The 56,161-nt window shown below is 70.1% G+C and carries 49 protein-coding genes and 1 riboswitch (1 of these 50 cut by a window edge); of the genes, 17 read left to right on the top strand and 32 right to left on the bottom strand.

Annotated features, from left to right (window positions below):
* Positions 1-474: 474 nt before the first annotated feature.
* The gene (locus AB0N59_RS08030; protein WP_363481283.1) at positions 475-1,662 is read right to left on the bottom strand and encodes an amidohydrolase family protein; all 1,188 of its coding nucleotides are present in this window, start codon (positions 1,660-1,662) and stop codon (positions 475-477) included.
* The gene (locus AB0N59_RS08035) at positions 1,659-3,176 is read right to left on the bottom strand and encodes a family 20 glycosylhydrolase (protein ID WP_363481286.1); all 1,518 of its coding nucleotides are present in this window, start codon (positions 3,174-3,176) and stop codon (positions 1,659-1,661) included. Before AB0N59_RS08035 ends, AB0N59_RS08030 begins: the two co-directional genes overlap by 4 nt.
* A 73-nt stretch (positions 3,177-3,249) precedes the next feature.
* Positions 3,250-3,332, top strand: a riboswitch (ZMP/ZTP riboswitch).
* Between the two features lie 36 nt (positions 3,333-3,368).
* Here AB0N59_RS08035 and glyA point away from each other — a divergent pair.
* Both glyA and AB0N59_RS08045 read left to right on the top strand, forming a co-directional pair.
* Positions 3,369-4,643: a serine hydroxymethyltransferase gene (gene glyA, locus AB0N59_RS08040; protein WP_363481289.1), complete on the top strand. Its 1,275-nt coding sequence runs from the start codon at positions 3,369-3,371 to the stop codon at positions 4,641-4,643.
* Between the two features lie 117 nt (positions 4,644-4,760).
* Entirely contained in the window at positions 4,761-5,648 is an 888-nt protein-coding gene (locus tag AB0N59_RS08045; protein ID WP_363481292.1) for a bifunctional methylenetetrahydrofolate dehydrogenase/methenyltetrahydrofolate cyclohydrolase, read from the top strand.
* A 49-nt stretch (positions 5,649-5,697) separates the two neighbouring features.
* Here the strand turns inward: AB0N59_RS08045 and AB0N59_RS08050 are convergent, their stop codons facing one another.
* The 7 genes from AB0N59_RS08050 to AB0N59_RS08080 form a co-directional block, all read right to left on the bottom strand.
* A complete protein-coding gene (locus AB0N59_RS08050; RefSeq protein ID WP_363481295.1) occupies positions 5,698-6,927 on the bottom strand; it encodes an MFS transporter in 1,230 nt (409 codons plus the stop codon).
* Between the two features lie 135 nt (positions 6,928-7,062).
* Complete coding sequence (locus AB0N59_RS08055; RefSeq protein ID WP_363481298.1) at positions 7,063-7,866, bottom strand: aldolase/citrate lyase family protein; 804 nt, start codon at positions 7,864-7,866, stop codon at positions 7,063-7,065.
* On the bottom strand, positions 7,851-8,639 hold the full coding sequence (locus AB0N59_RS08060; protein WP_363481301.1) for a fumarylacetoacetate hydrolase family protein: 789 nt from the start codon (positions 8,637-8,639) through the stop codon (positions 7,851-7,853). Before AB0N59_RS08060 ends, AB0N59_RS08055 begins: the two co-directional genes overlap by 16 nt.
* A complete protein-coding gene (hpaD, locus tag AB0N59_RS08065) occupies positions 8,636-9,802 on the bottom strand; it encodes a 3,4-dihydroxyphenylacetate 2,3-dioxygenase (RefSeq protein WP_363481304.1) in 1,167 nt (388 codons plus the stop codon). The genes AB0N59_RS08060 and hpaD overlap by 4 nt, the downstream gene beginning before the upstream one ends.
* A 36-nt stretch (positions 9,803-9,838) precedes the next feature.
* Positions 9,839-11,359 carry a 5-carboxymethyl-2-hydroxymuconate semialdehyde dehydrogenase gene (hpaE, locus tag AB0N59_RS08070; RefSeq protein WP_363481307.1) on the bottom strand — a complete coding sequence of 507 codons (1,521 nt, stop codon included), beginning with the start codon at positions 11,357-11,359 and terminating at the stop codon, positions 9,839-9,841.
* Positions 11,359-12,039, bottom strand: coding sequence for a GntR family transcriptional regulator (locus AB0N59_RS08075; protein ID WP_363481310.1), 681 nt, complete (start codon positions 12,037-12,039; stop codon positions 11,359-11,361). The genes hpaE and AB0N59_RS08075 overlap by 1 nt, the downstream gene beginning before the upstream one ends.
* On the bottom strand, positions 12,036-13,502 hold the full coding sequence (locus tag AB0N59_RS08080; protein ID WP_363481313.1) for a fumarylacetoacetate hydrolase family protein: 1,467 nt from the start codon (positions 13,500-13,502) through the stop codon (positions 12,036-12,038). Before AB0N59_RS08080 ends, AB0N59_RS08075 begins: the two co-directional genes overlap by 4 nt.
* Before the next feature lie 147 nt (positions 13,503-13,649).
* On the opposite strand from AB0N59_RS08080, the gene AB0N59_RS08085 reads away from it, so the two are divergent.
* Positions 13,650-15,026, top strand: a complete 1,377-nt coding sequence (locus tag AB0N59_RS08085; protein ID WP_363481316.1) for an MFS transporter — start codon at positions 13,650-13,652, stop codon at positions 15,024-15,026.
* An 84-nt stretch (positions 15,027-15,110) separates the two neighbouring features.
* On the opposite strand, the gene AB0N59_RS08090 is transcribed toward AB0N59_RS08085, so the two are convergent.
* Positions 15,111-15,797: an IclR family transcriptional regulator gene (locus AB0N59_RS08090; protein ID WP_363481319.1), complete on the bottom strand. Its 687-nt coding sequence runs from the start codon at positions 15,795-15,797 to the stop codon at positions 15,111-15,113.
* A 100-nt stretch (positions 15,798-15,897) separates the two neighbouring features.
* Here AB0N59_RS08090 and AB0N59_RS08095 point away from each other — a divergent pair, with 100 nt between their 5' ends.
* Positions 15,898-17,754, top strand: a complete 1,857-nt coding sequence (locus AB0N59_RS08095) for an FAD-dependent monooxygenase (protein ID WP_363481322.1) — start codon at positions 15,898-15,900, stop codon at positions 17,752-17,754.
* 119 nt (positions 17,755-17,873) lie between these two features.
* On the opposite strand, the gene AB0N59_RS08100 is transcribed toward AB0N59_RS08095, so the two are convergent.
* Positions 17,874-19,529: a thiamine pyrophosphate-binding protein gene (locus tag AB0N59_RS08100; protein ID WP_363481325.1), complete on the bottom strand. Its 1,656-nt coding sequence runs from the start codon at positions 19,527-19,529 to the stop codon at positions 17,874-17,876.
* Positions 19,530-19,787: 258 nt separating this feature from the next.
* Here AB0N59_RS08100 and AB0N59_RS08105 point away from each other — a divergent pair, with 258 nt between their 5' ends.
* Positions 19,788-20,933 (top strand): YihY/virulence factor BrkB family protein, encoded by a 1,146-nt coding sequence (locus tag AB0N59_RS08105; RefSeq protein WP_363481328.1) that lies wholly within the window; start codon positions 19,788-19,790, stop codon positions 20,931-20,933.
* Here AB0N59_RS08105 and AB0N59_RS08110 read toward each other — a convergent pair.
* On the bottom strand, positions 20,930-21,745 hold the full coding sequence (locus tag AB0N59_RS08110; RefSeq protein WP_363481331.1) for a class II glutamine amidotransferase: 816 nt from the start codon (positions 21,743-21,745) through the stop codon (positions 20,930-20,932). The genes AB0N59_RS08105 and AB0N59_RS08110 overlap by 4 nt on opposite strands.
* 132 nt (positions 21,746-21,877) lie before the next feature.
* Between AB0N59_RS08110 and AB0N59_RS08115 the strand changes: the two genes are divergently transcribed.
* Entirely contained in the window at positions 21,878-22,387 is a 510-nt protein-coding gene (locus AB0N59_RS08115) for a phosphoribosyltransferase (protein WP_363481334.1), read from the top strand.
* Positions 22,388-22,393: 6 nt separating this feature from the next.
* On the opposite strand, the gene AB0N59_RS08120 is transcribed toward AB0N59_RS08115, so the two are convergent.
* The 8 genes from AB0N59_RS08120 to AB0N59_RS08155 all read right to left on the bottom strand — a co-directional run bounded on the left by AB0N59_RS08120 (position 22,394) and on the right by AB0N59_RS08155 (position 28,993).
* Positions 22,394-23,917, bottom strand: coding sequence for an ATP-dependent DNA ligase (locus AB0N59_RS08120; protein ID WP_363481337.1), 1,524 nt, complete (start codon positions 23,915-23,917; stop codon positions 22,394-22,396).
* 57 nt (positions 23,918-23,974) lie between these two features.
* Positions 23,975-24,745 (bottom strand): enoyl-CoA hydratase-related protein, encoded by a 771-nt coding sequence (locus AB0N59_RS08125; RefSeq protein ID WP_363481340.1) that lies wholly within the window; start codon positions 24,743-24,745, stop codon positions 23,975-23,977.
* Positions 24,746-24,764: 19 nt separating this feature from the next.
* The gene (gene paaE / locus AB0N59_RS08130; RefSeq protein ID WP_363484134.1) at positions 24,765-25,913 is read right to left on the bottom strand and encodes a 1,2-phenylacetyl-CoA epoxidase subunit PaaE; all 1,149 of its coding nucleotides are present in this window, start codon (positions 25,911-25,913) and stop codon (positions 24,765-24,767) included.
* A 14-nt stretch (positions 25,914-25,927) separates the two neighbouring features.
* Complete coding sequence (gene paaD, locus AB0N59_RS08135; RefSeq protein WP_363481343.1) at positions 25,928-26,428, bottom strand: 1,2-phenylacetyl-CoA epoxidase subunit PaaD; 501 nt, start codon at positions 26,426-26,428, stop codon at positions 25,928-25,930.
* A complete protein-coding gene (gene paaC, locus AB0N59_RS08140; protein WP_363481346.1) occupies positions 26,422-27,237 on the bottom strand; it encodes a 1,2-phenylacetyl-CoA epoxidase subunit PaaC in 816 nt (271 codons plus the stop codon). Before paaC ends, paaD begins: the two co-directional genes overlap by 7 nt.
* The gene (gene paaB, locus AB0N59_RS08145; protein WP_363481349.1) at positions 27,234-27,524 is read right to left on the bottom strand and encodes a 1,2-phenylacetyl-CoA epoxidase subunit PaaB; all 291 of its coding nucleotides are present in this window, start codon (positions 27,522-27,524) and stop codon (positions 27,234-27,236) included. The genes paaC and paaB overlap by 4 nt, the downstream gene beginning before the upstream one ends.
* Positions 27,524-28,504 (bottom strand): 1,2-phenylacetyl-CoA epoxidase subunit PaaA, encoded by a 981-nt coding sequence (gene paaA / locus AB0N59_RS08150; protein ID WP_363481352.1) that lies wholly within the window; start codon positions 28,502-28,504, stop codon positions 27,524-27,526. Before paaA ends, paaB begins: the two co-directional genes overlap by 1 nt.
* 69 nt (positions 28,505-28,573) lie before the next feature.
* Entirely contained in the window at positions 28,574-28,993 is a 420-nt protein-coding gene (locus tag AB0N59_RS08155) for a pilus assembly protein CpaE (RefSeq protein ID WP_363481355.1), read from the bottom strand.
* An 83-nt stretch (positions 28,994-29,076) separates the two neighbouring features.
* On the opposite strand from AB0N59_RS08155, the gene AB0N59_RS08160 reads away from it, so the two are divergent.
* The 3 genes from AB0N59_RS08160 (at position 29,077) to AB0N59_RS08170 (ending at position 32,804) form a co-directional block, all read left to right on the top strand.
* On the top strand, positions 29,077-31,206 hold the full coding sequence (locus tag AB0N59_RS08160) for a DEAD/DEAH box helicase (protein WP_363481358.1): 2,130 nt from the start codon (positions 29,077-29,079) through the stop codon (positions 31,204-31,206).
* Positions 31,207-31,339: 133 nt separating this feature from the next.
* Entirely contained in the window at positions 31,340-31,840 is a 501-nt protein-coding gene (locus tag AB0N59_RS08165) for a hypothetical protein (RefSeq protein ID WP_363481361.1), read from the top strand.
* A complete protein-coding gene (locus AB0N59_RS08170) occupies positions 31,755-32,804 on the top strand; it encodes a DUF222 domain-containing protein (RefSeq protein ID WP_363481364.1) in 1,050 nt (349 codons plus the stop codon). The genes AB0N59_RS08165 and AB0N59_RS08170 overlap by 86 nt, the downstream gene beginning before the upstream one ends.
* Before the next feature lie 116 nt (positions 32,805-32,920).
* Here AB0N59_RS08170 and paaI read toward each other — a convergent pair whose 3' ends face one another.
* From paaI to pdhA, 8 genes are read right to left on the bottom strand one after another with little or no spacing between them, the layout of a single operon-like run.
* The gene (gene paaI, locus AB0N59_RS08175; RefSeq protein ID WP_363481367.1) at positions 32,921-33,307 is read right to left on the bottom strand and encodes a hydroxyphenylacetyl-CoA thioesterase PaaI; all 387 of its coding nucleotides are present in this window, start codon (positions 33,305-33,307) and stop codon (positions 32,921-32,923) included.
* A complete protein-coding gene (gene paaZ, locus AB0N59_RS08180) occupies positions 33,304-35,373 on the bottom strand; it encodes a phenylacetic acid degradation bifunctional protein PaaZ (RefSeq protein ID WP_363481370.1) in 2,070 nt (689 codons plus the stop codon). Before paaZ ends, paaI begins: the two co-directional genes overlap by 4 nt.
* Entirely contained in the window at positions 35,370-36,224 is an 855-nt protein-coding gene (locus AB0N59_RS08185; RefSeq protein WP_363481373.1) for a 3-hydroxyacyl-CoA dehydrogenase family protein, read from the bottom strand. The genes paaZ and AB0N59_RS08185 overlap by 4 nt, the downstream gene beginning before the upstream one ends.
* A complete protein-coding gene (locus AB0N59_RS08190) occupies positions 36,221-37,015 on the bottom strand; it encodes an enoyl-CoA hydratase/isomerase family protein (RefSeq protein WP_363481376.1) in 795 nt (264 codons plus the stop codon). The genes AB0N59_RS08185 and AB0N59_RS08190 overlap by 4 nt, the downstream gene beginning before the upstream one ends.
* Positions 37,012-38,199 (bottom strand): acetyl-CoA C-acyltransferase, encoded by a 1,188-nt coding sequence (locus AB0N59_RS08195; protein WP_363481379.1) that lies wholly within the window; start codon positions 38,197-38,199, stop codon positions 37,012-37,014. Before AB0N59_RS08195 ends, AB0N59_RS08190 begins: the two co-directional genes overlap by 4 nt.
* Entirely contained in the window at positions 38,199-39,650 is a 1,452-nt protein-coding gene (locus AB0N59_RS08200) for a dihydrolipoamide acetyltransferase family protein (protein ID WP_363481382.1), read from the bottom strand. The genes AB0N59_RS08195 and AB0N59_RS08200 overlap by 1 nt, the downstream gene beginning before the upstream one ends.
* The gene (locus tag AB0N59_RS08205; RefSeq protein WP_363481385.1) at positions 39,647-40,684 is read right to left on the bottom strand and encodes an alpha-ketoacid dehydrogenase subunit beta; all 1,038 of its coding nucleotides are present in this window, start codon (positions 40,682-40,684) and stop codon (positions 39,647-39,649) included. The genes AB0N59_RS08200 and AB0N59_RS08205 overlap by 4 nt, the downstream gene beginning before the upstream one ends.
* Positions 40,681-41,784 carry a pyruvate dehydrogenase (acetyl-transferring) E1 component subunit alpha gene (gene pdhA / locus AB0N59_RS08210; protein WP_363481388.1) on the bottom strand — a complete coding sequence of 368 codons (1,104 nt, stop codon included), beginning with the start codon at positions 41,782-41,784 and terminating at the stop codon, positions 40,681-40,683. The genes AB0N59_RS08205 and pdhA overlap by 4 nt, the downstream gene beginning before the upstream one ends.
* Positions 41,785-41,953: 169 nt before the next feature.
* Between pdhA and AB0N59_RS08215 the strand changes: the two genes are divergently transcribed.
* Positions 41,954-42,391, top strand: a complete 438-nt coding sequence (locus AB0N59_RS08215; protein WP_204975915.1) for an Lrp/AsnC family transcriptional regulator — start codon at positions 41,954-41,956, stop codon at positions 42,389-42,391.
* Between the two features lie 3 nt (positions 42,392-42,394).
* Here the strand turns inward: AB0N59_RS08215 and AB0N59_RS08220 are convergent, their stop codons facing one another.
* Positions 42,395-43,045 (bottom strand): HAD-IA family hydrolase, encoded by a 651-nt coding sequence (locus AB0N59_RS08220; RefSeq protein ID WP_363481392.1) that lies wholly within the window; start codon positions 43,043-43,045, stop codon positions 42,395-42,397.
* A gap of 88 nt (positions 43,046-43,133) precedes the next feature.
* On the opposite strand from AB0N59_RS08220, the gene AB0N59_RS08225 reads away from it, so the two are divergent.
* Positions 43,134-44,258, top strand: coding sequence for a DUF998 domain-containing protein (locus tag AB0N59_RS08225; RefSeq protein WP_363481395.1), 1,125 nt, complete (start codon positions 43,134-43,136; stop codon positions 44,256-44,258).
* Between the two features lie 21 nt (positions 44,259-44,279).
* On the opposite strand, the gene AB0N59_RS08230 is transcribed toward AB0N59_RS08225, so the two are convergent.
* Positions 44,280-45,041: a sulfite exporter TauE/SafE family protein gene (locus AB0N59_RS08230; protein WP_363481398.1), complete on the bottom strand. Its 762-nt coding sequence runs from the start codon at positions 45,039-45,041 to the stop codon at positions 44,280-44,282.
* A 182-nt stretch (positions 45,042-45,223) separates the two neighbouring features.
* On the opposite strand from AB0N59_RS08230, the gene AB0N59_RS08235 reads away from it, so the two are divergent.
* The 3 genes from AB0N59_RS08235 to AB0N59_RS08245 all read left to right on the top strand — a co-directional run bounded on the left by AB0N59_RS08235 (position 45,224) and on the right by AB0N59_RS08245 (position 48,713).
* Positions 45,224-46,672 carry a glyceraldehyde-3-phosphate dehydrogenase gene (locus AB0N59_RS08235; protein WP_363481401.1) on the top strand — a complete coding sequence of 483 codons (1,449 nt, stop codon included), beginning with the start codon at positions 45,224-45,226 and terminating at the stop codon, positions 46,670-46,672.
* A gap of 42 nt (positions 46,673-46,714) precedes the next feature.
* A complete protein-coding gene (locus AB0N59_RS08240; protein WP_363481404.1) occupies positions 46,715-47,779 on the top strand; it encodes a winged helix DNA-binding domain-containing protein in 1,065 nt (354 codons plus the stop codon).
* Between the two features lie 151 nt (positions 47,780-47,930).
* Positions 47,931-48,713, top strand: a complete 783-nt coding sequence (locus AB0N59_RS08245; protein ID WP_363481407.1) for a thioesterase family protein — start codon at positions 47,931-47,933, stop codon at positions 48,711-48,713.
* A gap of 17 nt (positions 48,714-48,730) precedes the next feature.
* On the opposite strand, the gene AB0N59_RS08250 is transcribed toward AB0N59_RS08245, so the two are convergent.
* Positions 48,731-50,173, bottom strand: a complete 1,443-nt coding sequence (locus AB0N59_RS08250; protein WP_363481410.1) for a helix-turn-helix domain-containing protein — start codon at positions 50,171-50,173, stop codon at positions 48,731-48,733.
* A 199-nt stretch (positions 50,174-50,372) separates the two neighbouring features.
* On the opposite strand from AB0N59_RS08250, the gene AB0N59_RS08255 reads away from it, so the two are divergent.
* From AB0N59_RS08255 to AB0N59_RS08265, 3 genes are read left to right on the top strand one after another with little or no spacing between them, the layout of a single operon-like run.
* Positions 50,373-52,154, top strand: coding sequence for a phosphoenolpyruvate carboxykinase (GTP) (locus AB0N59_RS08255; protein WP_363484137.1), 1,782 nt, complete (start codon positions 50,373-50,375; stop codon positions 52,152-52,154).
* 49 nt (positions 52,155-52,203) lie between these two features.
* Entirely contained in the window at positions 52,204-53,052 is an 849-nt protein-coding gene (locus AB0N59_RS08260) for an alpha/beta hydrolase (RefSeq protein ID WP_363481412.1), read from the top strand.
* Positions 53,049-54,479, top strand: a complete 1,431-nt coding sequence (locus AB0N59_RS08265) for a diguanylate cyclase (RefSeq protein WP_363481415.1) — start codon at positions 53,049-53,051, stop codon at positions 54,477-54,479. Before AB0N59_RS08260 ends, AB0N59_RS08265 begins: the two co-directional genes overlap by 4 nt.
* A gap of 41 nt (positions 54,480-54,520) precedes the next feature.
* On the opposite strand, the gene AB0N59_RS08270 is transcribed toward AB0N59_RS08265, so the two are convergent.
* Positions 54,521-56,161, bottom strand: partial view of an ABC transporter ATP-binding protein gene (locus AB0N59_RS08270; RefSeq protein WP_363481418.1) — the 3' portion only. 240 nt of this gene lie beyond the right edge of the window; only the last 1,641 of its 1,881 coding nucleotides appear in the window; its start codon lies off the right edge, out of view — the gene reads right to left on this strand; it ends in the stop codon at positions 54,521-54,523.

Raw genomic sequence — 56,161 nt, forward strand, 5'->3', positions numbered from 1 at the left:
TGACGACGCCACAGCTCACCGAACGCCTCAGCATCACCCGACCGCGTGCGCAGCACGAGATCAGCGTCGGCCAGCACCTCGCTGCTCGTATTCTCCGTCGTCACGTTCATCCCCCAAGTGCTCGTCGACAGCGTGCATCCATATCCAGAGACGCGGACGATGTCGCGGGATCACGCGAGTCGACGAAGTTGGCGCGTATCGCGCGGGCGTGACGCGAAATGGCGTGTTTCGGAGTGCCCGAGAGGTTTTTCGCACAGTCGCGTAATGAACGGGCCGGAGTGACGTCTCTTCATGCGGAGCAGGTCCGATGCACCACCGGGGGGCGGATGCGGCGGACTCTCGGCGAACGGGTATCGCGCCGCGACACGCTCGGTCGAAGTCCTCGGGGGAGGAGCCTTCGGCTGCAGTCGGCTCCGGGGGACGCGAGGGCCGCCGCTCTGGGGAGTGCGGCGGCCCTCATCCGTCTCCGGGATCTCAGCGCGTCGGCGCGGAGCCCACCCACACGGCTGCGACCACGTGATCCGGTCCGAGCAGCACGGCATCCCCGATGAAGCCCGGCTGCAGCATCCCGAGAGAGCCGCTGAAGCCGACGGCCGCGGCAGGCGTCGCCGTCAGAGCGCGCACCGCATCGCCCAGAGGCACGCCCGCCTCGACGGCGCGGCGAAGCGCCACGTCCTGGGTGAGGGTCGATCCGGCGATCGACCCGGTGTCGTCCCTGCGCGCCATGCCGTCCTTCACCGTCACCTTGACGGCACCGAGGTCGTAATGCCCGTCGGCGCTGCCGGCGGCGGCCATCGCGTCCGTGATCAGGGCGACGCGCCCCGGGGCGATGTCGAAGAGCAGCTTGATGACGGAGGGCGCGAGGTGGAAGTTGTCGGCGATGCCCTCGAGCACCACTCGATGATCGGCGGCGGCGGTCAGGATCGGTCCGGGAGCGCGGTGGTGGATGCCGTTCATCGCGTTGAAGGCGTGAGTGAGGATCGACGCTCCTGCCTCGAAGGCCTGGCGTGCGATCGCGGCGTCGGCGTCGGTGTGCCCGACTGCCGCGGCCGCACCGTGCTCGACGACGAGGCGGACCGCCTCGAGGCCGCCGGGAAGCTCGGGCGCGATCGTGACCTGCCTGACCGTGCCCCGCCCCGCCTCGAGCAGGCGGGTCACATCAGCCGGGTCGGGATGCCGGAGCAGCGAGGGCTCGTGCGCCCCCTGATGCCCCGGGTCGAGGAAGGGGCCCTCGAGGTGGCTGCCGAGGATGTCGGCATCCGTGCCGGCGAGATCGGCGATCGTCGCGACCTGCTCGGCCAGCTGGTCGACGGTGGCGGTGACCAGCGAGATCACTGCTCGCGTGGTGCCGTGGGAGCGGTGCATGGCACGACCGCGACGGATGGCCTCCGCCCCGTCGTCGTAGGCCCCGCCCGCGCCACCGTGGCCGTGGATGTCGATGAAGCCGGGGGTCAGCACAGCATCCGGTCCTGCGACGGCGGCCGCATCGACCACCTCATCGGCCGGGGTCCAGTCGGCGCCGGTGCCGCGCGCCGCGACCCGGCCGTCCTCGACGCGCACCCAGCCGTTCTCGGTGACGGTGCCGTCGCCGTCGACGATGCGTGCCGAGTGGATGACGCGCGAGCGAGTGGTATCGGTGGTGATCGCGGGCTCGGGGGTCATCGTGCACTCCAGGGGATCTCGTCGACGGGATGGAATCGGATGCGCTCAGACTGCCACAGCGGCGAGAGCCTGCCCAGACGGGTTCGGAACTCCTCCCAGCTGCGCTCCTCGAAGGCCATCCGCGACCAGGCGATCTCGGCGGCAGCCGCGATGCGCGGGTACATCAGCAGTTCGGCGTCGGGCAGGCTGCGCACGGTCTCGGTCCACAGCGGCGCCTCGATGCCGGCGATGGCATCCGCCGGCAGGTCGAGCAGCGCGGTCGGATCCCACCCGTGCGCCCGTTGCACGCTCACGGTGCCGGCCCACGCCAGACCGAGCGGGAAGTCGGCGTCGTACTTCATGTCGAGGTACACGGCGTCGGCCGGCGAGAGCACGACCCTGCCGCCGCGTGCGACGAAGTGGGCCGCGTGGGCCGCGTGGGTCTCCTCGGGCTCGAGCAGGCCCCAGTACTGCCCGACCGAGCCTTCCGCCAGTGCAGGCGCGGCTCCCGCCTCGTGCCACGCGACCGGGATGCGGCCGAGCTCGCGCACGATCGACGTGGCGCACTCGATCGCATAGGCGAAATCGTCGGCGGAGGTGCCCAGCGACTCGTCGCCGCCGACGTGGATCCATGGGCCTGGCGAGACCTCGGCGATCTCGGTGAGCACGTCGCGTACGAAGTCCCAGGTTCGCTGCTCGTGGATGCGCAGGCTCGAGTGGCCGACGCCCCAGCCGGTGTACGGCTCGCCCTTCACAGGGAGCGCGTGGCCGAGTCGTTCGGCGTCGGCGAGCAGAGCCGGGTGCAGATGCGGCTCTTCGACGAGCTCGGGGTAGGCGACTCCGACAGCATGGGTGTGGCCGGGCAGATCGATCTCGGGGATGATGACGACATGGCGCGAGGCCGCGTGCGCGACGATCTCGCGGAAGTCGTCTTTCGTGTAGAAGCCGCCCGGGTCGCCGGGGTCGGCCGCGAATCCCGAGGCGCGCTCGGTGAGCAGGGGCCAGGAATCGATCTGGATGCGCCAGCCCTGGTCGTCGCTGAGATGCAGGTGGAGGCGGTTCAGCTTGAGCGCGGCGGCGCGGTCGATGATCGTCTTCACCTCGTCGACGGGGAAGAAGCGGCGCGCGACGTCGAGCATGACGCCGCGGTGCTCGAAACGCGGGGCATCCGCGATCCGCGCCGTGGGCCACCCCCAGCCGCCATCGGCGTCGGTCAGCAGCTGCAGCAGGGTCTCGACGCCGTAGAAGTCGCCTGCTTCATCGCCGCCGGCGACCTCGATGCGCTCGCCGACCGTGAGCCTGTATCCCTCGGCGGCCGTGACATCGGCGTCTATGCGCAGGACGACGGCGGCCTCGGCAGGGTCGGCTGCGGGCTCGAGGCGGATGCCGGTGCGCCGCGCGACAGCATCCCGAAGCCGGTCGGACGCGGGCGACGGACCCGTCACGGTCATGCCGGGCAGGAGGGGCAGGAAGCCGTCGCCGATGGCGACGGACGAGGGCGCAGGAACGAGCCCCGCCGCAACAGGAAAGACCATGAACAAAATGTATCCCGGTGCGCGCCGATTATGACGTCGCCGGATCGGATCCGGGCGAGCGGATCCGCTAAGCTTCTTGCGTCGCGACTGGCGTCTGGGTGGGTCACCACCGGGGAGCGGCCTCATAGGAATCGACCGCGCGCCTGGGCCGATGAGGAACACCCCTAATTCCCTTGTGAACAGGAGACTGTCATGACCGACCGCTACTTCAACGCCCCGCTCGCCGAGGTCGACCCCGAGATCGCCGAGGTGCTCGACCGGGAGCTGAAGCGCCAGCAGACCTTCCTCGAGATGATCGCATCCGAGAACTTCGTGCCGGTGTCGGTGCTGCAGTCGCAGGGTTCGGTCCTCACCAACAAGTACGCCGAGGGCTACCCCGGGCGCCGCTACTACGGGGGCTGCGAAGAGGTCGACGTCGCCGAGGAGCTGGCCATCGCCCGCGCCAAGCAGCTGTTCGGCTCGGAGTTCGCCAACGTGCAGCCGCACTCGGGCGCGACCGCCAACGCCGCGGTGCTGCACGCCATCGCCCGCCCCGGAGACACGCTGCTCGGCCTCTCGCTCGACCAGGGCGGCCACCTCACGCACGGCATGAAGATCAACTTCTCCGGCCGTCTCTACGACATCGTCGCCTACGGGGTGAACCCCGAGACCTCGACCATCGACATGGACGAGGTGCGGCGCCTGGCCATCGAGCACAAGCCGAAGGTCATCATCGCCGGCTGGTCGGCATACCCCCGCACCCTCGACTTCGCCGCCTTCCGCGCGATCGCCGACGAGGTCGGCGCGCTGCTCTGGGTCGACATGGCTCACTTCGCGGGCCTCGTCGCCGCGGGCCTGCACCCCAACCCCGTTCCGCACGCGCACGTGGTCTCGTCGACCGTGCACAAGACCATCGGCGGTCCGCGCTCGGGCTTCATCCTCACCAACGACGCCGACATCGCGAAGAAGATCAACTCGGCGGTGTTCCCCGGCCAGCAGGGCGGTCCGCTCATGCACGTGATCGCCGCGAAGGCGACCGCGTTCAAAATCGCCGGCAGCCCCGAGTTCAAGGAGCGCCAGGAGCGCGTGCTGCGCGGAGCGGCGATCACCGCCGACCGGCTCTCGCAGCAGGATGTCACGGACGCCGGCATCGCCGTGCGCTCGGGCGGCACCGACGTGCACCTCGTGCTCGTCGACCTCCGCGACGCCGAGATCGACGGCAAGCAGGCCGAAGACCTGCTGCACGAGATCCACATCACCGTGAACCGCAACGCCGTGCCGAACGACCCCCGCCCGCCGATGGTCACCTCGGGCCTGCGGATCGGCACCCCGGCGCTCGCGACCCGCGGGTTCGGCGACGCCGAGTTCACCGAGGTCGCCGACGTGATCGCCCTCGCCCTGCAGCCCGGAGCCGACATCGAGGCGCTGCGCGCCCGCGTCGACGCCCTCGCCGGCGCGTTCCCGCTCTACCCGGACCTGCAGCAGTAAGCATCCGGACCCCGCTCGCGCGAAACCAGATCGTGTGCGAGAAGCCAGTTCCCGCGTGAGAGACCATGCCGCATGGTCGCTCACGCGGAATGCGGCTCCTCGCTGAAGGAGGACCCCATGACCGCGAAGATCCTCGACGGGAAGGCGGCCGCAGCCGCCATCAAGAGCGAGCTGACCGAGCGCGTCGCGGCGCTGCGTGAGAAGGGCATCGTCCCGGGCATCGCGACGGTGCTCGTCGGCGCGGACCCTGCGTCGCAGCTGTACGTCGGCATGAAGCACAAGCAGTCCGAGGCCATCGGCATGAACTCGATCCAGCGCGAGCTGCCGGCCGACGCCACGCAGGCCGAGGTCGGGGCGCTGATCGACGAGCTCAACGCAGACGACGGCTGCCACGGCTACATCGTGCAGCTCCCGCTGCCCAGGCACCTCGACACCGATGCGATCCTCGAGCGCATCGATCCGGCGAAGGATGCCGACGGACTGCATCCGACCAACCTCGGGCGTCTCGTGCTGAACGTCAACGGCCCGATCCACACGCCCCTGCCGTGCACGCCCCGTGGTGTCATCGACCTGCTGCTTCGCAACGACTACGACCTCGCGGGCAAGCACGTGGTCGTCGTCGGCCGCGGCGTGACCATCGGACGCCCGATGGGCCTGCTGCTCACCCGCCGCGCGATCAACGCCACGGTGACCCAGGTGCACACCGGCACCCCCGACATGTCGCCCTTCCTGCGTCAGGCCGATGTGATCGTCGCCGGCGCAGGCGTCAAGCACCTCATCAGGGCCGAGGACGTCAAGCCCGGCGCTGCGGTGCTCGACGTGGGCGTGACCCGCGAGACCGATGCCGAGACGGGCGCGTCGAAGGTCTACGGCGACGTGCACCCCGACGTCGCCGAGGTCGCGGGATTCGTCTCGCCGAACCCCGGCGGGGTGGGTCCGATGACCGTCGCGCTGCTCATGACCAATGTCGTCGAGGCCGCCGAGCGGCTGGTGACCTCCGACTGATCACGGGTCGCCGCCGCACATCGCGGCTTCGAGGCGGCGGTCGTCGGGCTCAGCTCCTGACGGTCGCCGCCTCGACCCGTCCCATCCGCCAGACGGAGGGCACGAAGGTGGTTCCGACCGCGATGACGGCGTACAGGATGCCCGAGGTGATCAGCACCGTCGAGGGCTCGGCGTGCGTGATGAGCCAGCCGTACACGAGCGTCCCGATCGGCATCACGACGAAGCTGCCGAGCATGTCGTAGCTCGAGACCCGGCTGAGCTTGTCGAGCGGGATGTTCTCCATCATCGCGACGTTCCACCCCGTGCTGAACACCTCGGCGCCGGCACCGGCGAGGAACGCCGCGATCGCGACGAGCACGACCGCGGGATGCACACCGAGCATGGTCAGCGGGATCGCGAAGAGGCTCATGCCCAGCATCCCGAACCGAAGCGGACGCGTCAGCGGCAGCCACATCAGCACGAGCGTCATCAGCAGCACGCCGACGCCCTCGGCGCTGACCACCCAGCCCCAGCCGGCGATGCCGAGACGCTCGTCGTTCTTCGCGATGTACGGGCCGACGACGCCCCACGCTCCGACGTGGATGGCGTTCATGATCATGAACGCCAGCACGACGGCCACCAGCCAGGAGCGGCTCCAGAACTCGGTCCACCCGGTGCGCAGATCGGAGAAGAGCGAGAATCCGCCGTCGCCCGCGGGCGGCGGGAGCTTCACCATCGCCAGGATCGGGATCGCGACCAGCCACCCGGCCATCTGCACGAGCATCGCCCAGGCTGGTCCCACCGTCGTCACCAGGATCCCGGCGATGACGGGCCCGCCGATCGTCACGGCGGACCGAACGAACGAGAGCATGGCGTTCGCCTGCTGCAGGTTCTCGGGGCTGGTCAGCTGGGGGATGATGCCCTGCATCGCCGGCATGACGAACGCGGTCGATGCGCCGTTGAGCGCTGCGAGCGCCGCGACCGCGGGCACCGTCGCGGTCTCGGTGAACAGCAGCACCGCGATCGTGCCGATCGAGAGGATGTCGAGCACGTAGCAGACCTGGATCACCAGCGCGCGGGGGAGGCGGTCGGCGACCACTCCGCCGAACAGCACGAAGACGATGTTCGCGAGCGTGAACGCCGTGAGCACAAGCGACAGGCTGAAGGGGTCGTTGTCGATCTCGAGAACGGCAAACGCCAGTGCGATCGACGACATCGACCCCGTGACCATCGTGATCGCCCGAGCGAGGAAGAACCAGCGGAAGTTGCGATCGGTCATCGCCGCGAGGCCGCGGCTCACGGCGTCATCCTCGAATGCAGCATCCGTTCATCCTGACACGCCGTCACAACTCCGGAGAACTGCACGCGAAGGGGGCGGAACAGCCCGATCGGCATGCGTTCCGGCCTGATTCTCCGGAGTTGTGCCTGTAGGCAGTCAGTACGTGTCGGTCTCGGCTGCCGCGGATGCCCGGATGAACCGCGCTGCGAGCGCCTCGGCGCCCCTGGCGAGGATCGTCACGTCGGCGCCCGCCGAGAGGAAATGGGCGCCCGCGTCGAGGAACGCGTCGGCGCCCGCCGGATCGAAGGCGTTCACTCCGATCTTCTTGCCGGCTGCCGTGACCGCCTCGAACACCTGGTGCGCGGCGGCGAGCACGTCGGGGTGAGACTGCTGACCGGGGAAGCCCATCGACGCCGCGAGGTCGGCCGGCCCCACGAGCACGCCGTCGACTCCGTCGACCGCGGCGATCTCGGCCGCTGCGGCCACGGCATCCGCCGATTCGATCTGCACGAACAGCGAGATCGTCTCGGACGCGTTCGGCACGTAGCCGGCGAGCCGGCCCCAGCGTCCGCTGCGGGCGAGGCCCGAGCCGACGCCGCGCACGCCCTCGGGCGGGTAGCGCACGGCGGCGACGGCCGCCTGCGCCTCTGCGGCCGAGGCCACCATCGGCACGAGCAGGTTCTGCGCGCCGGTGTCGAGCACCTGCTTGATGATCACGGCGTCGTTCACCGGCACCCGCACGATCGTGGGCACCCGATACGGCGCGATCACCTGCAGCTGCTGCTGCACCGACACGATCGTGTTCGGGCCGTGCTCCATGTCGATGAGCAGCCAGTCGATACCGGAACCGGCGCAGATCTCGGCGTTCAGGGTGGTGCCCGTGCTCAGCCACATGCCGATCAGCGGGCGATCGGCGGTCGCGAGCGCGTCGCGGAAGGTGGGGTCTAGACGAAGCGGCATGCGATGGTTCCCATCTCGCGGTAGTCGCACAGCACCTCGTCGCCGCGCTCGACCCACATCGGCCGTGTGAACGATCCTGCCAGGATGATCTCGCCTGCCTCCAGACGTGCACCGTGCTGGTGGAACTTGTTCGCCAGCCAGGCCACCCCGGTGGCCGGATGACCGAGGACCCCTGCTGCGACGCCGGTCTCCTCGATCTGTCCGTTCTTCGACAGCACACCGGGCACCCAGCGCAGGTCGATCTCGTCGGGGCGCAGATGCACATCGCCCAGCACCATCGCGCCGTAGGCAGCGTTGTCGCTGATCGTGTCGACGATCGTCCGGCCCTCGAGCTCGATGTGCGAGTTCAGCACCTCCAGCGCGGGCACGGCGTAGTCGATCGCCGCCAGGGCGTCGTCGAGCGTGCAGTCCGGGCCCTCGAGGGGGGCCTTCAGCACGAACGCCAGCTCGACCTCGATGCGCACGTTCGAGAAGTCGTCGAACGGGATCTCATCGCCCGAGCGGTACACGGTGTCGTCGAACATCACGCCGTAGTCGGGCTCGGTGATCCCCGTGGCCTGCTGCATCGCGCGCGAGGTCAGCCCGATCTTGCGCCCCACCAGGCGGCGCCCGGCTGCGACCTGCGAGTCGCGCCAGACGCCCTGGATGGCGTAGGAGTCCTCGATCGTGGCGTCCGGATGCCGGGCGGTGATGCGCGGCATCACACCGCGCGTGCGCTCGGCCTCGGCGAGCTCGGCGGCGAGGGCGGCTATGGTCTCGGCGGGAAGCGTCACAGCTGGTGTCCGAGCTTGTACTCGCCCTGCTTCCACGCGGGCATCGACTCCTCGCCCTCGTCGGGGCGGGTGTACGAGAAGCCGTCGGCGCCGATGGTCACGGCCATCTCGCTCGAATCGGTGCGGGCGCGCACGGGCTGCGGGTTGCCGTCGAGGTCGAGCACGAGCGACGCGTCGGTGTACCAGCTGGGCACGACCGGGTTTCCCCACCAGTCGCGACGCTGGTTGTCGTGCACGTCCCACGTGACGACGGGGTTGTCGGGATCGCCGGTGTAGTAGTCCTGCGTGTAGATCTCGACGCGGTGGCCGTCGGGGTCGCGCAGGTAGAGGTAGAACGCGTTCGAGACGCCGTGGCGGCCGGGGCCGCGCTCGATCGCGTCGGAGCGGCGCAGGGCTCCGAGCTTGTCGCAGATCGCGAGGATGTTGTGCTTCTCGTGCGTCGCGAAGCACACGTGGTGCATGCGAGGGCCGTCGCCGCCGGTCATGGCGGTGTCGTGCACGGTGGGCTTGCGGCGCATCCACGCGGCGTACACGGTGCCCTCGCCGTCCTGGATGTCCTCGGTGACGCGGAAGCCGAGATCCTGCATGAAGCGCACGGCTCGCGGCACGTCGGGGGTGACCTGGTTGAAGTGGTCGAGGCGCACCAGCTCGCCCGGGATGTGCAGGTCGTAGCGCCACGACATCCGCTCGACGTGCTCGCTCTGGTGGAAGAACTCGTACGGGAACCCGAGCGGGTCGACCACGCGCACCGAGTCGCCGATGCCCTTGACGAAGCCCTCCGGGTTGCGACGCACATCGCAGCCGAGCTCGGTGTAGAACTCGACCGCGCGGTCGAGGTCCTCAGGGGTGCGAACACGGTAGGAGAACGCCGCCACCGCCGCCAGCTCGCCCTTGCGCAGCACGAGGTTGTGGTGGATGAACTCCTCGGTCGAACGGAGGTAGATGGTCTCGTCGTCCTCTTCGGTGACATACAGGCCGAGCACGTCGACGTAGAACTGCCGCGAAGCGGCGAGGTCGGTGACGACGAGCTCCATGTACGCGCAGCGCAGGATGTCGGGCGGCGTCGCGACGGGAGTCGCGATCGGGTCGTCGGTGTGGATCGGCGCCTCCTGGCTCACATAGAAGCCGGAGGAGGTGAGGGTCTTGCCAGCGTGGTTGGTCATGTCAGCGTCCTTGCTCTGTGTGTTCCTGCGGCCGGGTCAGCGGGGGTCCGGGTCGTCGAGGTCCTGCTTGCCGAAGGCGGGGTTGTGCGGGGCGCCGAGGGTGATGTGCACGCTCTGCTGATCGGTGTAGAAGTCGATCGAGCGGTAGCCGCCCTCGTGTCCGAGACCGGATGCCTTGACGCCGCCGAACGGGGTGCGCAGGTCGCGCACGTTGTTCGAGTTCAGCCACACCATGCCCGCCTCGACGGCGCCGGCGAAGTTGTGCGCGCGCTTGAGGTCGTTGGTCCAGATGTACGCCGCGAGGCCGTAGCGGGTGTTGTTCGCGAGCGCCAGCGCCTCTTCATCGGTGTCGAAGGGGGTGATGGCCACGACGGGGCCGAAGATCTCCTCCTGGAAGATCCGGGCATCCGGCGCCACGTCCGCGAACGCGGTGGGCGCCACGTAGTTTCCGGTCGGGAAGCCCTCGGGGCGACCGCCGCCGGCGATCAGGCGGCCCTCGGTCTTGCCGATCTCGACGTAGCTCATCACCTTCTCGTAGTGCTCGGGGTGCACCAGCGCGCCGACCTCTGTCTTCGGGTCGTGCGGGTGGCCGACCTTGACGCGCTTCGCGATCGCGGCGAACCGCTCGACGAACTCGTCGTAGACGCCGCGCTGCACCAGGATGCGGCTGCCGGCCGTGCAGCGCTCGCCGTTCAGCGAGAACACGCCGAAGACGCAGGCGTCGACCGCGGTGTCGAGGTCGGCGTCGTCGAAGACGACGGCGGGGCTCTTGCCGCCCAGCTCCATCGACAGTCCCTTCAGGAAGGGGGCGGCGTTGCCGAAGATGATCTGGCCGGTGCGGCTCTCGCCGGTGAACGAGATGAGCGGCACGTCCGGATGCTTGACCAGCGCGTCACCGGCGTCTTCGCCGAGGCCGTTGACGAGGTTGAAGACGCCCTTCGGAAGGCCGGCCTCTTCGAAGATGCCCGCCCAGAGCGACGCGGAGAGCGGCGTGAACTCGGCGGGCTTGAGCACCACGGTGTTTCCGGTCGCGAGCGCGGGACCGAGCTTCCACGACTCGAGCATGAACGGGGTGTTCCACGGGGTGATGAGGCCCGCGACGCCGATCGGCTTGCGGTTGACGTAGTTCATCTGCTTGCCGGGCACCTTGAAGGCGTCGTCTGCCTGCGCGACGATCAGGTCGGCGAAGAAGCGGAAGTTCTCGGCGGCGCGGCGGGCCTGGCCGAGGGCCTGCGTGATCGGAAGACCCGAGTCGAACGACTCGAGCTCGGCGAGACGGGCATCGCGCGACTCGACGATGTCGGCGATGCGGTGCAGCACCCGTGAGCGCTCGCGCGGCAGCATCCGCGGCCAGGGGCCCTCGGTGAACGCGCGGCGGGCCGCGGCGACCGCGCGATCGATGTCGGCCTTCTTGCCGGCCGCGGCGTGCACGTAGGTCTCGTTGGTGACGGGGTTGAGCACCTCGAACGTGTCGCCGTCGATCGAGTCGACGAACTCGCCGTCGATGTAGTGCTGGATCTTCGAGGGCAGGTCTGCGGGGGTGTAGACGTCGGTCATCATCGTCCTTCTTCGCTGGAGTGGGAGTGCCGGGCAGCCAGGAACGCGTCCAGGGTGCGCCAGCGGTGGTGTCGTGCGGACAGCTCGATCTCGAGCGGCGTGGCGCCGTCGCGGATCAGGCGGAGGATCTGGTCGTGCTCTTCGACCGAGTGCCGGGCCCGGCCGGGCACGAAGGCGAAGGTCGAGTCCCGGATGCCCGAGAGCCGTCCCCACCCGCGATGCACTAGGTCGAGGATGTGCGGGTTGGGGCATGGTTCGAACAGCACGGAGTGGAACTGCTGGTTGAGCTGGGTGAAGCGGTGCGCGTCGAAGTGCTCGAGCAGCTCGCGCATCTGCTCGTTGATCGCCGCGGCCCGATCGAGCGCATCGTCGTCGAGCAGGGGAGCCGAGAGCGCGGTGGCCGAACCCTCGACCAGGCCGAGAGTCTGCATGGTGTGGGCGTACTCGTTCTCGTCGATCAACGCCACATGGGCGCCGACGTTGCGCTCGAAGGTCACGAGCCCTTCGGCCTCGAGCCGGCGGATGGCCTCGCGCACCGGAACCACGCTCATGTCGAGCTCGCGCGCGATCGCGCCGAGCACCAGGCGGTAGCCGGGCCCGTAGGCGTGCGATGCGATGCGCGCACGAAGCCAGGAGTACGCCTGCTCGGACTTGCTGCCCTCGCGGACGAGGGTGCTCACTTCGCCTCGCCCGCCTGCTCGCGGGCGTCGTACTTCGCGCGCCACTCGGCGTTCATCGGGAACAGCCCGTCGACGGGGTGGCCCGCGGCGACCTGCTCGGCGATCCAGGCGTCCTCGTGCTCCTGCGCGATGGCCTCGTCGGCGACCTTCTCGGCCAGGTCCGCGGGGATGACGATCACGCCGTCGCCGTCGCCGACGATGATGTCGCCGGGCTGCACGGTGGCGCCGCCGCAGCCGATCGTGACGTCGAACTCCCACGGCACGTGCTTGCGGCCGAGCACCGACGGATGCGCGCCCTTCGAGAAGACCGGCAGGCCGATCTCGGCGACCGCGTCGAAGTCGCGCACGCCGCCGTCGGTGACAACTCCGGCCGCGCCGCGGGTCTTGGCGCGCAGCGCGAGGATGTCGCCGAGCGTGCCGGTGGTCTCGTCTCCACGTGCCTCGATCACGATGATCTCGCCCTCGCCGACGGCGTCGAACGCGCGCTTCTGCGCGTTGTATCCGCCGCCGTGGGTCTTGAAGAGGTCTTCGCGCGCGGGCACGAAGCGCAGCGTCTTGGCGGTGCCGACGATCTTGGCGCCGGGGAGGTTGGCCGAGAGGCCGTCGATGAAGCACGAGTGCAGGCCGCGCTTGCGGAGCTGGCTCGACAGGCCGGCGGTGGGCGCCTCGAGAAGCTTGGCGCGAAGCTCGGGGGAGAGCCGGGGGGTCTGCTCGACGGGCGGGAGGCCGGCGAGCTCGCGCGATCCCCATGCCTCTGCGCGCTGCAGGTCGTCGACGGCGGGCATCGAGCCGAGAGAGGGATCGAACTCGACCTCGCCCTGGGTCACCGTGGTGCGCAGGCGTCCGGACGAGGGCGCTCCAGGGGCATCCGGAGCGTCCACCTCGATCTCGACGACGTCGCCCGGCACGATCACGCTGGAACCGGCGGGCGTGCCCGTGAGGATGATGTCGCCCGGTTCGAGCGTGAAGTGCTGCGAGAGGTCGGCGACGAGCTGGGGCAGGGGGAAGAGAAGTCCGGCGGTCGTGTCGTCCTGCGCGAGCTCGCCGTTGACCCAGGCGCGCACGCGGAGCGCAGCGGGGTCGACGGATGCCGCGTCGATGAGCCCGGGGCCGACGGGGGTGTAGCCGTCGCCGCCCTTGGAGCGCACGTTCGAGCCCTTGTCGTTGGCGCGCAGATCGTACAGGCCGAGGTCGTTCGAGGCGGTGACGTGGGCCACGTGCGCCCACGCTTCGGAGGTCGGGACGCGGCGGGCGGCCGTGCCGATGATGAGGGCGATCTCGCCCTCGAAGGCGAGGAGCTCGGTGCCGGCGGGACGCTCGACGACGCCGTCGGTGCCGGCGACGGAGCTGGCCGGCTTGAAGAAGTACGACGGGGCGGCGGGCCGGCGTCCGCGCTGGTCGGCGCGGGAGACGTAGTTGAGGTGGATCGCGATGATCTTGCCGGGGCGGGCGAGCTCTGTCATGGGGCGCCTCCTTGCGTTGTGCACGGGCGACTCGTGGAGTCCTTGTGCGTCGTATTCGAAATCGTATATGATCCTCGGACGGGTGGCAAGCATCCCGACGCCACCCGGACGACGGTGTCACACAGGTGTCACAGCAGAGGAGCTGACATGGGCGCACAGCCAGAGGGTGGACTCACCCCGACCGGAACCATCGCGAGCGGGGCCGACAGGCGCCGCGTCATCTTCGCGACAGTGGTCGGCACGACCATCGAGTGGTACGACTTCTTCACCTACGCGGCCATGTCCGGCCTCGCGTTCGGTGTGCTGTTCTTCGAGCCGGCGGGTCCGGAGTTCGGACGCATCCTGGCGTTCCTCACGGTCGGCCTCAGCTTCCTCTTCCGCCCCCTCGGCGCCTTCCTCGCCGGTCACTTCGGCGACCGCATCGGTCGGCGGAAGGTGCTCGTCATCACGCTGTTCGGCATGGGCGTCGCGACCGCGCTCATCGGGCTGCTGCCCACCTACCAGGCGATCGGCGTCGTCGCCCCCGTGCTGCTCGTTCTGCTCCGCGTGCTGCAGGGCATCTCGGCGGGCGGCGAATGGGGCGGTGCGGTGCTGATGGCCGTCGAGCACGCGCCGCGCTCGCGCCGAGGGGCCTACGGCGCATCCCCGCAGGTGGGCGTTCCGCTCGGACTGCTGCTCTCGAGCGCCGTGATCGCCATCATGTCGATGATCGCTCCCGGCGACGCGTTCCTCGAGTGGGGCTGGCGCGTGCCGTTCCTGCTGTCGGTGGCGCTGATCCTCGTCGGCTGGTGGATCCGCCGCAGCGTCGAGGAGAGCCCCGTGTTCACCGAGATCGCTGAGCGCGCCGCGCAGACCAAGACCCCGATCGTCGCGCTGTTCCGCAACTACGGCCTGGTGGTCGTGATCGCCGCGCTCGTGTTCGCCGGCAACAATGCCGTTGGCTACATGACCACGGGCGGATGGATCCAGGGGTACGCGACCAACGGCCTCGGCCTCACCCGCCCCGAGGTGCTCTGGGCCGTCGCGTTCGGCGCGATCGTCTGGCTGGTCTCGACGTGGTTCGCCGGCGGCCTGTCGGACCGGATCGGTCGCCGCAGCACGTACCTCCTCGGCTGGGCGCTGCAGCTCGTCGGCGTCTTCACGCTCTTCCCGCTCGTCAACACCGGAGAACTGGTGCCCTTCGCGCTCGGTCTGATGATCCTGTCGATCGGACTCGGCTTCACGTACGGCCCGCAGGCGGCGTTCTACGCCGAGATCTTCCCGGCCTCGGTGCGCTTCTCCGGCGTCTCGATCTCGTACGCCCTCGGCGCGATCCTCGGCGGCGCCTTCGCCCCGACCGTCGCCGAGTGGCTCGTGCAGACGACCGGGGGCACCGACTCCGTGACGATCTACCTCGCGGTCATGACCGTGATCGGCCTGCTCGCCACGCTCGCGTTCCGTGATCGCTCGGGTCTGCCGCTCGGCATCGACCACGAGACCGAGCAGGCGCGCACCCCGCTGCAGGGTGTCGGGGTGACCGACTGAGCATCGCTCGTCAGTGACGGGTCTGCGCAGGCCTGGAGGACGATCCCGCCGGATCGCCTTCCAGGCCTGCTTCCGTCAGCGCGGTCAGCCGTCGAGGGATGCCCGGATGATGCTCGCCGAACGCTGCAGGCGGTCGGCGATCTCGGCATCCGGAACGCGCGAGGCCACGTGCACGACCGCGAGTGCCGCCGGGCGCTTGCCCCGCAGCGAGAGCGGCACGGCGATCGACCTGAGGGTCGGGATGACCTCGTCGTGGCTGAGCGCGTAGCCGCGCTCGCGGGCCGCGAGCACCTCGATGCGCAGCGCCTCGTCGAGGGGCGGCCACTCGGCGTCGGGGAGCTCGGCGAGTATCGCCTTGCCCGGTGCGCCGACGGTGATCGGATGCCTGGTGCCCGGCCGCTGCGCCACGTTCGCGACCGTGTGCCGCGGCTCGACACTGGTCAGCGTGATGACCTCGTCGCCGTCGAGGACGGCGAGGAACGCGGTGTGCCCGAGCTCGTTCGCCACCGCCGTGAGCTCGGGGAGCGCTTCGGCCTGCAGGTCGTGCGCGACGCCGGCGGCGAGGGCCGCCATGCGCGGACCGAGCGCCGTACGGCCGGTCGCGTCGCGGATCACGAGCCGGTGGTCTTCGAGCGTGCGCAGCAGCCGGTACGCGATCGAGCGGTGCACCTCGAGGCGGGCGGCGACCTCGTCGATCGACAGCGGGCCGTCGGCCAGGATCTCGAGGATCCGGATGCCGCGGCTCAGCGTCTGCGATGCAGGGGCGGCCATGGGCTCTCCTCTTGTCGGGGCGTCGCCGCCTCGGATACGATGTGTTCAATAGTAGAACGTCGTGTTCGAATATAGAACACGCTGGAAGGAATCGACGACGATGCAGTTCCACCACCGCGGCTATGTCTCCCATGACCCCCGGGTGCTCGACGCCGAAGGGCTGGGCATCGACCGCCCCGCTCGGCTCCCCGATGAGACCGACGTGCTGATCGTCGGCTCCGGACCCGCCGGCATGCTCCTCGCCGCCCAGATGTCGCAGTACCCGAACGTCTCGACGCGCATCATCGAGAAGCGCGAAGGACGCCTCGTGCTCGGCCAGGCCGACGGCATCCAGCCACGCAGCGTCGAGACGTTCCAGGCGTTCGGCTTCGCCGAGCGCATCATCGCCGAGGCCTACAACATCGGCTGGATGAACTTCTGGGGGCCCGACCCCGAGAACCGCCAGAACATCATCCGCACCGCTCGCACCGCCGACTACGCGTACGACATCTGCGAGTTCCCGCACCTGATCGTCAACCAGGCCCGCGTGCTCGACTACTTCGCCGAGGCTGCCGCTCACGGCCCCGGCCGCATCGTGCCCGACTACGGGGTCGCCTTCCTCGGACTCACCGTGCACGACGAGGGGGAGTACCCCGTCGAGGTGCGCGTCGACGACAACGGCACCGAGCGCACGATCCGCGCCAAGTACGTCGCCGGCTGCGACGGCGCTCGCAGCGGCGTCAGGCAGGCCATCGGCCGCACCCACGTCGGCGACATGGCCGCGCACGCCTGGGGTGTCATGGACGTGCTCGTGAACACCGACTTCCCCGACTGGCGCACCAAGTGCGCGATCAACGCCGAGGCGGGCAACATCCTGCACATCCCGCGCGAGGGCGGGTACCTCAGCCGCATGTACATCGACCTCGGTGAAGTCGCCGCCGATGACGACCACCGCGTGCGCAAGACGCCCATCGAGGCGATCATCACGAAGGCGAACGAGATCCTGCATCCGTACACGATCGACGTGAAGGACGTCGCCTGGCACAGCGTCTACGAGGTGGGGCACCGCGTGACCGACGGCTTCGACGACGTTGTCGACGAGAGCAGCCGCACCCCGCGCGTCTTCCTCACCGGCGACGCCTGTCACACGCACAGCGCCAAAGCCGGGCAGGGCATGAACGTGTCGATGCAGGACGGCTTCAACCTGGGCTGGAAGCTCGGCTCGGTGCTCACCGGCCGCAGTCCGGAATCGCTGCTCGCGACGTACGGGGCCGAGCGCCGCCCTGTGGCCCAGCAGCTCATCGACTTCGACCGCGAGTGGTCGAGCCTGATGGCGCGCAAGCCCGAGGACATCTCCGACCCGCAGGAGCTGGCGACCTTCTACCTCGGCACCGCCGAGTTCCCCTCCGGCTTCATGACGCAGTACACCTCGTCGATGATCGTGGGCAGCGACCGGCACCAGGCGCTCGCCGCCGGATTCCCGCTCGGCAAGCGCTTCAAGTCGGCCGAGGTCACGCGCGTCTGCGACGGCAACGTCATCCACCTCGGCCATCACGCCAAGGCCGATGGCCGCTGGCGCGTGTACGCCTTCGGCGACGGCTCGGGCGACGCCCTGAAGGCGTGGGCGTCGGAAGCGGCCGGAGTCTTCGCGCGCTTCACCCCGGCAGACGCCGACGTCGACTCGGTCTTCGATGTGAAGGCGATCCACCAGGGCTCGTACGAGGACGTCGAGGTGACCACCGTGCCCGAGCTCTTCGCTCCGAAGACCGGCCCGCTGGGCCTGACCGACTGGGAGAAGGTCTACGCGTCTGCGCCGAGCAAGTGGAACGAGACCGACATCTTCGAGGCGCGCGAGCTCTCGCGCGACGGCGTCGTGATCGTGGTGCGCCCCGACCAGTACGTCGCCGCCATCCTGCCGCTCGACGGCGTCGACGAGATGGCCGCGTTCTTCGAGGGTGCGCTGCTGCCGGCATCCTGAGCCCCGTCGCGCCATCGCGCGCGGAATGCAGGACTTCACGCGAAACGCAGGAGTCGATCTCGGATCGGCTCCTGCGTTTCCTGCGTCCTCCTGGGTTCCGTGCGACTCCGGATGCCGGGTCAGGAGTTCACGCGGATGATCTCCTGCTGGTACGGAGCGACGACCGTGCCCGAGATGCGCAGGTCGAGCACCAGGAAGCGGCGTTCGGCCGGGTCTTCGGCTGCCCAGGTGCGCAGGCGCTCGAGGTCGTCGAGCCTGCGCACGACGACGCCCTCGGCGCCCACCGCGCCGGCGAAGGCCGCGAAGTCGACCTCGGGGATCAGCATCGGCCCCTCGGCGAGGCCCTTCAGGCCGTACAGGTTGACCTCGGCGCCGTAGGCGGCGTCGTTCCACACCACGGCGACACCGTGCCCCGCGGCCGCGCGCACGGCGGACTCGAGGTCGGCGATCGCCATCAGGCCCCCGCCGTCGCCGGAGGTCAGCACGATCGTCTGCTCGGGGCGTGCTCGCGTGGCGCCGACCACGCTGGGCCAGCCCTGGCCGATCGACTGGAAGGCGGTGCCGACCATCATCATCCGGTCGGGAGCGGCGACCGGCCAGTACATGTTCGCCCAGCCGATGAAGTGCCCGCCGTCCGACACGACGACGCGGTCTTCCGGCAGCAGCTCGGCGATGCGGCGAGCAGCCGATCGTGGGTCGAGCCGCCCGTCGGCGGCCAGCTCGTCGCCCTCCGCGTACGCGCGGGCGGCGCTGACATCGACCGACTCGCGCCAGGAGGAGCGCGCGGCACCGGATGCCCGGGTGAGTCGCTCGACGAGCGCTTCGGCCGCCAGGCGTGCGTCGGCGCGCACGAAGCCGCCGATGTGCGCGTGCGTCGCCGCCGGCGCGACATCGATCTGGAACACTCGGGTGCCGGGCGCGAACAGCTCGCCGAAGCGCATCGTGAACTGGTTGAGCGATGCTCCGAAGACCACGGCGACGTCGGCCTCGCGCACGAGCTGCATGGCGCCGTCGGCGCCGAAGCCGCCCGTCACGCCCAGGTCGTAGCGGGTGTCGGGGAAGACCCCACGGCCGAGGGCGGTGGACGCCGTGAGCGCACCGGTCTTCTCGGCCAGGGCTCCGAGGGCCTCGCTCGCGCCGGCGAGCCAGGCGCCGCGGCCGGCGAGCAGGAACGGACGCTCGGCCGAGCTCAGCGCGTGGGCGATCTCGTGCAGCATCCCGTCGGCGAATTCGCCCCGGGGGGCGAGCGGCTCCGGAATGCGCGGCGCGGGTGCCTCGGCGACAGGACCCGCCTCGAGGGACGCGACATCGTAGGGGATCGCGAGAACCACCGGTACGCGGTACGTCAGGGCGTGCTCGATCGCGATGACGGTGGTGGCTGCGGCGTCTGCATGCCCGGTCGTATACGTGCGTGCGCCGACCGCCGAGGCCATCGCGATCTGGTCGACGTCCCAGGGGCGGGGGCCTGAGGTCGGCTCGTCTCCCACGACGAGCACGAGCGGCACATGCGCCTGCACGGCCTCGGCGAGAGCGGTGAGGGTGTTGGTGAATCCCGCACCGTACGTCGAGGTGGCGGCGGCGATGCGACCGGATGCCCGGAAGTGGGCGTCAGCGGCGACCACGGCGCCCTGCTCGTGGCGCACGGCGGTGAAGACGGCATCGGTCTGCTTCTCGATCGCGTCGAGGAAGTACGCGTTGCCGTTGCCCATCACGCCGAAGACGTGGTCGATGTGCGTGGCCAGGGTGAGGGCGACGTGAGCGGAGACAGTGGGCATGCGGAAGCGCCTTTCAAGACAGGGAACGGAGGGATCCGTATGTGTCTCGCGTCTCGCGCTGCATCGCGGAGTGCTTCGTGCCCCTTTTTCGAGCATCGGCCAGTGTGCGGCCGGACCTTTCGATAGTAGCGCCGAGGCGGTCGGCGGGTGCGCTGCAATATAGCCCTCGCAGCGCCGGGCGTCGAGGCGGTGGTGCGAACGGGCCAGGCGCCGGAGAGTGGGTGTCTCGCACGATCGCACAGCAGCACGGAGGGCACCATGTCGGGAAATCTCGAGCAGCCGGCCTCGCAGGGCGACGCCGAGAGCAGCACGGCGAAAGCGCGTCAGGCGCCGTCGCCGGACGACCCGCGCAAGCCCCAGTCGCCGCCCCAGATCGACAAGCCCTCGTGGAAGTACGCTCTCAAGCGCTCGCTGACGGAGTTCTCGCGTGACCGGTGCACCACCCTCGCCGCCGCGCTGACCTACTACAGCGTGCTCGCGATCTTCCCCGCCCTGCTCGCCGTCGTCTCGCTCGTCGGCCTGTTCGGGCAGGCCCAGCAGACGACCGATCTGCTTCTCGGGGTGCTGCGCCGGGTCACCGACGAGTCGATGGTCGAAGTGCTCCGCCAGCCGATCGAGCAGCTCGCCCAGTCGGATGCCGCGGGCCTCGCTCTCGTGATCGGTCTCGTCGGGGCCATCTGGTCGGCCTCGGGCTACGTCAGCGCGTTCTCGCAGGCGATGAACACGGTCTACGAGATCGACGAGGGCCGGCCGTTCTGGAAGCTGCGTCCGATGGTGCTGCTGCTGACCGTCATCCTGCTGATCATCGCGGTGGCGATCGTGCTGCTCCTGATCGTGTCGGGCCCGATCGCAGAGGCCATCGGCGAGGCGGTGGGTCTCGGCGAGGTGGCCATCACCGTGTGGAACATCGCGAAGTGGCCCGTCATCGTGATCCTCGCGGTGCTCGCCCTTGCGATCCTGTACTACGGCAGCCCCAACGTGAAGCAGCCGAAGTTCCGCTGGATGAGCCTGGGCGCGTTCGTCGCACTCATCGTGATGGCCATCGCCTCACTCGGCTTCTTCTTCTACGTCATCAACTTCGGCAACTACCAGAAGACGTACGGCAGCATCGCCGGCGTCATCATCCTGCTGCTGTGGCTCTGGATCGTGAACCTGTCGCTGCTGTTCGGCGCGGAGTTCGACGCCGAGATGGAACGCGGTCGTCAGCTGCAGGCCGGCATCGAGGCGGAGGAGAGCATCCAGCTGCCCCCTCGTGACGACCGGCAGAGCAAGAAGATGCAGGAGAAGGAGCAGAAGACCGTCGACGAGGGCCGCGAGCTGCGGCTCAAGGCGCAGCGGGACGGCGCCGGTGATCGCCGGGATGCGGGCGAACGAGACGGCGACGACGAGCGGGGTCGCTCTTAGACCTGGAGCGCGTGGACCGCTGCGAGCTCGAGCGTCGACACCGACCTGTCGGCCAGGCTGATCGAGGTCACCGACTCAGCCGGCAGCGGGGTCCAGCCGGCGCTTGCGACGCCGGTCGAGCCGACCGCGATCGTGCCGTCGGCGGCCTCGCGCCAGCGCAGCGCGAAGTAGTCCTCGTTGTGCTCGCTCGGCAGCACGTCGGCCAGCGGGGCGAGACGGGAGAGATCGTGCTCGGTCAGGATGCTGGTCGCGCTGGCGTGCACGACGATCAGCTCGTCAGCGTCGATCAGCAGAGCGTTGAGGCTGGCGAGCGGGAACAGCTCGCGCAGCCTGGCCGCCACGCGGGTCGTGGCCTCGTGCAGGCTGAGACCCTCGGCGACCTGTTCGCGGATGAGCGCGAAGTACATCTCGCTGTCTGTGGTGCCGGTGAGAGCGGCGACGCTCTCGGGCGAGAGCAGAGACTGCAGCCGGTCGAGGGGCTTGACCGTCCCGTTGTGACAGAACGCGACGCCGTCGACCTCGAACGGATGCGCGTTGCAGTCCAGCACCGGCAGCCCTGCCGTCGCCCAGCGGAGGTGAACGATGGCGGCGCGGCACTCGGCATCCATCGCCTGATCGAACTGCGCGTCGCCGATCGCCGACCGCGCCGAACGCCGCGCGTCCGGGGCGCTGCCCGGCTCGGTGACGCCGGCCCAGCCCCACCCGTCGCCGTGCAGTCGCGCCAGCGAGAGCAGGCTCTCCATGCCGTCGTGACCGAGCTCGCGGCGGGCGGCGGAGTGGTCGGGAGAGACGAAAGCGAACAGGCGGCACATAATGGAATACCTCGGATATCTGGGCGAGGGTGCGGCGGGCGGCGCATCCCCTCCATCGTTTCTACCCCATTCCCGCTGAAGAGGGGCGGAATCCGTCGCCCTGGTACGCCATCCATGTAACAGAATGGGACGGTGACTGAGGCACTGATCGAGCGCGAGACGCTCACCTGGGACGGATTCGGCGACGCCACGCGCGATCTCGCTCGAGACATCATCGACAGCGGCTTCGTGCCGGAGGTGGTCGTCGCCATCGCCCGCGGCGGTCTGCTGCCCGCCGGTGCCATCGCCTACGGACTGGGCGTGAAGAACTGCGGTGCGATCAACATGGAGTTCTACACGGGCATCGGCACGGTGCTCGACGCACCGGAGGTGCTGCCGCCCGAGCTCGACATGGAGTACCTGAACGGCCGTCGGGTTCTTCTCGTCGACGACGTCGCCGATTCGGGACGCACTCTGGCGCTCGCCGTGCAGCTGCTCAAGGAGAAGGGCGCCGATGTGCGCTCTGTCACCATCTACACGAAGCCGTCGACCATCATCCAGCCCGATTACGCGTGGAAGGACACCGACCGGTGGATCAACTTCCCGTGGTCGTTCAAGGGAACGGTCATCGAGGAGGACCAGGGGCTGCCGCCGAGCGCGTGAGCCCGCTCAGCCGCGCAGCAGCGCTCTGAGCGACTGGATCGTGTCTGCCTCCGCCGCCGGCTTGTCGTGACGGTAGCCCTTCACCCGCGCGAATCGCAGAGCGATGCCGCCGGGGTAGCGCGGTGAGCGCTGCACGCCGTCGATCGCGATCTCGACCACCACTTCGGGTCGCACGAAGACGGTGCTCTGCGTGCGTCGCGTCTCGAGCGCGGGGAACGTCTCGGTCTGCCAGCGGAGCAGCTCGTCGGTGAGCCCCTTGAACGTCTTCCCGACCATGACGAAACCGCCCGGGTCTCCGAACTCGCCCTCGGGATCGCGTGCGCCGAGGTGCAGGTTCGACAGCATCCCCGTGCGCCGGCCCGAACCCCACTCGACGCCGAGGACGACGAGGTCGTAGGTGAGCACGGGCTTCACCTTCACCCATGACTTGCCGCGGCGCCCGGCCGTGTAGGTCGACTCCAGCGCCTTGACCAGCACGCCCTCGTGACCGGCTGCGAGCGCCTCTCGGGAGAGCCGTTCGGCGTCATCGGCGTCGCCGGTCACGACCCCGGGCATGCGCCATTCGCCGGCGACCCGTTCGAGCTCCGCCAGGCGAACGCTGAGCGGCTCGTCGATGAGGTCGCGGCCGTCGACGTGGAGGATGTCGAAGAACCAGGGCCGCAGCGCGACTTCGCGCGCGACGTCGGCCCCGAAGCGAGACATCGTCTCCTGGAACGGTCTCGGTGCGCCGTCTTCATCGAGTGCCAGCGTCTCGCCGTCGAGGATGATGTCGACGGCCGAAAGGGAGCGCACGATCTCGACGAGCTCGGGAACCCGGTGCGTCACATCGGCGAGGCTTCGGGTGTACACGCCGACCTCGTCGCCGTGCCTGTGAACCTGGATGCGTGCGCCGTCGAGCTTGTACTCCACGGAGGCCATCCCGGTGACCTCCAGGGCGGCCGTCGGTGTCGCGGCGGTCGAGGCGAGCATGGGCATCACGGGGCGCCCGACCGCGAGTCCGACCGCGTCGAGGTCGCCCTCGTCTCGGGTCAGGGCGATCACGGCGGTCTCGCCGAGATCGCCGGAGAGCATCGCCGCGCGCCGCACGGAGGCGACCGGTCGGTCGGACGCGCGGGCGATCGCGTCGAGCATCACGCCGCCGAGCGCGCCGGTGCGCAGCTCGCCCATCATCGCGCGCGTCAGCAGATCCCACTCGGCGGGGGTGGCCTGCGAGGCGAGGCTCTGCAGCAGCTTCTGGCGTGCGGCGGCGGAGCCGGTTCCTGACGCCCCGGCCAGGGCATCCAGCGCCTGATCCACGTCGGCGATCGTGAGCGAAGGAGCATCGGCATGAGACGATTCGAGACCGGCGAGCGTCCGCCATCCGACGCCCAGTCTGCCCTGCCGTGGCGCGGCGAGCAGCAGTCCGATCAGCGGACGGATCTCGTCGGGCTGAGCCGACGAGAGCAGTGCGGCGAGGGCATCGATCTTCGCGAGCCGGGACGACGTCGCGGCGATCCGTTCGGCGGTCGTGACCAGCTCGGAGAGCATCATCTCTGCATCCTGTCACCGGCCCCGGACATCGACCCAGGGGGTTGCGCCGGCTCCGGCTCAGCGACCGTGGAACTCCGGCCTGCGCTTCTGCTGGAACGCGGCGAAGCCCTCGCGGTAGTCGTCGGTGTCGCAGAGCGCCGCCTGAGCGGCGTTCTCGATGTCGACGGACTCCCACAAGGCCAGTCGCTCGTCGCGCATACGGGCGATCAGCCGCTTGCTGGCGAGAAACGCGGCTGTCGCACCGCGGGACGCCGTGCGAGCGGCATCCTCGGCCGCCGTCCGCGCCTCGTCGTCGGGGAAGACCCGGGAGAAGAGACCGGATGCCACGGCCTCGGCGCCCGACATGAGCCGGCCCGTGTAGATCAGATCGAGGGTCTTGTGCGCACCGAGACGGTCGGCGAACAGGGCATGACCGCCGGAGTCGAGCGTGGCTCCGAGTGCAGCGAAAGGCGAGCCGATCTTCGCCGACTCGGCGACGTAGACCACGTCGCTCGCGATCAGCAGGCCGAGGCCGACGCCCAGGCACGCGCCGTGCGCGACGGCGAAGGTGGGCGCGGGGAACTCCGCCATGCGCTTGAGCAGGGGAGTCACGATCCCCCCGAGGTAGCCCATCACATCGTCGTCGCGCGGATCGACGCCCGAGATGTCGCGCCCCGCGCAGAACGCCCTGCCCTCGCCGCGCAGCAGCAGCGCGCGCACTCCGGCGCGCTCCGCCTCGTCGTAGGCGGCATGCAGCCCGTGCAGCGCCTGCTCGTCGAGCGCGTTGAGGCGTTCGGGCGCGTTCAGGGTTATGTGCGCGACGTCGTCGGCGATGCGGATGTCGATCATGGCTGCTCCTGACTCGGCGTCAGACGTCGTAGTCGACGACGATGCGATCGCTGGTGGGGTGGGATTGGCACGTGAGCACGTAGCCGCGCTCGATCTCGTCGGGTTCGAGCGCGTAGTTCTCGGTCATCGTCACGCTGCCCTCGAGCACACGCGCCCGGCACGTGCCGCACACGCCTCCGGAGCAGGCGAAGGGGGCGTCGGGACGCACGCGCAGAGCCGCGTTCAGCACCGACTCGTGCGCGTCGACCGGGCTCTCCACCGTCGACGAGACGCCGTCGAGGTTGATCTCGATGCGATACGCCTTCTCTCCGGCGCGCACCTCGACGCGCCGGGGACCGCGCTCGGCCGGAGCGTCACCGGTGGTGAACAGCTCGAAGCGCACGTGCTCGCGCGGCACGCCGAGGTCGGCGAGCACCTCGCGGCACAGATCGACCAGCGCGAAGGGGCCGCACAGGAACCATTCATCGACGGTCTCGGGCAGGATCAGCGAGCCGAAGATGGTGCGCAGCCGCTGCTCGTCGATCCGCCCCGACAGCACGGGCGCCGTGCGCTGCTCACGCGAGAGCACATGATGCAGCACGAGGCGGGTGGGGTAGCGGTCTTTCAGATCGGCGAGGTCTTCGAGGAACATGACATCGCTCGTCGACCTGTTCGTGTACAGCAGGGTGAAGCGCGTGCTGTCGGATGCCGTGAGAAGCGTGCGGGCGAGCGCCATCATGGGCGTGATGCCCGAACCCGCGGCGATGCCGACGACGTGCGTTCCCTCGAGCTCGTCGAGACCGGACGTGAAGGTGCCCTGCGGGCTCATCACCTCGATCTCGAACCCGGGCGTCAGCTCTGTCTGCGCCCAGGTCGAGAAGAGGCCGCCCTCGTCGCGCTTGACCGCGACGCTCAGACTCGTGGCGCCGTCGCGCACGGGAGTCGGCGGGCGGCAGAGCGAGTACGAGCGGCGCACCTCGACGTCGTCGAGGTGCACGCGCAGCGCGACGTACTGGCCGGGCAGGTAGGCGTACTCATCGGCGAGGTCGGCCGGCACCGTGAAGCTCACCTCGATCGCGTCGTCGGTGAGCCGCCGCACCTCCGAGACCGTGAGGGCGTGGAAGCGGGCGCGATGGCGATCGCCCGCGGGGCGAGGAGCGGCGTCCGCGCTGACGGTGGCGGACGGCATCCGGAACAGCGGCATCAGATCACCTTGAAGTGGTCGAAGGGCTCGAGGCAGGCACGGCACTCGAACAGCGACTTGCACGACGTCGAGCCGAAGCGCGAGATCTCGCGGGTGTCGAGCGATCCGCAGCGCGGGCACTTCACCGCGAGGGCCACCCGGATCGGCCCCGTACGGTGAGCGGCCACGCCGGACGGAGGCGCGATGCCGTACTCGACCAGCTTGCGCTTGCCGTCGTCGCTCATCCAGTCGGTGGTCCACGCGGGAGAGAGAACGAGTCGCACCTCGACGTCGGCGAAGCCCTCGGCGGTCAGCGCGAGCACGATGTCATCGCGAATGGCGTCCATCGCCGGGCATCCGGAGTAGGTGGGGGTGATGTCGACGACGACCCGCTCGCCGTCGGTCCGCACGTCGCGCAGCACCCCGAGGTCGTCGATGGTGAGCACGGGGATCTCTGGGTCGGTCACGCGCGCCGCGATCTCGCGAGCGCGTGCCTGCCGAGTGGGGGCCGTGGTCACCATGTCGCCCCCGGATGCCTTCTGGCGAGCACCTGCATCTCGGCCAGCAGATGGCCGAACGGCGTCGCGTGTGAGCCGCGGCGGCCGCCGGCGCGGGACGCCTTGGCAGCCGGAACCTCGAGGTCGGCTTCGGCGAACACGGTCTCGATGACGGCGTCGAACCCGGGGCGCAGCATCGACGGACGCGCGGCCACGCCCTCGAGCCGGTCGATCAGCGGCTCGTCGCGGAACAGCTCGTCGACGTAGGGCCACACGTCACCGAGCGCGCGGATCATCTTCTCGCGAGAGAGCTCTGTGCCGCCGGCCAGGCGCAGCGCCCACTGCACGGCGTGGTCGCGGTGGTAGTCGACCTCTTTCAGCGACTTGGCGGCGATCGCGGCGAACGTCTCGTCGGCCGAGGTGCGCAGTGCCGAGTACAGCTCGTACATATAGGTCGACGCGATCAGCTGACGCGCGATGGTCTGTGCGAAGTCGCCGTTCGGCTGCTGCACGATCCACGCGCAGCGGAAATCGGGCTCGTCGCGGAAGAACGCGAGGTCGTCTTCGCTGCGGTCGTCCCACGTGCCCGCATAGCGCAGCAGCGACCGCGCGTGGCCGAGCAGGTCGAGCGCGATGTTGCCGAGCGCGACGTCCTCTTCGAGCTCGGGCGCGCGCGAGATCCAGCCGCCGAGCTGCTGAGAGAGGATCAGCGCGTCATCGCCCAGCCACAGCGCGTACTGGGCGACGTCGGCCGACGGGGCGCGGCTCTCGCCGCCGGCGAGCTCGTCGGACAGGCGCAGCTCCTCGACGGAGACATGGACATCATGGCTCATAGGTGCGGCACCCCCTCGGAGGCGGTGTAGTACACGGCATGCCGATAGTTCTTGCCCTCGGACGTCTCGAAGTAGGCGTCCTTGGCATCCGGATCGCTGGTGGTGATCGCGTCGGCCGGAACGACCCAGATCGACACCCCCTCGCCTCGCCGCGTGTAGAGGTCGCGCGCGTTGCGAACGGCCATCTCGGCATCCGGGGCCACGAGCGAGCCGACGTGCACGTGGCTGAGGCCGCGGTTGGCGCGCACGAACACCTCCCAGAGGGGCCATTCGGTCGTCTCGGTCATCACGCCACCTGCCCTTCCGCCCGCAGGGCGTGCTTGCGGGCGTATTCGGCCGCGGCCTCGCGCACCCACGCACCCTCTTCGTGCGCGGTGCGGCGCCGCTCGAGACGCTCGGCGTTGCACGGGCCGTTGCCCTTCAGAACCTCGAAGAACTCGTCCCAGTCGATCTCGCCCATGTCGTACTGCTGCCTCTCGTCGTTCCACTTCAGCTCGGGATCGGGCAGCGTGATCCCGAGGATCTCGGCCTGCGGCACGAGCATGCCGACGAAGCGCTGGCGCAGGGCGTCGTTCGAGAAGCGCTTGATCTTCCACTTCATCGACTGCGCCGAGTTCGGCGACTGGTCGTCGGGCGGGCCGAACATCGCCAGGCTGGGCCAGTACCAGCGGTTCACGGCATCCTGCGCCATCTCACGCTGCTCCTCGGTGCCCTGCATCAGGCTCAGCAGGATCTCGAATCCCTGCCGCTGGTGGAACGACTCCTCCTTGCAGATGCGCACCATCGCGCGTCCGTACGGACCGTACGACGCGCGGCACAGCGGAACCTGGTTGACGATCGCGGCGCCGTCGACCAGCCAGCCGATCGCTCCCATGTCGGCCCAGGTGGGCGTCGGGTAGTTGAAGATCGACGAGTACTTGGCCTTGCCGTCGATGAGCTGCCTCATCATCTCGTCGCGGCTGATGCCGAGGGTCTGGGCTGCGGAGTAGAGGTAGAGCCCGTGGCCGGCTTCGTCCTGCACCTTGGCCATCAGGATCGCCTTGCGCTTGAGGCTAGGAGCGCGGGTGATCCAGTTGCCCTCGGGCTGCATGCCGATGATCTCGGAGTGCGCGTGCTGGGAGATCTGCCGGATGAGCGTCTTGCGGTAGGCGTCGGGCATCCAGTCGCGGGGCTCGATGCGCTGCTCGTTCTCGACGAGCTCGTCGAAGCGCCGCTCGGCGTCTGAGACGTCGCCCTCGACGAGCGTGAGGTCTGCGGGGCTGGTCATCGTCGACTCCTTTACTGACCGATCGTACGGTAATTCTCGCATGCCGCAGTCGGACGATCAAGGCGATCGTCAGCCGGCGCGGTGCAGAAGGGCGAGAAGGGCCTGCCCGTATGCCTCGGCCGGTTCGGGATGCTCGAATCGCATTCGCTCGCCGGCGATCTGGATCTCGACGACGAAGGCGTCGGGCAGGCGCGTCAGCATCCGGAATGTGCCACGGAGCAGCTCGCGCAGCTGATCTTCTCTGGGAAGCCAGACGGCCTCCGAGAGCTGCACGGCGTCGAGCGCCCATTCGGTGGTCCCGTTGAATGCGAGATCGGTTCCCGATGGCGTCGTGCGCGCCTCGATCGTCATCTCGCTGACGGTGAAGATCTCCGCTTCGGCCTCGAGCTCGATCTCGTCGGGAAGATCGAGTGCGAAGCGGTCGCCGCTGCGCGGACGCCAGGTCAGGCCGGCATCACGCAGGGCGACGGCCAGTTCACGGCTGATCATGCCTCTACGGTAGGCGACTCGTGCGCGACGGGGACGGTGTCGGCGACGGCGACGGCGTCGGCGACGTGGGGCAGAGTGGATGCATGACCTCTGCCACCTCGACCGATGTTCGGGATGCCGCGCTCGCCGCGCTGCGTGATCTGGTCGGGCGACCGGATGCCGTGTTCCACGACGGGCAGTTCGAGGCGATCGAGGCGCTTGTCGCCGGCCGCCGTCGGGCGCTCGTCGTGCAGCGCACCGGATGGGGCAAGTCGGCGGTGTACTTCGTCGCGACTCTGCTGCTGCGCCGGCAGGGCGCGGGGCCGACGGTGCTGGTCTCTCCGCTGCTCGCTCTCATGCGCGACCAGATCGCCGCGGCCGAGCGTGCCGGTGTGCGCGCCGTCGCCATCAACTCGACCAACGCCCACGAGTGGGCCGACGTGATCGCGCGGCTCGACCGAGACGAGGTCGATGTGCTGCTCGTCTCTCCGGAACGGCTCAACAACCCTGCTTTCCGTGAGAACCAGCTGCCCGCGCTGGTGCGCCGTATCGGCATGCTCGTGGTCGACGAGGCGCACTGCATCAGCGACTGGGGCCATGACTTCCGGCCGGATTACCGCCGGCTGCGCGAGCTGATCGCCGAGATGCCGGCCGGCGTGCCCGTGCTCGCGACCACGGCTACCGCCAACAGCCGGGTCGTCGCCGATGTGGCCGAGCAGCTGGGCGGAACGGGCACGACGGCGGATGCCGACGATCCGGATGCCGGAGTGCTGACCATCCGCGGGCCGCTGGCCAGGGCATCCCTTCGCCTGGGGGTGCTGCAGCTGCCGGGTTCCGCGCAGCGGCTCGCCTGGCTGCTGAGCCACCTGAACGACCTGCCCGGCTCGGGCATCATCTACGCGCTCACCGTATCGGCGGCCGTCGACACAGCCAGGCTGCTGCGCGAGCACGGACATGAGGTGCGCGCCTACACCGGCCAGACCGATGCCGAGGAGCGCGAGGAGTCGGAGGGCATGCTCAAGCGCAATGAGGTCAAGGCGCTCGTCGCGACCAGCGCGCTCGGCATGGGGTTCGACAAGCCCGACCTCGGCTTCGTCGTGCACCTCGGCGCGCCGTCGTCGCCTGTCGCGTACTACCAGCAGGTCGGTCGTGCCGGGCGAGCCAGCGACAGCGCCGACGTGCTGCTGCTGCCGGGGCCTGAGGATCGTGACATCTGGCACTACTTCGCCACGGCATCGATGCCCGACCGCGAGCGGGCGGAGCGCGTCATCGCGGCGCTGGGCGATCAGCCGCTCTCGACGCCAGCGCTCGAGGCGATCGTCGACATCCGCCGCACCCCGCTCGAACTGCTGCTGAAGGTGCTCGACGTCGACGGCGCCGTGCGCCGCGTGCAGGGCGGATGGGTCGCCACCGGTGAACCGTGGGCGTACGACGCCGAGCGCTACGAGAGGATCGCCGCTGAGCGCGTCGCCGAGCAGCAGCACATGCTCGACTATCAGCAGACCGGCGGCTGCCGCATGGAGTTCCTGCAGCGTTCGCTCGACGACGCGACCGCGGCCCCGTGCGGGCGGTGCGACAACTGTGCCGGCGTCTGGTTCCCGACCGAGATCGGCTCGGATGCCGGCGCGGCGGCGTCGGGCGCACTCGACCGTGTCGGCGTGCCGATCGAGGCGCGCAGGCAGTGGCCGACGGGCGGTGACCGCGTCGGCGTGCCCGTGAAGGGGCGGATCGCCGCCGATGAGCAGGCAGGGGAGGGGCGGGCGCTGGCACGGCTCACCGATCTCGGCTGGGGAGGCACGCTGCGGCAGATCTTCGCCGCCGGTGCGCCGGATGCCGAGGTCACGCCTCAGGTGCTCGATGCGTGCGTGCGGGTGCTCGCAGGGTGGGGCTGGGAGCGCCGGCCGGTCGCGGTCGTCGCGATGCCGTCGTGCTCGAAGCCGCTGCTGGTCGACTCTCTGGCCCGCGGCATCGCCGGCATCGGTCGGCTGCCGTACATCGGCTCGCTCGCCTTCGCGAACGGCGGACCGAGCGGTGGGCCGGGCGGCAACAGCGTGTTCCGCCTCGGCGGTCTCTGGGACCGCTTCACCGTCGAAGGGCTGTCGATTCCGGAGGGGCCGGTGCTGCTCGTCGACGATCAGGCCGACAGTCGGTGGACCCTCACGGTGGCCGCCCGCGAGCTGCGCCGCGCCGGCGCGACCGAGGTGCTGCCGTTCGTGCTGGCGCTGCGGGGCTGAGGCGGACGCACTGAGACAGCAGCAGCATGTGGCGCAAGCACGCCGGCGCGCAGGATTCCGAGTCGCCCCGAAAGGGGTCTTGACCGGGGGAAATGCCTGCATCGATGTCGGTGGTGCTCGCCAGGATGGAGGTATGAACAGCCCCGCCGACGCTCTCGCCCAGGTCGCCGCCGACCTGCGCGAACTGCTGGGCGGTGATGCTCTCGCGGGGCTGTCTGACGCGGAGCGCGCTGAGGTGCTCGTCGGGCTCGGCGAGGTGTCGCGGCTGACGGACGCCGGCGTCGTCGAGGCCGTAGCCACGGCAGATGCCGAGTTCGGGCATCGGTTCGGATGCCGCGGCATGAACGAGATGCTTCGCCGTACTGTCCTCGTCGACGCGTCCGCAGCGGCCCGGATCATGCGCGCGGCCGAGGCCGTGCAGCGCGACACGAGCCTCGTCTCGGGTGAGCGTTTGCCCGCCCGCTGGCCCTGCATGCGCGAGGCTCTGCTCGACGGAGCGGTCGGTGTCGCCGGCCTGCTCGCGGCGGTCACCCCGCCAGAGCGCGCCCGTGACCGCATCACGGCCGAGCAGCGGATGTGGGCGGACGAGAACCTGGCGGCGTTCGCGCGGCGACGCGCTTCCGGATTCCGATGAAGACGGTCGCGGTCAGGCACCGCGGGCATCGGCGGATGACCTCAAGCAGTTCGCTTCCGCCCTCGCGATCGCACTCGACCCCGACGGCGCGGAGCCGTCAGATGAGCAGGCTCAGGCACGCCGATCCATCACAGTCGGGCGGCTGCGCGGCGGCGTCCACCCTGTGAGCGGAAATCTCACCCCCGAGGTCGCTGCCCAGTGGAAGCTCATCGAAGACGCGTACGACAATCCGAAGGTGGGCGGCGCGCCCGATGCCGGGGTCCGATTCACTCTCGATCTCGCCGATGCCGATGCCGATGCCGAAGCCCAGGACGGCGATGCGTTCAACAGCGACCCGCGAAACGTGATCGATCCGCGCACCTCGGCGCAGAAGCGACACGATGCGCTCGCCGCGGCGCTGGGTATCGCTGCCCGACACCGCGATATGCCGTCGCTCGGCGGTGCGGCCCCGACGCTGGTCGTGCATGTCGACGCTTCCGACCTCGCCGCCGGCACGGGCTGGGCGACGCTGCCCGGCGCCGAGGCAGCCGTCCCGTTGCACGTCGCGACTCACACCGCATGCGTGGGAGCAGTTCAGCGAGTTCTCTTCGACGAGGGCCGCATCGTCGGCATCACGACCACCGACCGGGTCTTCACTGTGCACCAGAGACGGGCGATCGTGGCACGGGACAAGGAGTGCCTGATCCCCGGATGCCACGTTCCGGCGACGTGGTGCGAGATCCACCATGTGACCGAGCACGCCCGAGGCGGCCCCACCCACACCGACAACGGCGTGCCGCTCTGCTGGTGGCATCACCGATCTCTCGGCCAGTCGGGGTGGGAGATCCGGATGAACGACGGCCTGCCGCAGATCCGCGGCCCGGCCTGGTGGGACAGGGAGCAGAGATGGCGCACGCCGCGGCTCTCCGGTCTCGAGCGGAAGCCGAAGCCGAAGCGAGAACGCACCGCGGTGCCGCAGGTGTAGCCGGCATGACCCGCGCAGGGGTGTTCACGACGTGCCGCAGAAACTGACCGGCCGACCGTCGATGCAGATCGCGACGATCATCCAGTAACAGCGTCCTCCGCGAATGCCGTTTCCAGTCAGATCACTCGGTTCGTCGTCACCGAGCGACCCCGGAACTCCGCGACCACGTCGCCGACCTCATCGCGCACCGTCACGTCGTACAGGCCGCTGCGGCCGTCGACTGCCCGCCGCACGGCTGTCGCGCGCAGCGTCTGACCGGCCGTCGTCGATCTCAGGAACGTGATGTCGGCGCCCGCGGCGACCGTCACCCGCTCGTCGTCGTTGCAGGCGATGGCGAAGGCTGTGTCGGCGAGCGCGAACACCAGCCCGCCGTGCGTGATCGCGAAGCCGTTGAGCATGTCATCGCGCACGAGCATCGACACGACGGCGCGACCCGGCTCGTCGACCTTGACGACCATGCCGAGCATCGCCGACGCCGCATCGCGCCGCATCATCTCCCTCATGCCGCGACGGGCTCCTTGCGCACCAGCGTCAGCACGTCGTAGGTCGCGACGATGTCGTCGTTCTGGTTGCGGATGACCGCATCCCAGCGCACCTCACCGTACTCGTCGGTCTCGCGCGGGGTGATCTGCTTGGCCGTCAGCTGCACCCGGATGCTGTCGCCCGGCGACACCGGTGTGATGAAGCGCAGGTTCTCGAGTCCGTAGTTCGCGAGCACGGGACCAGGTTCCGGGTCGACGAAGAGCCCCGCCGCCCACGACACGAGCAGGTAGCCGTGCGCCACGCGACCGGGGAAGAACGGGTTGGCGGCCGCCGACTCCTCGTCCATGTGCGCGTAGAACGTGTCGCCCGTGAAGTGCGCGAACGTCTCGATGTCGTCGAGCGTCACCTCCCTCGCCGCCGAGGCGACCTGGTCGCCGACGCGCAGCTCGGCGAGCGACTTGCGGAACGGATGCCGGCCATCGGCGTTCGCAGTCGCCCCCGCGTGCCACACGCCGGTCAGCGCCGTGAGCATCTCTGGAGAGCCCTGCACGGCCGTGCGCTGCATGTGATGAAGCACCGCGCGGATGCCCCCGAGCTCCTCGCCGCCGCCGGCGCGGCCGGGCCCGCCGTGCACGAGCCCCGGCAGGGGGGACCCGTGGCCGGTCGACGAGCGGGCGTCGTCGCGGTCGAGCAGCAGCATCCGCCCGTTGAAGGGGGCGATGCGCGTCGCGAGCTCGACGGCCTGAGCCGGGTCGTGCGTGGCGATGCTCGTGACCAGCGATCCGCCGCCACGGGCGACGAGAGCCGCGGCCTCGGCGGTCGTGGAGTACGTGAGCAGCGACGAGACCGGCCCGAACGCCTCGACGTCGTGCACGGCCTCGGCCGCCGCATCGTCGAAGCGCAGCAGCAGCGGCGCGATGAAGGCGCCGTCGGGGGCGTCCCCGGTCGTGCCGTCCGCGAGACGCACCGATGGGGCGTCGGTGGATCCGACGACGACCCGGCCGCCGGCATCCTGCAGCTTCTGCACCTGCCGCAGCACCTCGTCGCGCTGGGCGGTCGATGCGAGGGGACCCATCGTGACGCCTTCGGCGCGGGGGTCGCCGAGCACGGTCTTCTCGGCGATGCGCTGCTGCACTGCGGCGACGACGGCGTCGGCGGTGCCCGCGGGAACGATCGCCCTGCGGATCGCCGTGCACTTCTGCCCGGCTTTCGTGGTCATCTCGACCACGAGCTGGCGCACATAGGCGTCGAACTCCGGGGTGCCGGCCACGGCATCCGTGCCGAGCACCGATGCGTTGATCGAGTCGGTCTCGGCGGTGAAGCGCACACCCCCGGTCTGCACTGCCGGGTGCTGGCGCAGCTTCTCGGCGGTCGACGCGCTGCCCGTGAAGCCGACGAGATCGCCGAGGCGCAGATGGTCGAACAGAGTCGGCACGCTGCCGCTCACCAGCTGCAGCGAACCATCGGGAAGCAGCCCCGACTCGACGAGGATGCGCACCATCGCCTCGGCGAGGTACCCGGTGGGCGTCGCCGGCTTCACGAGCGTCGGCATGCCGGCGAGGAACGCGGGCGCGAGCTTCTCGAGCGAGCCCCACACCGGGAAGTTGAACGCGTTGATCTGCACGGCGACGCCTGGGAGGGTCGTGTACACGTGCCGTCCGAGGAAGCTGCCGTCCTTCGACAGCGGCTCGACGGGTCCGTCGACGTGCACGCGGCTGTTCGGCAGCTCGCGCCTGCCCTTGCCCGAGTACGAGAACAGCACGCCGATGCCGCCGTCGATGTCGACCCAGGAGTCGGCCTTCGTGGCTCCCGTGCGAGCCGACAGCGCGTACAGCTCGTCCTTGCGCTCGGTGAGCGCGAGAGCGAGCTGCTTGAGCAGCAGCGCCCGCTGGTGGAACGTCAGCTCGGCGAGCGAGGCGTGGCCTGTGGTGCGGGCGTACTCCAGGGCCGCCCCGAGATCCAGTCCCTCGGTCGACACCCGCGTGATGACCTCGCCGGTCGACGCATCGCGCACCACGGCCGCGTCGTCTCCCTCGGATGGCGTCCACCACTCGCCCTGAACCCAGCTCGGCAGGAAATCGGTCATCTCTCCTCGTTCCACACGTAGAAGCCCTCGCCGCTCTTGCGGCCCAGCTTTCCGGCATCCACCATCCGTCGCAGCAGCTCCGGCGGCTCGAAGCGCGGCCCCAGCTCACGGGCGAGCTCCTCGGCGATGCCGAGACGCACGTCGAGTCCGACGACGTCGGTCGTGCGCAGCGGCCCCATCGGATGCCGGTAGCCGAGCTCCATGGCCGCGTCGATGTCGGCGGCGTCGCCGACACCCTCCTCGAGCATCCGGATCGCCTCCAGCCCCAGCAGCACCCCGAGCCTGCTCGACGCGAAACCGGGGGAGTCGCGGATCACGACCGGGGTCTTGCGCAGGGTCGCCACCCATTCGCGGGCGGCGTCGACGACGGAGCGCTCGGTGCGGGATCCGACCACCAGCTCGACCAGTGTCGACGCGGGGACCGGGTTGAAGAAGTGCAGCCCGAGGAAGCGCTCCGGCCGGGTGAGGGTTGCCGCCAGCTCGTCGATCGAGATCGACGAGCTGTTCGTGGCGAGCACGGCGTCGCGGGCGACGAGCTGCTCGATGCGGGTGAGGGCCTCGGCCTTCAGCTCGCGGTCCTCCGGCACTGCCTCGATCACCAGACCGGCGGTCGCGAACGTGGCGGGGTCGGTGCTCACCGCGAACGACTCGATCGCGTGCCCGGGATCGGGCAGATCGCCGCGGTCCACCGACCTGCGGATGCTCGCGAGCACGCGTGCACGAGCGGCATCCGCCGAGGCGTCGTCGCGCTCGACGAGGCGCACGCGCGCTCCCGCCAGCAGAAACGCGTGCGCTATGCCGGCGCCCATGCGGCCGCCGCCGAGCACTCCCACGGTTCCGGGCACGCTCATCGGTCCTCCTCGGTCGGTGACGGTGATGCCGCCCGCGGCGGCGAGCCGGCGCGCCTCGCCCGGCGCTCGAGGAACTCCGTCATGCGGCGGTGCTTCTCGTCGCTCTCGAACAGCTCGGCCTGCAGCTCGCGTTCGATGTCGGGATGCTCGTGCCGCGGCGCGCGCAGCGCCCGCTTGGTGTGCCGGGTGGCCAGCGGGTCGTTCGCGGCGATGCGGTCGGCCATCGCATGCGCCGCGTCCAGCAGCTCGTCGGCGGGGTGGATGCTCGAGATCAGGCCCCAGGCGAGAGCATCGTCGGCGTCGAGGATGCGACCGGTGAGCAGCAGATCGCTCGCGCGGGCGTGGCCGATGATCTCGGGCAGCCGCCAGGTGGCGCCCGCTGCGGCGATGATGCCGAGACCCGTCTCGGGGTTGCCGATCTTCAGCGTCGGGGAGCCGATGCGCAGGTCGGCGGCGTACGCGAGCTCGGCGCCGCCGCCCAGGGCGTAGCCGCTGATCGCGGCGATCACCGGCATCGGCAGCTCGGCGATGCGGATGAAGGCCGTGGCGTTGATCGCACGTCTCGCGTCCGGTGCGCGGCGGTCGCGCAGCTGCGCGATGTCGGCGCCGGCGGCGAACACCTCGTCGTCGCCGGTGATGATCAGGGTGCGCGGCTCGGTCTCCAGCTCGGAGCAGAGGGCGTGCAGCGCGTCGATCATCTCCTGATCGATGGCGTTGCGCTTCTCGGGCCGGTTCAGCGTCGCCATGACCCGGTCGGCACGGCTCTCGACGAGCAGGGGAGCGCCGGTCACGACACGCGCTCCACGATCATCGCGGTGCCCTGGCCGACGCCCACGCACATCGTCGCGAGGCCGTACTGCACGTTCTCGCGCTCCATCCGCCCGAGCAGGGTGACCAGCAGGCGCGAGCCGCTGGAGCCGAGCGGATGCCCGAGGGCGATCGCCCCGCCGTCGGCGTTGACGATCTCGGGGTCGAGTCCGAGGCGGCGGATGCAGGCGAGCGACTGCGAGGCGAAAGCCTCGTTGAGCTCGACGGCGCCGATGTCGGCGATGCTCAGCCCGGCCTTCTGCAGAGCCTTCTCGGTGGCGGGGACGGGACCGAGCCCCATGATCTCGGGCGCCAGCGCGGCGGTGGCCGACGCGACGATGCGCGCGCGTGGTCGCAACCGGTGCCGCTGCACGGCATCCTCACCCGCCACGACGATGGCCGATGCGCCGTCGTTGAGCGAACTGGCGTTGCCGGCGGTCACGACCTCGCCGCCCGCGACCACGGGGCGCAGTGCTGCGAGGGCCTCGAGCGAGGTCTCCCGCCTGGGCCCTTCATCGGTGTCGACCATGCCGCGGCCGGTGTCGACGGCGACGATCTCGGGCGCCAGGCGCCCGGCGTCGATCGCCGCGAGGGCGCTCTGGTGGCTGCGGAGGGCGAAGGCATCGGCATCCGCCCTGCTGATCCCGTCGACGCGCGCGACCTCCTCTGCGGTCTCGGGCATCGAGAAGGTCGCCTTGTCGCGCGCGAGCAGGCGCGGGTTGGCGAAGCGCCAGCCGATCGAGGTGTCATACGCCTCACCCGGCTTTCCCCAGGCGCGCGCGGGCTTCGCCTGCACCCAGGGCGCGCGGGTCATCGATTCGACGCCACCGGCGATCATCACCTCGGCATCGCCCGCGCGGATCGCCTGCGACGCGATCGCGATCGCCGTCATTCCCGAGGCGCAGAGCCGGTTCACCGTCAGACCCGGGATGCTGTCGGGCAGCCCCGCGAGCAGCACCGCCATCCTGGCGACGTTGCGGTTGTCCTCTCCCGCCTGGTTCGCGGCTCCGAGGATGACCTCGTCGATGGCATCGGCAGGCACTCCCGCCCGCGAGACGACGGAGCCGACCACGAGAGCGGCGAGGTCATCCGGCCGCACTGAGGCGAGGGCGCCGCCGTACCGGCCGACCGGGGTGCGCACGCCGTCGACGAGGAACGCGTCGGTCATCAGATCCTCCCGAAGGCCCGCAGCGGATGCTCGATCAGCTCGACCACTCGCCGCAGGAACCCGGCCGCGTAGCCGCCGTCGCAGACGCGGTGGTCGAACACCAGGGAGAGCTGGGTCACGCGCCGGACGACGATCCGCCCGTCGACCACCCACGGCCGCTCGATCATGCGGCCGATGCCGAGAATCGCGACCTCGGGGTGATTGATGATCGCCGCCGAGCCGTCGACCCCGAGGCTGCCGTAGTTGTTGAGGGTGAAGGTCGACCCGCGCAGGCGCTCGGCCGGCATCCGGCCCTCTTTCGCGGTCGCCGCGAGCTCGCGCAGCTGCGCGTCGAGCTCGTCGATGGTCAGCTCGTGGGCCCGGGGGAGCACCGGCACCACGAGGCCGCGCTCGGTGTCGGCGGCGACGCCGAGGTTCACCCCGTCGAAGGAGATGATCTCGGACGCGTCGTCGCTGAGCCGCGACGCGAGCAGCGGGTACTCGCCGAGCGCCATCAGGGTGAAGCGCGCGACGAGCGCGGTGAGCGACGGCGCCCTGCCGCCTTCGGGTGCCATGCGCGAGCGCGCCTCCCAGAGCTCGGTCGCATCGACGTCGACCCACACCGTCGCCTCGGGGATCTCGGCGCGGCTGCGGCTCAGCGTCGCGCCGATGGCCTTGCGCATCGGCGAGAGCCTGTCGCGGGATGCCACGGCGAGTCCGTCGACGGTCTCGCCGGAGGCTGTGGACGCCGGGGTTCCGGTTCCGGATGCCGGCGGCTGCACTCCTTCGAGCGCGTTCGCCGCGCGCAGGACATCGGCGCGGGTGACCGCGCCGTCGGCTCCCGTCGCCTCGATGCTGCGTACGTCGACACCGAGGTCGCGCGCCAGCCGTCGCACGATGGGCGAGCGCACGGCGACCGTGCGCGGCGCCTGGGCCTCGGACTCGGGTCGCTGCTGGGTCTCGCCGACAGCACCGGATGCCGTCGACTGCACCGCGTGGTCGCGCGGCGACGTGGTGCCCTCGGCGGCATGCGGGGCACTCGGCGAGGTGCGCGCGGCCGTCGCACCGGATGCCCTGGCGCGGCGGCGACCCGATGATGCGCGCTCGGTGGTGCCGTAGCCGATCAGCACGTTGCCCGAGCCCGCGCGCTCCTCCGACCGGTACGCCTCTTTCTCGGAGTCGTCCGCCGCCTGCGCCGAGGCCGGGGGAGCGGCATCCGGAGCGGCGTCCGCGACCTCCAGCACCGGGGCGCCGACAGCGATCACATCCCCTGCCTCACCGTGCAGAGCGGTGATCACGCCGGCGAACGGAGAGGGCAGCTCGACCACGCTCTTCGCGGTCTCGACCTCGGCGATCACCTGGTCGGTGGTGATCGTGTCCCCCACCTTCACAAGCCACTGCACGAGCCCGGCCTCGGTGAGGCCCTCGCCCAGATCCGGCAGCCGGAACACCTGCGCCGTAGCGGTCGTCATCGCGTCGTCTCCTCGTCGTCGGGGTAGAGCGAGTCGATGGCATCCAGCACCCGATCCGCGTCGGGCAGATACCAGTGCTCGAGCTTCGGCGGCGCGAAGGGCGTGTCGAAACCGGTCACCCGGCGCACCGGGGCCTCGAGGTACGCGAAGCAGCGCTCGAAGACGCGCGCCTGGATCTCGCTCGCGACGCTGGCGTAGCCGGGCGCCTCTGCGACGACCACCGCGCGGCCCGTGGCCCGCACCGCCGCCGTCACCGTCTCGTCGTCGAAGGGCGAGAGCGAGCGCACGTCGATCACCTGCACGCTGCGGCCCTCCTCCGCGGCGATCTCGGCGGCCTCGAGGGCGACCGGCACCATGGCGGCGTAGGCGAGAACGGTCACGTCGGTGCCGTCGCGGGCGATCCGGGCGGTGCCGAGCTCGGTGGCGATCGACGTGTCGACCTCGCCCTTCGACCAGTACAGCTTCTTCGGCTCGAGGAAGATCACCGGGTCGGGTGAGGCGATCGCCGCGCGCAGCATCGAGTAGGCGTCCTGCGGCGTCGAAGGTGAGACGACCGTGAGCCCCGGGGTGTGCGCGTAGTAGGCCTCGGACGAATCGCAGTGGTGCTCGACGCCGCCGATGCCGCCGCCGAACGGGATGCGGATGACCAGCGGCATCCGCATCCTTCCGCGCGTGCGGTTGCCGAACTTCGCGACCTGGCTGACCACCTGCTCGAACGCCGGCAGGGCGAACGCGTCGAACTGCATCTCGACCACAGGCCGCATGCCGTTCATCGCCATGCCCACCGCGGTGCCGACGATTCCCGCCTCGGCGAGAGGGGTGTCGAAGCAGCGATCCTCGCCGAAGCGCTCGGCGAGTCCGTCGGTGATGCGGAAGACGCCGCCCAGGGCGCCGACGTCCTCGCCGTAGACCACGACAGCCGGGTCGTCCTGGATCGCGTCGGCGAGAGCCCGGTTGAGCGCCGCGGCCATGGTCATCGTGCCGACGACATGGGGTGCGGCGGACATCTGATGAAGGTCGTGAGCGAGGGTCATGAGCGTTCTCCCGTCTCGGTCAGAGCATCGCGTTCCAGCTCGCTCTGCAGCATCCGCCACTGCTCCTCCAGCTGCGGCGACCGCTCGGCAGTGACGAAGCGGAACAGGTCCTCGGGATCGAGTTCGGCATCGGCATTCAGCGCCGCGCGCAGCTCGGCGGCGACATCCTCCGCGCCCTCCGCTATGCGCTGCTCGTCTTCGTCCGACAGCGCGCCCTGCGCGACGAGGTGCGTGCGCAGCCGCGTCAGCGGATCGCGCTCGACCCAGGCCTGCACCTCGGCGCGCTCGCGGTAGCGGGTGTCGTCGTCGGCGTTGGTGTGCGCCTGCATCCGGTAGGTGTGGGCCTCGACGAGCGAGGGGCCGCCGCCTGAACGGGCGCGCTCGACGGCCTCGCCGAGCACGGCGAGCACGGCCGCCACGTCATTGCCGTCGACCCGCTGGCCGGGCATCCCGTATCCGATCGCCTTGTGCGCGAGCGAGGGCGCGGCGCTCTGTCGCGACAGCGGCACCGAGATCGCGAACTCGTTGTTCTGCACGAAGAACACCACGGGTACGTGGAACACCGCGGCGAAGTTCATCGCCTCGTGGAAATCGCCCTCGCTGGTCGCTCCGTCGCCGCACAGCGCGAGCACGACGGTGTCCTCGCCGCGGCGCCTGGCCGCCTGCGCGAAGCCGACGGCGTGCAGCAGCTGCGTCGCCAGCGGAGTCGCCTGGGGTGCGACGCGGTGCTCCGCCGGGTCGTATCCGCCGTGCCAGTCGCCCTTGAGCAGCACCATGGCGTCGGCAGGCGAGACGCCGCGTCCGATCACCGCGACCGAGTCGCGATACGTGGGGAAGAGCCAGTCCGTCTCGTCGAGCACGAGTGCCGCGGCGACCTGACAGGCCTCCTGCCCATGCGAAGACGGGTAGACCGCGAGTCGCCCCTGGCGCACCAGCGCGCTGGCCTGATCGTTGATGCGTCGACCCTCGACGAGGGCCCGATAGGCGGTGCGCAGCCGATCGAGGTCCGGCGCCCGGTAGCGCGCGTCGACGATGCCTTCGCCGTTCTGGTCGATCAGACAGACGGGGGTGTCGCGGGGGAGCAGGTCGTCATGCGTCATCCGGTTCGCCTTCCTTGCCGAACGTGGTGCCCTCAGCATGCCTCTGGTTCTGCAGTCGTCCAACCGATCCAGCGGATTCCTGAACGAATGGTCGGCTATTGCGAAGCTCGCGATCAAAGTGTCAGGATGCACTGACGGAACGAGCGCTCTGACACGACGGAGGGATGCCATGGCCGAGCTGGACGCCACGGACCACGCGATCCTCGCCGAGCTGCGCCGCGACGCTCGCGCATCGATGACGCATATCGCCGAGAGCGTGCACATCTCGCGCGCCGGTGCGCACGCCCGCATCAAACGACTCACCGAGACGGGGGTCATCTCGGGCTACACGGTGCGCACCGACCCCGTGCAGCTGGGGCATCACGCCTCCGCGTACGTCATGCTCGCGATCGAGCAGGCGAGCTGGCAGGAGGTGCAGGCGCGCCTGCGCGCGATCCCCGAGGTCGAGCACATGGCGCTCGTCGGCGGGGACTTCGATGTCATCCTGCTCGTCCGCGCCAGCGACGCGCGCGACCTGCGACGCATCGTGCTCGAGGACATCCAGGCGATCCCGTCGATCCGCTCGACGCGGACGACCCTGATCTTCGAGGACTTCAGCCGCGAATGACGGTCACGCCAGCGTCAGCGTGAAGCCGTCTTCGGCGGCGGTGACGCTCACCTGGGTGAGGTCGGCGACGGAGTAGGTGGCGCCGTGCGAAGCCGCGTGGGCGCCGACGCCGATGACGCGCATCCCCGCGGCGAGCCCAGCCTGGACTCCCGCCTCGGAATCCTCGAACACGACGCAGTCGGCCGGATCTATGCCCAGCGTCGAGGCCGCCGTCAGGAACCCCTCCGGGTGGGGCTTGGAGTCGGTGACGCTCTCGGCCGTGATCGTCAGAGCGGGCACAGTGAGCCCGGCGGCCTGCATCCGTGCCGTCATCAGCGGCACGTTCGCGGAGGTGACGATCGCGTGGGGCAGCTCGCGCAGCGCGTCGAGGAAGGCCGCGGCTCCCGTGATCTCGACCACGCCCTCGACGTCTCCGCTCTCTCGCGCCAGCATCTCGTCGTTCTCGCGCAGGTTGATGGCGTGGTCGCGGTCGGGGAGCATGATCGCCATGCTCTGATGCCCCTGGCGCCCGTGCACGACACTCAGCACCTGCGCAGGATCCAGGCCGTGCGGCTTCGCCCACTCGAGCCACAGCCGCTCGACGACGGCGGTGGAGTCGACCAGCGTGCCGTCCATGTCGAGCAGCACGGCGCGGGCGTGAAGGGTGTGGGGCATGAGGCCAGGCTATCCGTGGATCCCCGGCCGGCGGTCACCCTCGTCTTAGAGTTGGCGTGGAGCGGCCGCTGAGGGCGGTCGAACGCGAATGCGAGAGCTGAGAGTCCGCGCCGCGACGGCGCTGCAGGTCGTCAGGCGCCTCGCGCGATCCGGCGAGTCGATCGAGACCGCCGCGCTGATCGCCGGCGCTGCGGCGTTCATCGTCGGATTCCCGATCTCGTGGCTGCTCTTCGCCGGATCGCAGCTGTCGATCACCGGACCGGGGTCGATCGGCTGGTACGCAGCCGTGGGCGGCGCGGTGGTCGCGGGTCTGGCTTTCGCTCTCGGGCGGCTCGCGGTGCGCCCGGACGGAGGCAGCCGCGACCAGCCGCGCGACGGCTTCGTCGGCCCGCCCGACAGGCTGCGCTGGTACGACCTGTTCGCGATCGGGGCCGCCTACGCCTCGATCGCGCTGCTCGGGTGGCTCGGCATCGCGCAGCTGCTCGAGCTCAGCTTCATCGGCGCCCCCGTCTACGCCTTCCCGGGCGCGATCCTCGTCGGCGTCGCCTTCGCGCTCACGGCATATGTGGCCTTCCTCGGGGCGCTGAGGCTGACGCCGATGTCGCTGTCGATGGACCTCGCGATCTTCCTCGTCGTCGGGGCGTTCTCGGCGATGCTCACCTCGAGCGATCCCCAGTGGTGGCAGAACAACCTCTCGGCGCTCGGGCAGAGCAGCAACAGCGCGGCGCCCGCGTTCAACGTCACCCTGATCCTGTCGGGCACGATCGTCACGACCATCGCCCGCTACGCCACCGCCGGGCTGCCCTTCGGCTCGCCCGCAGAGCGCCGCTCGCGCAGGCTCACGCGCGGCGGACTCGTGACCGTCGGCGTCTTCCTCGCGCTCGTGGGCGTGTTCCCCGTCGACCGGTTCTTCGTCCTGCACAACACGGTCGCGACCGGCATGGCCGTCGTGTACGCGCTGCTCGTGTGCGCGCTGCCGAAGCTGCTGCCAGGACTGCCGAAGGTGTTCTACGCCCTCGGGTACATCTACGTCGGAGTGGTCGCACTGCTGGGCGTGTTCTTCGCCACCGGCTACTACAACCTCACGGCCGTCGAGCTGATCGCGGGCGTGCTGATCTTCAGCTGGATCATCGTGTTCCTGCGCACGGTGAGCGTCGCGGTCGCGCCGTCGGGCGCGGTCGGCGAGACCTCGCCTCGGGATGCCGTGGCCTGACGCCCCGCCGGCGACGGCGGCTCACGACACCAGCGCGACCACCGCGATCGCCCCGATCACGATGATCAGGGCCCGCAGCAGCCAGCCGGGCAGTCGACGGCCGATCATCGCTCCCAGACCTGAGCCGGCCAGCGATCCGACGGCGATCGTCGCGATCGCGACCCACGGCAGCGGACCCGCGAAGATGAAGATCACGCTCGCCACAGCCCCCGCGACCGTCTGCAGCACGTTCTTCATGGCGTTCACGCGCTGCAGATCCTCTCCGGTGGTGAGCTCGAGGAAGCCCACGATCAGCACGCCCTGCGCCGCACCGAAGTAGCCGCCGTAGACGCCGGTGCCGAAGATGAGGGGGAACTGCAGCCAGCTGGGCCACAGACCGCCCTGTCGCGACACGGCGGAGCGGCGGTTCATCACCGGCTGGATCCCGACGAGCACGCAGCCGACCACGATCAGCACGGGCGCGACGACGCGGAAGACCTCGGCCGGCAGCACGAGCAGTGCCAGAGCACCGATGACAGCGCCGATCGCGGTGAGCAGCATCAGCGACATCAGCGGGCGCCAGTGCCCTCGCAGCTCCCGGCGATATCCCACGACCCCGCCGATGTTGCCGATCGCCAGGCCGACCGTGTTGGCCATGTTCGCTGCGACAGGAGGCAGCCCCAGTGCCAGCAGGGTGGGGAAGACGATCAGGCTCCCCGACCCGACCACGGTGTTGATCACGCCGGCCCCGAGGGCGGCGAGGGCCAGCAGGGCCAATTCGAGAAGGGAGAAATCGGTGATCATCTGTTCAGCTCGTTCGTTAAGAATCGGGTTTCATGACTCAGAGACAGTCTGGCCGATTCTGCATGCCGGAATCGTCCTCTCGCTCCGAACCCCACCCTTTAGCCTGAATGAGGCGGATCCGCCCCCCCTCAATCACCGCAGCGCCTGACCCGATGGCGCTCGAGCATCACGCAAGGACGCACATGGACGATGTCGTGACACACCGCGACGACTGGAAGGCACGTGAAGAGCTGGCAGAGCGGATGATCCCGCTCATCGGCGGACTCAATCGGGAGCGCGATGTCGTGACATCGCTGCACGGGCACCGGCTGCTCGGTCTCTCGACCACCGGCATCCTCGAGGTGCACGAGCGCGTCGCTCAGCTCGGCCACCAGCAGATCGCCCTCACCGACACGCTCGCCGTGCTCGAGGCTCTTCGCGATCTGGCGCCCGGCGCCTCGTCTCTCGACGTCGCCCGTCTCATCGAGGGCCACGCCGAGAGCGACGACGACCTCGCCGCCTACCTGCAGAACACGCTCGCTCCCGCCCTCGGCGCCGAGCTGTCCGAGCCCGTCGATGTGGTGCTGTACGGCTTCGGCCGCATCGGCCGCCTGCTCGCGCGCATCATCATCGCCCACACCGGCGGCGGCAGCGGTCTGCGCCTGCGTGCCATCGTCGTGCGCCGCGGCTCCGATAACGACATCGTCAAGCGCGCCTCGCTGCTGCTGCGCGACTCGGTGCATGGCCGCTTCGCCGGCACGGTCACGGTCGATGAAGAGAACTCGCAGATCATCGCCAACGGCAACCGCATCCAGATGATCTACTCCGACGACCCTGCCACCGTCGACTACACCGCCTACGGCATCCACGACGCGATCATCGTCGACAACACCGGCCGCTGGCGAGACGAAGAGGGCCTCAGCCGCCACCTGCAGGCGAAGGGCGCCGCCCGCGTGCTGCTCACCGCCCCGGGCAAGGGCGAGCTGAAGAACATCGTGCACGGCATCAACGACTGCACCATCGAGCCGAGCGACCGCATCCTGTCGGCCGCATCCTGCACGACCAACGCGATCACCCCTGTGCTCGCCGCGATCGACGAGGCCTACGGGATCGTCCGCGGTCACGTCGAGACCGTGCACTCGTTCACGAACGATCAGAACCTGATCGACAACTTCCACAAGGGCGACCGGCGCGGTCGTTCGGCGGTGCTGAACATGGTCATCACCGAGACCGGTGCCGCGAAGGCCGTCTCCCGAGCACTGCCGCAGCTGGCGGGCAAGCTCACCGGCTCCGCGATCCGCGTGCCGACGCCCGATGTGTCGCTGGCCGTGCTGCACCTCTCGCTCGAGAACCCCGCCACGAAGGACGAGCTCAACGACTACCTGCGTCGCGCCTCGCTGCACTCGAAGCTGCGTCAGCAGATCGACTACGTCGAGAGCCCCGAGGTCGTCTCGACCGACTTCGTCGGCTCGCACCGTGCGGGCATCGTCGACGGTCTCGCGACCATCGCGAACGACAAGGACGTGGTGCTCTACGTCTGGTACGACAACGAGTACGGCTACTCGTGCCAGGTCGTGCGCGTGCTCGAGGTCATGGCGGGAACGCATCCGGTCGTGCTGCCCGCACGACGCGAGGTCACGCTGCACGCCTGATCGCACTGGCGACGGACGGAGGCCGCGGGCGATCATGGAGACATGGATCCCCGCGGCCTTCTCGCTGCCCGCCTGAGCTCGCACCGGCTGACCGCGCCTGCGGCGACGATCGTCGACGCCGCGCGGCACATGCTCACCGTGCAGAGCCAGGACCTCCTGGCGGGCCGGTGGGCGCTGGGCGTGCGCACCAGGAATTCGCCGACTCTGGATGCCGTGGACGCGGCCTTCGCGCGGGGAGAGCTGGTTCGAGCGTGGACGCAGCGCGGCACCCTGCACATCAGCCCCTCCCGCGATCTCGCGTGGGTGCTCTCGGTGACGGCCGATCGTCAGCGGCAGCAGGCGGCCGGCCGGCACCGGGCGCTGGGGATCGACGCAGGGATGCTCGACGCCGCGTGGAAGGCCATCGGCCCGTCCGTGCGCGACGGCGGTTGCACGAGAGCCGAGATCTTCGCCCTTCTGCAGTCGGCGGGCATCGACCCCGCGGGGCAACGGGGCATCCATCTTCTCTTCGCGCTCACCGTCGCCGGACTCATCTGCCAGGGCCCGATCGAGGCAGGGCGGTCGTCCGGGGGGAGAGGGCCGATCGTGCGCGAGCAGCGGTTCGTCGCCGTCGACGGCTGGATCGCCGCGTCGGCGCGACCCGACGATCCGCTCGCCGAGCTGTTCGTGCGCTACATCGACGGTCATGGACCGGCCGGCGTGCGAGATTTCGCGTGGTGGTCGGGCCTGACCCTCGGGGCGGCGCGCGATGCGGTCGGACGCGCGGCAGGCCGTGTCCGCGAGGTCGATGAGGGCCTGTTCGCCGCGCTGCGCGCACCTCGGCGCAGCCTCGACGAGTCGACCTCGTTCGCGCTGCCAGCGTTCGACGAGTACTACATCTCGTACGCCGACCGCACGCCGGTGTGCGACGCCGATCGGCTCGACACCGTGGGACCGGGGAAGAACGGCATGGTCCGTCCGACGCTCGTCGAGCGGGGACGCGTGGTCGGGGTCTGGTCGCACGCCGACGCCACCCGCGGTGCGCCGGCCGAGCTGTTCGCTCCGGATGCCGACGCCGCGGCAGCGGCATCCGCCCTCGCGCGATTCGCCCGCTTCGTCGGCGACTGAGCCGTCGCCGAGTCGTCACGCGCCCGTCAGCCCTGTCGGAGTTCTCGGACCGGATGCCCTGTCCGCGGCGTGCCGCGCCGAGACACGCCGTCGTCTGCACGGCTCGTCCGGCATCTCCGACGTCGCGCACGGCCCTTGGCATGATGGACGGGTGCCGAGCTACTTCCTGCGCCTGTCCGAGACCTCGTTCGAACCCACCGAGCACGTCGGCGGGGCCTGGAATCCCGCCGAGCAGCACGTCGCTCCCGTGCTCGGCCTGCTCGCGCATCTGGTCGAGGCCGAGCACGGCAGACGCCGGCCGGAGGCGCCCCTGGCGCTCGCCAGAGCGAACTTCGACATACTCGGGGTCATCCCCATGGACGCGTTCGATATCGACGTGCGCGTGCTGCGGCCCGGGCGCACGATCGAGCTGGTCGAGGCGACTCTGACGCACGGCGGTCGTGCAGCGCTCGTCCTCCGCGCCTGGATGCTGCAGCAGGGCGACACCTCGGCGCTCTCAGGCAGTCCTCTGCCGCACATGCCGGCGCGCGAGACGCTGCCGGAGTGGTCGCCGGCAGACGTCTGGCCCGGCGGCGCGATCCGCTCGATCGACGCCAGGCGCGAGCACATCGCATCCGGGCGCGCTCGCTGCTGGATCCGCCCGCGGCATCCGCTTCTCGCCGATGAACCGGTCTCGAACAGAGCCCGGATGCTGGGCATGACCGACTTCGCGAACGGCATCGCCACGCGCGTCGCGCCCGAGGCCGCGCTCTACCCGAATGTCGATCTGACGGCCAGCATCTTCCGCGAGCCCTCCGGAGAGTGGTTCGGCCTCGACACCTCGGTGTCGTTCGGCTCCGACGGCACCGGGCTCACCGAATCGGTGCTCAGCGACGCGAGCGGACCGCTCGGCACCGTGTCGCAGACGCTCACGGTGCGCCCGCGGGCGGTCTGATCGCGCTCAGCGGCGCGTCACTCGCCGGCGTGGCTGTCGAGGAACGCGTACACCTCGCTGTCATCGACGCCGGGGAAGGCACCGCGGGGCAGCGGACGGAACATGTGCGTGTGCACGCGCGCACTCGGCCAGGCGCGCCCCTCCCACCTCTGGCTGACAGAGGCTGAGGCGCGGCGGCAGCACGACTCGTCGGGGCAGGTCGACTGCGCACGGTTCTGCGTCTCGCGACCGCGCCACCAGCGCGCATCGTCGAACGGCACGCCGACCGTGACCGAGAAGCCCCCATCGGTCGATGAGCCGGTCTGCGTGGCGCACCAGAACGTGCCCGACGGGGTGTCGGTGTACTGGTAGTGCTCGGTGGTGCGGTTGCGCTGCTCGAAGGCGGCGCGGGCGCCGAACCGCCGGCACGCGGGCTGGCCCTCGACAGCGCCCGTGACGTCCATGGGCAGCGGCAGGTCGTCGTTCTCGTAGACCCGGGTGATCGCGCCGGTCTCATCGACGCGCAGGAAGTGCAGCCGCATGTCGAGGTGATGGGTCATCAGGTTGGTCATGCGCATACCGGCCGCTTCGTGCGTGACGCCGAACGCATCGCGGAAGTCCTCGACGGCCAGATTGCGATCCTTCTTCGCCTGCTGCAGGAACGCGACGCCGGCCGTCTCGGGGATGAGGCAGCACGCGGCGAAGTAGTTGATCTCCAGGCGCTGCTGCAGGAAGTCGGCGTAGTCCGTCGGCGGGGTGTGGCCGAGGATCCGGTGCGCCATCGCCTGCAGGGCCATGGATCGCAGTCCGTGGCCGCCAGGGATGGACGCCGGGGGAAGGTAGATGCGGCCGTGCTCGAGGTCGGTGATCGAGCGCGTCGAGTGCGGCAGGTCGTCGGCGTAGATCAGCTCGAAGCCGAGCTTGGCGGCCATCAGCGTCACCGTGCGGTGCGTCAGCGCGCCCGACACGTGGCCGGCGGCCTTGAGATGCTTCTCTGCGAGCGCCTCGATCTCGGGCAGGTAGTTGTCGCGCGCCCGGGCCGTGAGGCGCATCTCGGTGTTGGCGCGGCGAGCCTCCTCCGGAGTCGCGATCGCCTCCGTCTCGCGGCGGTGCAGCTCGCGGTGCAGCCCGAGGATCGCCTCGATGGTCTCGTCGCTCATGGTCTTCGAGACGCGGACACCCGCGATGCCGAGCTGACGGAAGATGGGGCTCGACTGCGCCCGCTCCAGCTCGATCTCGAGGGCCGCACGGCGGTTCGGCGGCTCTCCTGAGATCAGGTCGGCGACGTCGGTGCCACACGCCTCGGCGATGGCCTGCAGCAGCGACAGCTTGGGCTCGCGCTTGCCGTTCTCGATGAGGCTCAGCTGCGAACCGGCGATGCCGACTCTCGCGCCCAGCTCGTCGAGCGTGAGGTTCCTCGCCGTGCGGTGATGCCGGATGCGATGCCCGAGAGTGCTGAGTTCAAGTCCGCTGGTGGCCATTCCTTGATCATATCCGAAACTTTGCATCTTCTTTCAAGCACATCGGGCCGCAAACAGCGCGAAACCTCGCGGAAGATAGAGATACCGCAATGCTTGAAGGAGCTCCCACATGGCACTCGCCGAGACGTTCGACCCGCAGACCGCATCCGCCGCATCGGCGCGGAGCTACGGGGACGTGCCTGCGTACGACACTCCGGCGATGGCCGAGCTGCGCGCGTGGGTCGACGGCATCGCCGCGCTCACCCAGCCCGCACGCGTGCACTGGATCGACGGCTCGCGCGCCGAGAACGACGCCCTGCTGCACGAGCTCGTCGACGAGGGCAAGCTCATCAAGCTCAACCCCGAGTGGCGCCCCGGTTCGTACCTCGCCCGCTCGCACCCCAGCGACGTGGCCCGCACCGAGGGGCGCACGTTCATCGCATCCGAGAACGAGCGCGACGCCGGTCCGACCAACAACTGGGCCGATCCCGCCGCCATGCGCGAGACCCTGAACGGCCTATTCGAGGGCTCGATGCGCGGACGCACGATGTACGTCATCCCGTTCTCGATGGGACCCGTGGGCGGCAAGCTCTCGCACATCGGCGTCCAGGTCACCGACAGCGCCTACGCCGTGGCATCCATCGGCATCATGACCCGCGTGGGCGACGCGGTCACGCGCCAGATCGCCGACGGTGCTCCGTGGGTCAAGACCGTGCACTCGGTCGGCGCTCCGCTCGAGCCGGGCCAGCCCGATGTCGAGTGGCCGTGCAACGACGAGAAGTACATCGTGCACTTCCCCGAGACGCTCGAGGTGTACTCCTTCGGCTCCGGATACGGCGGCAACGCCATCCTCGCCAAGAAGTGCTTCGCCCTGCGCATCGCCTCGGTCATCGCGCGCGACGAGGGCTGGCTGGCAGAGCACATGCTGCTCATCCGCGTCACCGACCCCCAGGGCCGCGCGCACCACGTCGCCGCCGCCTTCCCCTCCGCCTGCGGCAAGACCAACCTCGCCATGCTGCGCCCGACCATTCCCGGCTGGAAGGTCGAGACGCTGGGCGACGACATCGTCTGGATCCGTCCGGGCGAAGACGGCCGCATGTACGCGATGAACCCCGAGGCCGGCTTCTTCGGCGTCGCGCCCGGCACCGGCGAGTCCACCAACGTGACGGCCGTCGAGACGCTGTGGGGGAACACGATCTTCACGAACGTCGCTCTGCGTCCGGACGGCGACGTGTGGTGGGAGGGCCTCACCGACACTCCGCCGGCCGAGCTCATCGACTGGCAGGGCAAGCCGTGGACTCCCCAGTCCGAGGGCCCGGCCGCGCACCCCAACTCGCGGTTCACGGTCTCGGCGGCGCAGTGCCCGCAGATCGCCGACGACTGGGAGAACCCCGAGGGCGTGCCGCTCGACGTCATCCTGTTCGGCGGTCGCCGTGCCAGCAACGTGCCGCTCGTCGTCGAGGCGACCGACTGGAGCCACGGCGTCTTCATCGGATCGACGATCTCGTCGGAGCGCACCGCGGCAGCCGAGGGCACGCTCGGAGAGCTGCGCCGCGACCCGTTCGCCATGCTGCCCTTCTGCGGCTACAACATGGGCGACTACTTCGCCCACTGGCTGAAGGTCGGCCGGGAGCTGCGCTTCGACCGCGCGCCGCGGATCTTCCAGGTGAACTGGTTCCGTCGTGGTGCGGACGGCCGCTTCCTGTGGCCCGGCTTCGGCGACAACTCGCGCGTGATCGACTGGATCATCCGTCGGATCTCGGGCGAGGTCGGAGCCGTCGACAGCCCGATCGGCCGTCTGCCGAAGCGAGAGGACCTCAATCTCGAGGGCCTGGATGTCACCGAGGCCGACCTCGATGAGCTGTTCGACGTCGACATCGACGCCTGGCTCGCCGAGGCTGACTCGACCGAGGAGTTCTACGCCATGTTCGGCGATGCGCTCCCCGCGGCGCTGCGCAGCGAGCTGGAGGCTCTGCGCTACCGGCTCAACGCCGCGCGCTGAGTGCTCGGGCTTCTTCGGTATCCTCGGGCGTGAGCTCAGAGGAGGGCACGTGACGCACATCAGCTCCCCGATCTCGGCGGATGCATCCACGACCGGCCGCGCGGGCGCCGACGTCCTGCGGCGCAACGCCGTGACGGTCACCGGGGCGGACGACGCGCCTGTGATGGTCTTCGGACATGGCTACGGCACCGATCAGACGACGTGGCGGGCGGTCGCCGACCGCTTCGCCGATGGTCATCGGGTCGTGCTGTTCGACTACGTCGGGTCTGGCCGGTCGGACATCTCGGCGTACGACGCCCGGCGATACGACTCGCTCGAGGGGTATGCCGATGATCTCATCGAGGTCATCGATGCGGTCGGAGCACGAGACGTGGTGTTCGTGGGGCACTCGGTCAGCGGCATGATCGGCGCCCTGGCGTCCATCCGTCGACCCGATCTGTTCTCGCAGCTGATCATGATCTGCCCCTCGCCGCGGTATGTGAACGACGGCGACTACATCGGCGGCTTCGACCGTGAGGACGTGCTCGACCTGCTCGCGGCGATCGAGACCAACCAGCCCGGCTGGGCGGCGTCGCTGGCACCCGCGGTGACCGCTCGTGACGACCTTCCCGAGGTCGCCGAGCGCGTGCGCGATCTCTTCGCCACCACGGCTCATGAAGTGGCGACGCACTTCGCACGCGTGGTGTTCCTCAGCGACGTGCGGCACAGGCTCGGTGAGATCTCGGTGCCCACCACGGTCGTCCAGTCGGTGGGGGACATCATCTGCCCGCCGCACATCGGCGAGTACCTCAGCCGGCGCATCGCGCGGTGCACGCTCGTGCGCCTCGACTCCGCCGGTCACTTCGTGCACCTGACCGAGCCTGGTCTGGTCGCGGAGCAGATCAGCCGGGCGCTGTGAGCGGGGTCCGGCTGGACGGTTCCCTCGATCTGCTGGAGCACACGCCGGTCGCGGTGTTCGTGCTGGGCGTCGACGGCACGATCCTCTCCCACAACACGGGCATGCAGGTATGGCTGGGCGCCGCCGGGGCGCCGGGTGACAGCGGGCTGCGCGGACGCAACATCGTGGAGTGGCTCACTGCGCCCTCACGCATGCTGTACGAGACCCAGGTGATGCCGAGGCTGCTCGAGACGGGACGTCTGCGCGAGGTGATGCTCGAGATCCGCGATGAGACGGGCACGCGCCGAGCGGCGCTCGTGGGTGCCGAGCTGCGCCACGACCGAGAAGGCCGGCCCGTCGCGTACGTGGCCGCGGTGGAGACCACCGCGCGAGCCGCGTTCGAGCGGGAGCTGGTGGCGGCGCGGCGCGAGGCCGAGCTCGCCCATCGCCGGCTGGTGCTTCTGCAGGACGCCACCAGCGCGCTCGCCGTGGCGAACGGGCTCGCCGATCTGGGAGAGACGCTCGTGACCGCGGCGGCGAGGGCCACCGCTGCCCCATGGACGGCCGTCAGGATCGTGGACAGCTCGGAGGGCGCGGATGCCGCGGTTCGCCAGTGGGGCGAGTCGCCCGCGGGAGTGGTGCTCGACGGACGGCCGGCGGCATCCGACCAGCAGCTCGTCTGCCGTGATGCCGCTGAGATCGCCGCCCTGATCCCGGGCGACGCCGACGCTCTGCGGGCGGCCGGCATCGAGGCCATGGTGACCACCCCGATCGTCCGCAGGACGGGGGAGCGCACCGTCATCCTCGGAGAGATCCACTGCTGGTTCCGTCGTGCCCGCTCGCTCGAGGCCGATGAGCTCGAGAGCCTGCGCGCCCTCGCCGCCCAGGCCGAGCGGGTGGTCGACCACCTGAGGCTGAGCGATCAGCTGCAGCATCACGCCCTGCATGACGGTCTGACCGGGCTTCCGAACCGCGTGCTGTTCGCAGAGCGCCTGCAGCGCATCCTGCGCGGCGCCGAAGAAGCCGGCCAGCCGTGCTCGGTGCTCTTCCTCGACCTCGACGGCTTCAAGGCCATCAACGACCGGCTCGGGCACGGCGTCGGAGACGAGGTGCTGCGCATCGTGGCGTCTCGCCTGCAGAGCGTCTGCCGCATGGGTGACACGGTGGCCAGGCTCGGCGGCGACGAGTTCCTCATCGCCACGAGCGGGATGGACGAGGCCTCGACCGAGCAGTTCGCCGAGCGGGTGAGGAGTGCCGTGCGCGAGCCGCTCGACGGCGCCGCCGCAGGGTCGCCCCTCTCGGCGAGCGTGGGCGCTGTGCACCTGCGACCGGCGCCCGGGTCGATCACCCCTTCAGCCGACGAGGTCGTCGCGGCCGCTGATGCCGCGATGTACCGCGCCAAGCGAGCAGGCAAAGACGCTGTGCAGGTGACCGTCTTCGAGCGCTGAGCCCGCCGCCCGCGGGCGGACGAGTGCCTGCGGCGCGCCCGTCACACCAGAAGCTGATGCCGGGCGAGGTCGCGGTACAGGGGAGTCGACTCGATGAGCTCGGCGTGCGTGCCCTGGCCGACGACCATCCCGCCCTCGAGCACGACGATCAGGTCGCTGTCGACGACGGTCGACAGGCGGTGGGCGATGACCACGAGCGTCCGGTCGGCGGCCGCGGCGTCGATGGCCTCGCGCATGCGCTGCTCGTTGACCCCGTCGAGCGACGAGGTCGACTCGTCGAGCAGCAGGATCGGCGCCTCGGTCAGCAGAGCGCGCGCGATCGCGAGCCGCTGACGCTCGCCGCCCGAGAGCATCACGCCGTCCTCGCCGACGGGGGCGCCCAGCCCCAGAGGGCTGCGCTCGAGCACATCGCCGAGGTTGACCGAGCGCAGCACGCGCTCGCAGTCGGCGTCAGTGGCATCCGGCGCCGCCAGCCGCAGGTTCTCGCCCAGGGTGCCGGCGAGCGTCGGAGCATCCTGCTCGACGTAGCCGAACTGGGCCCGCAGCTGCTCGCGCGGATACGTGCGCACGTCGTGACCGGCGAGGCGGATCGATCCACCCGTGGGGTCGTAGAAGCGCTCGATGAGCGAGAGGATCGTGCTCTTTCCCGCACCGCTCGGGCCGACCAGCGCCACCCGAGCGCCACGCGGGACGGCGAACGAGACGCCCTTCAGCACGTCGCGGTCGACCTCCGCATGGCTGCCATCGGCCGGACGCCCCAGGTGCGCATCGACCAGCAGGCTCTGGGCCTCGCGGGCGGCCGCCTCCCGGGCGGCGATCACCGCGTCGGGGTAGCGGAAGCGCACGTCGCGGAACTCGATCGCCGGGGCGCCGACGACGGCGGCGGCGGTCGCCTTCGCGTCCGGCTCGTCGCCCTGCGTCTCGGTCGGCAGATCGAGCACCTCCTGGATGCGGCCCAGAGCGCCCAGCGCCTGATTGACCGAGGTGATCGCGCCGAACGCCTGCCCGAGGGGCATCACGAGCATGAACAGGAACATCACGAAGGTCACGAGCGAAGCGATCGTGAGCGCACCCGACGCCACGCGGAAACCACCCACGCCCAGCACCACGAGCAGCGACAGCTGCAGCGCGATGCCCGCGACGGGAACGACCATCGACGAGATCTTGGCTATGCGCACGCCGAGGCCGTACGCCTCGCCGGCGATGCCCTCGACCGCCGCCGTCTCGCGCTCGGTGGCGCCGGACGCGCGCACCGTGCGGATCGACGAGATGCCGCGTTCGACCCCGGATGCCAGCTCTCCCACCTTCTGCTGCTGCGCGGCGGATGCGGTGCGGATCCGGCCGCTGAGCAGCACGACCACGACGACCGACGCCCCGATCACGAGCACGATGAGCAGCAGCAGAAGCGGGTCGATGACCAGCATGGCGATGAGCGCACCGACGAACAGGATCGCGCTGCCCACGGCATCCGCGAGCCCCTGGGTGAGCACCGCGTAGAGCAGCGTCGTGTCGGTGCCGACGCGCGAGACGAGGTCGCCCGTGCGACGTGCGTCGAACTCGCTGATGGGAAGGTGCAGGATGCGGGCGATGAGCTTGCGGCGACTGGAGTAGACGACCGCCGTGCCGGTGCGCTGCAGCAGATAGTGCTGGTAGCCCGAGATGATCGAGGCGAGGATCACGAA

Source organism: Microbacterium sp. NPDC089321, from assembly GCF_040684935.1.
In the GTDB taxonomy this organism is placed as follows: domain Bacteria; phylum Actinomycetota; class Actinomycetes; order Actinomycetales; family Microbacteriaceae; genus Microbacterium.

Coding starts and splice junctions, on each gene's coding strand:
- AB0N59_RS08030 (WP_363481283.1), bottom strand. CDS start 1,662: ATGACCCCCGAGCCCGCGATCACCACCGATACCACTCGCTCGCGCGTC.
- AB0N59_RS08035 (WP_363481286.1), bottom strand. CDS start 3,176: ATGGTCTTTCCTGTTGCGGCGGGGCTCGTTCCTGCGCCCTCGTCCGTC.
- glyA (WP_363481289.1), top strand. CDS start 3,369: ATGACCGACCGCTACTTCAACGCCCCGCTCGCCGAGGTCGACCCCGAG.
- AB0N59_RS08045 (WP_363481292.1), top strand. CDS start 4,761: ATGACCGCGAAGATCCTCGACGGGAAGGCGGCCGCAGCCGCCATCAAG.
- AB0N59_RS08055 (WP_363481298.1), bottom strand. CDS start 7,866: ATGCCGCTTCGTCTAGACCCCACCTTCCGCGACGCGCTCGCGACCGCC.
- hpaD (WP_363481304.1), bottom strand. CDS start 9,802: ATGACCAACCACGCTGGCAAGACCCTCACCTCCTCCGGCTTCTATGTG.
- hpaE (WP_363481307.1), bottom strand. CDS start 11,359: ATGACCGACGTCTACACCCCCGCAGACCTGCCCTCGAAGATCCAGCAC.
- AB0N59_RS08080 (WP_363481313.1), bottom strand. CDS start 13,502: ATGACAGAGCTCGCCCGCCCCGGCAAGATCATCGCGATCCACCTCAAC.
- AB0N59_RS08085 (WP_363481316.1), top strand. CDS start 13,650: ATGGGCGCACAGCCAGAGGGTGGACTCACCCCGACCGGAACCATCGCG.
- AB0N59_RS08090 (WP_363481319.1), bottom strand. CDS start 15,797: ATGGCCGCCCCTGCATCGCAGACGCTGAGCCGCGGCATCCGGATCCTC.
- AB0N59_RS08095 (WP_363481322.1), top strand. CDS start 15,898: ATGCAGTTCCACCACCGCGGCTATGTCTCCCATGACCCCCGGGTGCTC.
- AB0N59_RS08100 (WP_363481325.1), bottom strand. CDS start 19,529: ATGCCCACTGTCTCCGCTCACGTCGCCCTCACCCTGGCCACGCACATC.
- AB0N59_RS08105 (WP_363481328.1), top strand. CDS start 19,788: ATGTCGGGAAATCTCGAGCAGCCGGCCTCGCAGGGCGACGCCGAGAGC.
- AB0N59_RS08110 (WP_363481331.1), bottom strand. CDS start 21,745: ATGTGCCGCCTGTTCGCTTTCGTCTCTCCCGACCACTCCGCCGCCCGC.
- AB0N59_RS08120 (WP_363481337.1), bottom strand. CDS start 23,917: ATGATGCTCTCCGAGCTGGTCACGACCGCCGAACGGATCGCCGCGACG.
- AB0N59_RS08125 (WP_363481340.1), bottom strand. CDS start 24,745: ATGATCGACATCCGCATCGCCGACGACGTCGCGCACATAACCCTGAAC.
- paaE (WP_363484134.1), bottom strand. CDS start 25,913: ATGCCGTCCGCCACCGTCAGCGCGGACGCCGCTCCTCGCCCCGCGGGC.
- paaD (WP_363481343.1), bottom strand. CDS start 26,428: ATGGTGACCACGGCCCCCACTCGGCAGGCACGCGCTCGCGAGATCGCG.
- paaC (WP_363481346.1), bottom strand. CDS start 27,237: ATGAGCCATGATGTCCATGTCTCCGTCGAGGAGCTGCGCCTGTCCGAC.
- paaB (WP_363481349.1), bottom strand. CDS start 27,524: ATGACCGAGACGACCGAATGGCCCCTCTGGGAGGTGTTCGTGCGCGCC.
- paaA (WP_363481352.1), bottom strand. CDS start 28,504: ATGACCAGCCCCGCAGACCTCACGCTCGTCGAGGGCGACGTCTCAGAC.
- AB0N59_RS08155 (WP_363481355.1), bottom strand. CDS start 28,993: ATGATCAGCCGTGAACTGGCCGTCGCCCTGCGTGATGCCGGCCTGACC.
- AB0N59_RS08160 (WP_363481358.1), top strand. CDS start 29,077: ATGACCTCTGCCACCTCGACCGATGTTCGGGATGCCGCGCTCGCCGCG.
- AB0N59_RS08165 (WP_363481361.1), top strand. CDS start 31,340: ATGAACAGCCCCGCCGACGCTCTCGCCCAGGTCGCCGCCGACCTGCGC.
- paaI (WP_363481367.1), bottom strand. CDS start 33,307: ATGAGGGAGATGATGCGGCGCGATGCGGCGTCGGCGATGCTCGGCATG.
- paaZ (WP_363481370.1), bottom strand. CDS start 35,373: ATGACCGATTTCCTGCCGAGCTGGGTTCAGGGCGAGTGGTGGACGCCA.
- AB0N59_RS08185 (WP_363481373.1), bottom strand. CDS start 36,224: ATGAGCGTGCCCGGAACCGTGGGAGTGCTCGGCGGCGGCCGCATGGGC.
- AB0N59_RS08195 (WP_363481379.1), bottom strand. CDS start 38,199: ATGACCGACGCGTTCCTCGTCGACGGCGTGCGCACCCCGGTCGGCCGG.
- AB0N59_RS08200 (WP_363481382.1), bottom strand. CDS start 39,650: ATGACGACCGCTACGGCGCAGGTGTTCCGGCTGCCGGATCTGGGCGAG.
- AB0N59_RS08205 (WP_363481385.1), bottom strand. CDS start 40,684: ATGACCCTCGCTCACGACCTTCATCAGATGTCCGCCGCACCCCATGTC.
- pdhA (WP_363481388.1), bottom strand. CDS start 41,784: ATGACGCATGACGACCTGCTCCCCCGCGACACCCCCGTCTGTCTGATC.
- AB0N59_RS08215 (WP_204975915.1), top strand. CDS start 41,954: ATGGCCGAGCTGGACGCCACGGACCACGCGATCCTCGCCGAGCTGCGC.
- AB0N59_RS08220 (WP_363481392.1), bottom strand. CDS start 43,045: ATGCCCCACACCCTTCACGCCCGCGCCGTGCTGCTCGACATGGACGGC.
- AB0N59_RS08225 (WP_363481395.1), top strand. CDS start 43,134: ATGCGAGAGCTGAGAGTCCGCGCCGCGACGGCGCTGCAGGTCGTCAGG.
- AB0N59_RS08230 (WP_363481398.1), bottom strand. CDS start 45,041: ATGATCACCGATTTCTCCCTTCTCGAATTGGCCCTGCTGGCCCTCGCC.
- AB0N59_RS08235 (WP_363481401.1), top strand. CDS start 45,224: ATGGACGATGTCGTGACACACCGCGACGACTGGAAGGCACGTGAAGAG.
- AB0N59_RS08240 (WP_363481404.1), top strand. CDS start 46,715: ATGGATCCCCGCGGCCTTCTCGCTGCCCGCCTGAGCTCGCACCGGCTG.
- AB0N59_RS08250 (WP_363481410.1), bottom strand. CDS start 50,173: ATGGCCACCAGCGGACTTGAACTCAGCACTCTCGGGCATCGCATCCGG.
- AB0N59_RS08255 (WP_363484137.1), top strand. CDS start 50,373: ATGGCCGAGCTGCGCGCGTGGGTCGACGGCATCGCCGCGCTCACCCAG.